This window comes from Aquamicrobium soli (assembly GCF_042646345.1).
GTDB classification, from domain to species: Bacteria; Pseudomonadota; Alphaproteobacteria; order Rhizobiales; family Rhizobiaceae; genus Mesorhizobium; species Mesorhizobium soli_A.
In genome coordinates, this window is the sequence record NZ_JBHRTK010000010.1 from 53,941 (window position 1) to 109,696 (window position 55,756).

The following is a 55,756-nucleotide window of genomic DNA, read 5'->3' on the forward strand; positions in this document are numbered from 1 at the left end:
GACGGCGGTGGTGATGCCGAGATTGGTGACGCCCGGCTGGGCGACGACGGCACGGTTGGGATAGTCGATCTCGAGGATGCGGTTGAAGCGGCTCATCACCAGGAGCACCGCATCTTCCAGCGGCAGCGCGCCGCCCGACAGCGAAGTGCCGGAACCGCGCGGCACGACGCGGATCTTGCGCTGGTCGCAGTATTTCAGGACTTTCGAGACCTGCGCCACGGTTTGCGGCAGCACGACGACCAGCGGAAGCTGGCGATAGGCGGTCAGCCCGTCGCTCTCGAAGGCACGCATCTCGTTGACCGTATCGACGACGCCCTCGCCAGGCACGATCCGGCGCAGGTCGGCGACGATCTCCGCCCGGCGCGCCAGCGTGGCCTCGTCGGGTTTCGGCATGACCAGACCGGACATCGCGCTTCCTCCCTCAACTGGTAAAAAGCTTTTACCAGTTGATCGGCCGGCTTGCAATTGCAGCATTGGTCAAACGGCGACGCGACAGGACCCCGATGCTTTCGCAGCGTCAATCTGACGCTGCGTCTGCGTTCCAATCCAAAGGGAAGCGGGCTTCAGTACCCCCGTGTGTCGGCAGCTACTCGCCCGCCGGCTTGCCCGGCTCGGAGTGGCTGCGCCGGACACGGCGCACGCCCCACCAGACCAGAAGCACGGCCACCGGCACCGAGGCGGCGGTCACGACCTCCGGCGGGACGACATGGTCGAAGGCCAGGAAGCCCTTGGCCAGATAGCCGATCAGGCCGACGACATAGTAGGAGACGGCGGCCACCGACAGGCCCTCCACCGTCTGTTGCAGGCGCAGTTGCAGGCGGGCGCGGTTGTTCATGGAGGCGAGCACGTCGCGGTTCTGCCGCTCCACCTCGACATCGACCCAGGTGCGCAAGAGCGTGGTGGCGCGCGTCAGCTTGCGCGAAAGGTTGGCCTGGCGTTCCTCGACCGAGCGGCAGGTGCGCATGGCCGGCGCCACGCGCCGTTGCAGGAAGCCGGCCCAGGTGTCGTAGCCGGGTACCGGGGTCTCGTCGAGCGCGTCGAGCCGCTCGCGCACGATGCCGTCATAGGCGCGGCTGGCGCCGAAGCGGTAGAGGCTCGAAGCAGCGTCGGCCTCCAGTTCGGCGGCGAGTTCCGTGAGGTCGGCCAGCAATGTCTGGCTGTCGCGCGTTTCCGCAACCTTCATCTCGCGGGTGATAACGGCAAGCCGGTCCTCGATGCGGCGCACCCGGCCGGACAGCGAAAGCGCCAGCGGCAGGCCGAGCATCGCCAGCGTACGGTAGGTCTCGATGTCGATGAGGCGCTGCGACAGCGCGCCGGTTCGCGCCGGCGTCAGTCCCTTGTCGAGCACCAGGATGTGGGTGAGGCCGTCGCCGTCCTGGCGGAAGTCGGTGACGATGGCGGCCTTGCCGTTCTCGACCAGCGAGTAGCACAGGCTGGTCGGGTCGAAGCCGGCCAGAAGCTTGCGTTCGGAGTTCGCGGTCCATTTGCGGATTTCCAGCCGGATGCCCGATATCACCGTGCCGGGCGGCGAAAAACCGTTGCCGAAAGGCTGCTCTTCCTGCGGGCGGCCGCTGGCGGCGAGCGGCCCCTCGAACAGATAGGTGGAAAACTCCGTGTGGCGCTCCCAGCGCAGCGAGCCGTTGCCCCATTTCATCGCATAGTGGCGGGCCTGCCGCTCGGGGGCGGCGACGCCCAGCCGGCGCGCCAGTTCGCACAGCACGGCATGGTCGACGGTCGCGCCGCCTTCGGTCATGAACGACAGTTGCACCAGCACGCGCGGCGAGCCGACCAGCGGATGCGGCCGGGCATGGACCTCGCCAAGCGCCCCGGAACGCCCTTCGTGCGAGGGGAATCCCATGACGCTGCCCGTGGAAAGCGGCTGGAATTCCGGTCTGTCTGGCTCGGTCGTCACGGCAGTTCCCCTGCGCCTGCAACATTTTGCGAGTAGGGCCAATTGCGAAACGACGCAAACGGAACTTCAAGGCTGCCGGCAAGGGCTCGAAAGACAAGGGCAGCCATAGGAACGGGTAAATTGGATAAATAATTTGACCAGTTATGGCCGCAACCTTTATTCTTGGCGCCGGTCAAAGCGCAGGCATTTCGTTGAGCGACATCTTCTCCCGGATCGAACATTCGCGCACCGCCGACGAAGTGGTGGAGCAGATCGAGACGCTCATCCTCGAGGGCGTGCTGTCGACCGGCGACCGGTTGCCCGGCGAGCGCGAACTGTCGCGGCAGTTCGACGTATCGCGGCCGATCCTGCGCGATGCGCTGAAACTGCTCGAGGCGCGCGGCCTGCTCGTCACCCGCCACGGCGGCGGCACCTATGTCGCGGACATCATCGGCCAGGTGTTTTCCAAGCCGGTGGCGGACCTGTTTTCCACGCACCGCAAGGCGAGCAACGACTATCTGGAATACCGGCGCGAGATCGAGGGGATCACCGCCGAATATGCCGCGCGCCGCGCCACCGCCGACGATATCGCGCTGCTCGACGCCATCATGGTGCGCATGGAGGAAACGCACCGCAACGGCGACTTCGACGACGAGGCGGAGATCGACGTCGAGTTCCACCAGGCGGTCGGCGAATGCGCCCACAACATCATCCTGCTGCACACGCTGCGCTCCTGCTACCGGCTTTTGTCGGAGGGCGTTTTCCACAACCGCCTGCTGGTGTTCACGATGCCGGGCGCGCGCGAGGCGCTGCTTTCCCAGCATCGCGCCATCCATGCAGCGGTGAAGGCCGGCGATCCGCTCGCGGCGCGACAGGCGGCGATGGACCACATCGACTATGTCGAGCGCTCGATGCATGACGCCGAACGCAGCGGCGAATGGCAGCGGGTGTCGCGGCTCAGGCTGCGGCAACGCTCGACGACCAATGAACCCAATTCCTGACCAACAATATCGGAACCCATCATGAGCCTCGACCTCACCATTGCCGACCTGAAGGAAAAGGCGCGCCGGCGCGTGCCGAAGATGTTCTTCGACTATGCCGATTCGGGAGCGCTGACAGAAAGCACCTATGCCGCCAACGAGGCGGATTTCGGCAAGATCAAGCTGCGCCAGCGCGTGCTGGTCGACATGACGGGACGCTCGCTCGCCTCCACCATGATCGGCGAAAAGGTGTCGATGCCGGTGGCGCTGGCGCCGACCGGCTCGACCGGCATGCAGCATGCGGACGGCGAGATTCTCGCCGCGCAGGCCGCACAGGAATTCGGCGTGCCGTTCACCCTTTCCACCATGAGCATCTGCTCGCTGGAAGCGGTGGCGGAAGCGACGACGAAGCCGTTTTGGTTCCAGCTCTACGTCATGCGCGACCGCGACTTCGTCTACAACCTGATCGACCGCGCCAAGGCGGCGAAATGCTCGGCGCTGGTGCTGACGCTCGACCTGCAGATCCTGGCGCAACGCCACAAGGACTTGCGCAACGGCCTTTCCGCCCCCCCGAAATTCACCCCGAGCAGCATCTGGCAGCTGGCCAGCCGCCCCGGCTGGTGCATGAAGATGGCCGGCACGAAGCACCGGACCTTCGGCAACATCGTCGGCCACGCCAAGGGCGTCGGCGACCTGTCGTCGCTCGCCTCGTGGACCAACGAGCAGTTCGACCCGAAGCTGTCATGGAATGACGTGGAATGGATCAAGGAGCGCTGGGGCGGCAAGCTGATCCTCAAAGGCATCCTCGACAAGGACGACGCGGTGATGGCGACCAAGACCGGCGCCGACGCCATCATCGTCTCCAACCATGGCGGCCGCCAGCTCGACGGCGCGCCCTCCTCCATCTCCGTGCTTGAAGAGATCGCCGATGCGGTCGGCGACAAGATCGAGGTGCATATGGACGGCGGCATCCGCTCCGGGCAGGACGTGCTGAGGGCGCTGTGCCTCGGCGCCAAGGGCGTCTATATCGGCCGGCCGTTCCTCTACGGGCTCGGCGCGAACGGCAAGGCGGGCGTCACCAAGGCGCTGGAGATCATCCGCAAGGAACTCGACACCACGCTGGCGCTGTGCGGCAGGCGCGACATCGGCGAGGTCGGCAAGGACATGCTCCATCGCTAGCATGGGAACAACCGGCATCCACTTGCGCGATGCCCGCGCGCCCGATGGCATGCGGCTCTATGCCATCGGCGACGTGCACGGGCGGCTCGATCTGCTCGCCGCCATGCACGCAAGGATCACCGCCGAGATCGCCCATGACCGGCCCGCCGACTGGCGCATCGTCCATCTCGGCGACTATGTCGACCGCGGACCGGCCTCGAAGGGCGTCCTCGACCTGCTGGTTTCAGCGGGCGAGCGCGACCCACGCAACATCATGCTTGCGGGAAACCACGACATCGGCTTCCTCGGCTTTCTCGACCATCCCGAGGCGGACAGCCTGTTCGTGCGCTACGGCGGCGTCGAGACGACCCGCTCCTACGGCGTCAACCTTGCGACCGGCAACGCCGCCGCCCTGCGCTCGAGCCATGCAGCGCTGCGCGAGGCGGTGCCGCAACGCCATGTCGATTTCCTGCAAGGCCTGCCGTTCAGCGTCAGTTTCGGCGACTTCTTCTTCTGCCATGCCGGCATCCGGCCCGGCGTGCCGCTCGCCGAGCAGAGTCCGCAGGACCTGATCTGGATTCGCGATATCTTCCACTTCCACGCCGGGCTTCACCCCAAGGTGGTCGTGCACGGCCATACGCCCCACGCCCTGCCCGAGGTGGAGGCCAACCGCGTCAATGTCGACACGGAGGCGTGGCAGTCAGGCCGCCTCACCGCGCTCGTCATCGACGGCGCGTCGAAAAACATCCTGACAATAGGGGAAGACGGGTCGGTTCAGCGCAGCGAAGCGGTAACGCCGTAGCCGTCGACGGCGTTGTGGTTGTTGGCCGCATCGGCGGCATAGATGCCGAGGCCGCCGAGAACGATGGCGGACAGCATGGCAAAGGAAAGAAGCGCGGCTTTCACGGTGGTCATCTCTGGTTGAGCTTTCTCGATCCCTGCACGAGCACGGTTACCAATGCGTTGAAACGATCCATTCGCGTCAAAGTTTCAGCGCTTCTTCGCTGCCGGCCGCAAAATGCCCACAGGCTGTTGCCGCAGGGCAACAAGCCGATACAGGGGGCGGGGAATGCATGTCAGCGGCGCTCTTCTAGGAAGCGGCCGGATCGAAGCAAAGCCGAAAAAGCCGTATCCACAGCGGATTCCCGGCAGCGTGCCAAAATTGCCACGGCTGCCGTTACGTCACGTGAAGCCGCAGAGAGGCTCTTAGATCACGCCGGTCCAGGCTCGGGCAATCGCCAGACCGACGGCATCCGCCTGCGCGCCGTGCTTTTCCATCTCGCCCTCCAGCCGATCGGGCCAATCGGGATTCCGCCCTGCGATCAGATGCGCGAAAGTCGTGCTCCACGAACGGACCAGCGGCCGACTGGCCTCGAAGTGGAACTGGAAACCGTACACGGCGCGGCCGATCCGGAAAGCCTGGTTGGCTGCGACATCGTTGCCGGCCAGCCTGACGGCGCCGGGCGGCAGGGAAAACGTGTCGTCGTGCCACTGGAAGATCGGGAATCGGTCCGGCAGGCCCTCGAAAACCGGGTCCGGCTCCGCGACCTCGGCGCGCCGCACCTCATGCCAGCCGAATTCGGTGGCGCCGCCGATCTGGTTGCGTCCACCGAACGCGCGCGCGATGAGCTGGCTGCCCAGGCATATGCCCAGCACCCCGCGATCCTTCGCCTCGAAGGCCCGGATGAGGTCGAGCAAGGCGGGGAAATAGGGACAGGCCGCATCGTCGAGCGCGTTCTGCGCGCCGCCGAGGACCACCATGGCGTCATGGCCGGAAGCATCGACGGGCAACGGATCGCCCGCATGGGTCTTGCGCAGGTCGATCTCGGCGCCTTTCTCGGCAAGCGCCACCCCGACCTCGCCCAAGCCGGTATCGGCAAAATTCTCAACGACCAGTACCCGCACCGAATCCCCCTGACAGCATGCCCGGCAAGCAGTAGCATGGCGGCTCGCACTGTCAAAAAGTCCCGTCTGGACCCTTTTCATGCCATTGCAAAATCGGGTCGATCCCTTCGGCGAAATCCATGCGGTGCCGCAGCGCGGCCTGTTCACCGGAAATCGCGGCATCCTGCACGACCCGGACACGAAAACGCTGCTGCGCAAGCGCTGGGCGCTGAAAGCCTGGATCATCTGCCGCTGCGAATTCAAGGGCGTGCGGCGCGAGCCGATGGGGCGCAACCGCAAGGGCGGCCCCGGCGAACCGGACCGCGCCGGATGGACCGAGCTTTTCTTCCTCGACGAGGTGACGGGACTCGCCGCCGGCCATCGCCCCTGCTTCTACTGCCGGCGCGAGCAGGCAAGCGACTTCTGCGGCCGGTTCGGAGCCGCGTTCGGCATCGACACGCCGCGCGCGCCGATGCTGGACCAGCGGCTGCACCGGGAGCGCCCGGCTTCGGGCGGCACGCCGGCGAGGATCGGCGGTGCCGGACTGGCCGACCTGCCGGACGGGGCGATGTTCGCCGACGGCGGTGCCGCCTATGCCCTGCGCGACGGCACGGCGCTTCGCTGGTCGTTCGCGGGCTACGGCGAACGGCTCCCCGCCGACAGCTTTGCCGGCCGCGAGGTGCGGCTTCTCACCCCGCCGACCACGCTCGCCGTGTTGCGGCAGGGCTTTCGTCCGGTCTGGCATCCCACCGCCGGACCCGACGCCGGCCCTTGACGCGAGCGCGTCGCCTGCCGCATTGCTCGGCGATGCGCGCCAATTACAAGATGCAACGACTATTCGTGCCCGACGACCTCGCCTCCGAGGCCGAAATCGAGGCCAGCGCGCAGCAAAGCCACTATCTGATGCACGTGCTGCGGCTGGCCGAGGGCGCGGAACTGCTGCTGTTCAATGGCCGCGACGGCGAATGGTCGGCGGCCGTCGCCTCCAAAAGCAAGCGGACGGTGCGGCTGAAGGTGCTGGGGCGGCAGCGCCCGCAACCCGCCCCCTCCGACCTCGTCTACTGCTTCGCGCCGCTGAAGCAGGGACGGCTCGACTATCTCGTGCAGAAGGCGGTGGAGATGGGCGCCGGCACGCTGCAGCCGGTCGTCACCCAGCACACGCAGGTGGCCCGGCCCTCGATGGAGCGGCTCGGCGCCAACATCGTGGAAGCCGCCGAGCAATGCGGCATTCTCGCCGTGCCGCGCCTTTGCGAGGCCGAGAAGCTCGACAAGCTGCTGGCCGGCTGGGACCCCGAAAGGCGGCTGGTGTTCTGCGACGAGGATGCGGCGACGAACAACCCGCTGCCCGCGCTTCAGAACCTGCGCGACGAGAAGCTGGCGCTGCTGGTCGGCCCGGAAGGCGGTTTTTCCGAGGACGAGCGGCGCATGCTGCGCGCCCTGCCCTTCGTCACCGCCATCCCGCTCGGGCCGCGCATCCTGCGCGCCGACACGGCCGCCGTTGCCGCGCTGGCGCTGATCCAGGCCACCATCGGCGACTGGTGAGCGGCGGCAAGCAGGGAAAGCCGTCGATCAATTTCGGTTGACGAGACCTCAGCAAATTTCGCTTGATCGGCTGCCGGCATTTCGCCATCTAACAGCGGCGGCCATCCGGCCTGTCGTAGAAGAGGTTTCCATGGCGCGCGACACCACCGATTTCCGGCCGATCGAAGGCATGGACGAACTCGTCTCCTATCTCGCCGAGGGCTGCAAGCCGCGCGAGAAATGGCGCATTGGCACCGAGCACGAGAAGTTCCCCTTCTATGTCGACGGCAATGCCCCGGTGCCCTACGGCAGCGAGCGCGGCATCCGCACCATCCTGGAAGGCATGCAGCAGAAACTGGGCTGGGACCCGATCATGGACGACGGGCGCATCATCGGGCTGGTCGAGCCGACCGGCCAGGGTGCCATCTCACTGGAACCGGGCGGCCAGTTCGAGCTTTCCGGTGCACCGCTGGAAACGATCCACCAGACCTGCCGCGAGGGCAACGCGCATCTTTCGCAGGTGCGCGAAATCGCCGAACCGCTCGGCATCCGTTTCCTCGGGCTCGGCGGCAGCCCGAAATGGTCGCTTGCCGACACGCCGAAAATGCCGAAGTCGCGCTATGAGATCATGACGCGCTACATGCCCAAGGTCGGCACCAAGGGCCTCGACATGATGTACCGCACCTGCACCATCCAGGTGAATCTCGACTTCGAAAGCGAGCGCGACATGCGCCGCAAGATGCAGGTTTCGCTGAAGCTGCAGCCGCTGTCGACGGCGCTGTTCTCCAACTCGCCGTTCACCGAAGGCAAACCCAACGGCTTCCTGTCGTGGCGCGGCGACATCTGGCGCGACACCGACAACCAGCGTTCCGGCCTGAAGGAATTCTGCTTCTCGCCGCAGTTCGGCTTTGCCGACTACGCCGAATGGGCGCTCGACGTGCCGATGTATTTCGTCATTCGCGAGGGCCGCTACCACGACATGACGCACATGACCTTCCGCCAGTTCATGGCGGGAGCCGCGCGCAACGAGGTGCCCGACGGCATGCCGACGATCGGCGACTGGGCGAACCACCTGTCGACGCTGTTCCCGGACGTGCGGCTGAAGCGCTTCCTCGAAATGCGCGGCGCCGACGGCGGCCCGTGGCGGCGCATCTGTGCGCTGCCGGCCTTCTGGGTCGGTCTGCTTTACGATGCCGAAGCGCTCGACGCCGCCGAGGCGCTGACGGCGAACTGGACCTATGCCGAGGTGCAGGCGATGCGCGACGCAGTTCCCGAACAGGGTATTTCGGCGCCGTTCCGCAACTCGACGCTTCGGGAACTCGCCCGCGACGTGCTCGCCATTTCGCGCGAGGGGCTGAAGCGGCGCGGCAAGCTGAACCGCGACGGCTACGACGAGACCAGCTTCCTCTCGACGCTGGACGAGGTGGTGGCGCGCGGCACCACCAGCGCCGAGGAAATGCTGTCGGCCTATCACACCCGCTGGGGTGGCTCGATCGAGCCGGTGTTCATGGAATACGCCTACTGAGAAAGCGTTTCGCACTTTTGCCGAAAGTGCTTTAGGCTGTTTTCCCTGAAGCGATAGCTGCAAGGAGAACCCCGATGCTTCCTTTGTTCGACATGCTGGCGCAGGCGCAGGACGGCCGCGGCATGGAACTCCTGGCCAGGCAGTTCAACCTGTCGCAGCAGCAGGCGCAGCTCGCGGTCGAGGCGCTGCTGCCCGCCTTTTCGCAAGGGCTGAAGCGCAACGCCGCCAACCCGGCCGACCTCGGCGGCTTCCTCAATGCCATGGCCAGCGGCAACCACGCCAAATATTTCGAGGAGGCAAGCCGAGCCTTCTCCCCCCAGGGCGTCGACGAGGGCAACGGCATTCTCGGCCATCTGTTCGGCTCCAAGGACCTTTCCTGCGCCGTGGCGGCACAGGCGGCGCAGGCGACCGGCATCGGCCAGCAGGTCCTGCAGCAGATGCTGCCGGTCATCGCCTCCATGATCATGGGCGGCCTGTTCAAGCAATCGACCAACCAGATGCCGGCCGCCGGCGCGACGGGAGGCGCCGGAAACAACCCGCTGGCCGACATCATCGAGCAGATGATGAAGCAGGGCGGCCTCGGCGGCATGTTCGGCGGGCAGCCCGCGCCGCAGCAGCCGGCGCCGCAACAGCAGAACCCGTTCGACCCGCTGGGCAACAACCCGTTCGGGAAAGTGTTGCAGGACATGTTCGGCGGCAACACCCCGCAACCGCAGGGGCAGAGCCCGGCTGGCGCCAACCCCTGGGGCAAGATCCTGGAAGACATGCTTGGCGGCGGCGGCCAGCCGCAGGAAGCCCCGCCGCCGGATCCGGACGCCGGCCCCGCCGGCCAGGCGAAGAACCCCTATGACGATATTTTCGGCAAGATGTTCGAAACCGGCCGCCAGCAGCGCGACGAATACCAGAAAGGCGTCGAATCCATCTTCGACCAGTTCCGCAAGGGCATGGACCGGAGCCGATAGAGCGGCGCAGGCGGTTAAGGGCTTCTTAACCGCCCGGCCAAGTGCCGCGGAAAAGTAAACGCCAGTTAACCTGTTCCGGCTTTCCTGCCTGAAAGCGGAGTGGGAAAATGACCGATCAACCTATCGTTGCAGCAAACGTCGACGCCATCGCCATGCAGCCGGCGCCGATAAATCCGGACTGGATCCTGGAAGGGACGCCCGTCGCCCGTGTCGGCGATATCGTCAAATCCACGGATCGGACGACGAACAGCGCCGTCTGGGACTGCACTGCCGGCACGTTCAACTGGCATTTCGGCATCGACGAGACGGTCCACATCCTGGACGGCGAAGTCGAGGTCAGCGCAGCGGGTTTCGGCAAGCGGGTCCTGCGTGCCGGCGACGTCGCGCTGTTCCGCGCGGGCACGACGGCGCGCTGGCACGTGCCGGTGTATGTGCGCAAGATCGCCTTCTGCCGACACCCGCTCCCCTGGCCCATGGGGGTGGCGGCCCGTGCGCTGAGCCGGGTCCGCTCGCTCTCGCTGCGTCCCTCGCTCGGCCTGCACCCCGCCGGCTGACAGGCGCCCTTTCCCCGTCAAAGAAAAAAGCCCGGCCCCCAAGGGGACCGGGCAATGTGCAGGCAACCGGTGGGAAACCGGGAGGGTGGGAGAGCCTGCAAACTGGGCGGTCAGCCGACCATGCGGGAGAGGTCGGCGGCCGTGGCGGCGCGCTGGCGGACCAGCGAATGCAGCTTGACCGTCGGATCGGCGCCGAAGGGCACGTCGGTCGCGACACGCAGGTCGCCGCGCGTCAAGCCGATGTCGGCCAATTCTGCGTCGGTGAGTTCGCCAAGGCGGCGAAAGGCAAGCCGGTTCCTCCACGCACGAAACAGGCCCGAGATGCCGTTCCACACCCGCGTCGTGACGGCGGGACGGATCGTTATCCGGGCGGTTTCGGGAGCAAATTCACACGTGCTCATGGCGGTCTTCCTTCATCGTAGCGGCGCGAAGCAATGCGCCAGGGGTCGCGGCCACCCCCAAACGCCCGCTCGACGCGCCTTGCTGGAACACGTGGTTTTTGCCACGCGGCAATTGATTAATCCAACGAATGTTTCTAATCTTTAGCATCAACGCTAATGATAGGTTGGACGGATGAAAGCGCCTCTCGACCTCGATCAGCTCCAAACTTTCCTCACCATCGCCGATACCGGCAGCTTCACCCGCGCGGCGGAGGAGGTGAACCGCACGCAATCGGCGGTTTCCATGCAGATGCGGCGGCTGGAGGAACGGATCGGCAAGGCGCTGTTCGAGAAGGACGGGCGCACCAACCGGCTGACGGAGGAAGGGGAGAAGCTGCTGACCTATGCGCGGCGATTGCTTTTCCTGAACCGCGAGACGCTGGCGGCCTTCGACGACACGCGGCTGGAGGGCACCATCCGCATCGGCACGCCGGACGACTATGCCGACCGCTTCCTGCCGGAGATCATGGCGCGCTTCGCCCGCTCCAACCCGCGCGTGGAACTGACCGTCATCTGCGAGCCGACGCCGGGGCTGGTCGAGCACATCAAGCGCGGCAACCTCGACATCGCGCTGGTGACGCACAACGACGCGCGCGGCCAGTCGGAAGTGGTGCGGCGGGAGCCGCTGCTCTGGGTCAGTTCGGCCAACCATGCGACGCATGAGCAGGAAATGCTGCCGATGGCCTTCGGCCGGCCGAACTGCATCTGGCGGCGCGCGGCCTGCGACGTGCTCGACCAGATGGGCCGCGACTACCGCATCCTGTTCACCTCGTTCTCGGCCACGGTCATCGCCGCCGCCGTGCTTTCCGGCCTGGCGATCTCGGTGCTGCCCGAATGCGCGCTGCGCACCGGCATGCGGGTGCTGGGCGAAGCCGACGGTTTCGGCGCCCTGCCCGACTGCCGCATCGGCATCATGCGCGGCCAGACCTCGCAGCCCGAACTCGTCGACGCGCTGGCGCGCCACATCGCCGAAAGCCTCGACAACATCACCGTCCCGACGGGCGAGGAAGCCGGCAGCTTCGACTTCGCCGCGCTGGCGCTGTCGCGCATGAAGCGGCCGAAGCCCAACCAGATCATGCCGGGATGGTAGGATCGGCACCTTGACCCGAAGCCGCGTTGGCCGCTCAATCGGGCCATGAGCGAACCGGCCCCCGAATCACGCACCAACGCCACCGAATACACGGTGAGCGAGATTTCCGGCGCGCTGAAGCGCACGGTCGAGGACACGTTCGGCCATGTGCGGGTGCGCGGCGAGATTTCCGGCTATCGCGGCCCGCATTCTTCCGGCCATGCCTATTTCGCCTTGAAGGACGACCGCGCCCGGCTGGAGGCCGTGGTGTGGAAGGGCACCATGAGCCGGCTGAAATTCCGCCCCGAAGAGGGCATGGAGGTGATCGCCACCGGCAAGCTCACCACCTATCCCGGCTCCTCGAAGTACCAGATCGTCATCGACAATCTGGAGCCGGCAGGTGCCGGCGCGCTGATGGCGCTGCTGGAGGAGCGCAAGCGGCGCTTGCAGGCGGAAGGCCTGTTCGACCCGTCCCGCAAGCAGCTCCTGCCTTACATGCCGCGCGTCATCGGCGTCGTCACCTCGCCGACCGGCGCCGTCATCCGCGATATCCTCCATCGCATCAAGGACCGCTTCCCGCTGCACGTCATCGTCTGGCCGGTGAGGGTGCAGGGCGAGACCTCGGGGGCGGAAGTGACGGCGGCCGTGCAGGGTTTCAACAGGCTGGCCGAGGACGGCGCCATTCCCACGCCCGACCTCTTGATCGTGGCGCGCGGCGGCGGCAGCCTCGAGGATTTGTGGGGCTTCAACGACGAGGCTCTGGCGCGCGCCGTCGCCGCTTCCAACATCCCGGTGATCTCGGCGGTCGGGCACGAGACGGACTGGACGCTGGTCGATCTCGCCGCCGACGTCCGCGCGCCGACACCTACGGGCGCGGCCGAAATCGCGGTGCCGGTAAAGGCCGACCTCGAAGCCACGCTGGCGGGCCTCACCGCGCGGCTGCGCAGCTGCATCTCGCGCGGGATGGACCGCAAGCGGCAGTCCGTGCGTGCGGCGGCCCGCGCCCTGCCCTCTCCCGACCAGTTGCTGGCGCTGCCGCGCCGCCGCTTCGACGATGCGGTGAGCTGGCTGGAACGGGCGCTCGTCACCGGGGTGGAACGGCGGCGCGCCCGGCTCGGCGCCACGCGGCTGTCGCCGGCGACGCTGTCGCGGCGCATCCGCGAATGGCGGGTGTTGGCCGACCGCGACGTGATGCGGGCGCAGGTGGCGCTGCGGGCGCTCGCCCGCGAAAAGCGCAACCTGTTCAACAGGACGGCTGACCAGTTGCCGAAATGCGCCGACGCCGCGCGCGCCGCGAAACGGCAGCGGCTCGAAACCAGCGCGGCGCGGCTGTCGCTGCGGCCGCTGCTGCACCTGAGCGAGGCGGCGCGGGCGCGCCTCGACACCGCCACGCGTAGGCACGACCTTGCCGTCCTCAGCCGGCTCGAACGGCTTCGCGGCCGGCTCGACCAGGCGCAGCGGCTGTTGTCGACGCTGAAACTTTCCGAACAGGCGATCCTCGACCGAGGCTATGCGCTGGTGCTGGATGCCTCGGGCACGCTGATCCGGCGCGCCGCCGGGGTAAGGCCGGGCGAAGCCCTGGAACTGCGCTTCGCCGACGGTTCGGCTGCCGCGATCGCTACCGGCGGCGTGGCACGGCCGGCCAAACCAGCCGCCGCCAAGCCGGCGGCAAAGCCCGGCGATCCCGGGCGGCAGGGCTCGTTATTCTGATTTCGGCTGCGAATCGGCTTCCGTGCCGGAATCATCGTCCGGCGTAGCCGACTGCTCCGCCTCGACGGCGTCTTCCAGCCTGGCGGCGATGAGTTCCTCGATATCGCCGACCTCCTCCTGGATATCCTCCAGCGGAATCCCGGCTTCGGCCGCCTTGGCGGCGCATTCCTTGGCCAGCGACTGGGCATGGCTCTCCACCAGCGCGGGATGCGCCGGGGGCTGGACCTTCTCGCCGATCCATTCCTGCAGGAATTCGATGGCCTGCTCGCTCATACGGGAAAAAACCTCATGCCTGTTCGTCGTATTCAACGCGCGGCACCGCGAAAGGATGCCGGAGTCCGTCGTGTCTCAGTTCCCGCCGTAGCGCCCGAGCCTTAAAGCAGGGGAACGCAGGCGGCCATATACATCACCAGTCGCGACAACGCTACCGCGTCCGGTATTCGTGCACCATTTTCAGCAACGACCCAGGCCAAACGGCCCGCCAATCCGGCGCCAGGGCCAGCCCGGACAGCGGCGGACCTATTGCATTTGCCTGTCGGACGGGCAAGCCCTTCGCCCGCAACCCTGCCTTGCTAATTAGCTGGGCCTAATGCCGTGGCCGCGATCCGCTTCCCGCACTCGCGCCACAGCCCTCTGAGGGAAAAAATCCAACAGCCTGCTCTCATCCGGGAAGGTTGGTAGCGTCAAGCCGACGCATCAATCCTGTAGGGCGATCGAAGCTTGTGCGTTGTCGAAGGTCGGCGCGTAGCTGCGTGCTTCCTTCGCGATGCGCTGGATATTGGCATTTCGCCGGACGGCTTGCCTGCCTGCTTCAATGACGACGTCAACGTCTTCCCGGGACAGGCGCAGCCGCGTGGGCACCTTGTTCAGCCGTTCGAACAGGCCTGAGTCGGCATTGCGGAACGAGAGGTGTTCGGTCGTGATGTTCACGTCCCGGCAATCCCATCCGGCCAGCGTCCCTCTCTGTTTCCGCACCTGTTCCCTGGAAAGGCCGCAGCGATAGCGAATGAGATCGTGCCGCCATTCGTTCAGGGCAAGGTCGACGGCATCGAAGCCGCTACGGGTGGCTGCCGCGATGGCCGTATCCGACGCCGCCAGAAGGACGTGACCGAGATGCGTGGCGATCTGCGTCCTGCTCCATTCATACTCGCTGTGCTTGCCGGCATCGGTGACGATAAAGACGAAGTTCCGTATCCGTACGGCCTCGCGGGGAGAAAGCGGTCCATAAGGCGTTGCCGATGCGGCTCGCTGCAGCGTCAGGCCTGTAATGCCCAGATTGTCGGTCAGTCCGCCATCCAGCAGCCGGACATAGTCGAGCTTCCGGTTGGTTTGGTAGGAATCGAGCGCGCGCGCATAGGCCTGCAGACGGATCGACGGGTTCTGTGCATCCAGGGCGCGCTGTATCCAGGCCGGCCGGCGGTAGTTGCAGCCGGTTCGAGGCGTTCGCAGGATCATCGGCGCAAAGGCGATCGGAAACGCGGCGGACGCGCCGACGGCCTCGGCGATTTTCATCTGGCTTATATCGCTGCACAGCGCGGCGAATGTGTCTTCGGTGAACAGGAAGGGCGTGTTGTTGTTGATGTCAGAGGCTGTAATCCAGACCGTAGGCCTGTCCTGCCTGCGCAGTGCCGCGAACGTCGCGTGATCGAACAGATTGTCGTCCAGCCAGCGCGCGAGAGTGTTCCGGTCATTGGCCCCGCCGTGCAGGGCGGTCTTTATCAGCGACGCCGGCGACACACTGGTGGTCATGGAGGATTCGGCGTTCTGGTGGAGAAACCGCTCGCGAAAATCCTGGTAGCCGTCCTTGCCCTTGTAGCCCAGATAAGCAGCCATGATCGACCCGCCGGACGTGCCGGCAACGGTGCGGACATTGTCCACCAAGGTGCGGCGGTACGGAACGTCATCGATGGCCAGGGCATCGAGTTCCAGAAGCGCGCCGTAGGCCAGGGCCGCGGCGCGCATGCCGCCGCCCGAGAACGCGAGCGCGACCACCGTCGAACCGTCATCGCCGGGGTCCGGAAGATATTCGGGAGACGAAGGCGGCGTTTGCTGGCTGATCAGGTTGATGGGCGTCGTGTCGATCGTCCCGCAGCCCGCGGCCCAAAGCGCGGCCGCGAGGCTCAAAGCCTTCAAAAGACAGGTAAACACGCTCCGCACCGAAAGCCCCGACGCCCCCAACAAATCGATGCCGGAAACTGGCATGGTCGATACGATCGTTCAAGCCGCAGGGACCGGCCGGCCGCAACATGGGGCGACATGACAAGCGCTCCCCGCGAAGGGGAGTTTCCAACCGCCTGATTTTACCTGGGGATTTTGGTACCGTTGGCTGGGGTCGAACCAGCGACCTCCGGATCCACAATCCGGCGCTCTAACCAACTGAGCTACAACGGCACTTTTGCCTGAACACGGCTGGTGCGGATTTGACCCCTGCCGGCCATGTTCCCTTGTTCGGCGAAGCGTCCTTACGGGGTATCGAACTTTAATTCAAGCCATTTGGCAAGGCAAAGCGCCGATCGTACACCGCTGTCTCGGGCAAGACGCCCCAGCCCAGCGAAACGGCGGGCAAAGAAAAAGGCCGGCGGGAGGAGGAGCCGGCCTTTTCCATTTGGGACCAGCGGGAGGAGCTGGCCGCTAGCCCGGCAGGCAGAGGGAGGAGGAACCGCCCGCCGGGTATCTCATGATCGAGCCCCTTACCTAGGACCGATCTCGCCGGAAGGAATGCAGCGTTTTGTCGCATTCCCCGCCGGTGCCGCCAATCAGGCGACCTTGAGCTCGTTGAAGGCCTTCTCGACGGCGACCTTGACCGGCTTGGAGACGTCCTCGGCGGCCTTGGTGGCCACGGCCTGGAACTCCTTGGCCTGCTGGACGCTCGTCTCGAACTGCTTGCGAACGAAAGCCGTCTGCAGCTCGACCACTTCCGACAGCGAGCGGGCGCCGACCAGGGCCTCGAGGTGCGAGAAGCCGGCGTCGGCATTGGTGCGCAGCGCGGCGATGGTCTTGAGCGACAGGTCGCTCGACACGGCCTTGGCGGTCTCGTAGGTCGTTTCCAGGACCTTCTGGGTCTCTTCGGCGCCGGTCTTCAGCTTGGCATAGGCCTCTTTCGACTGCTCGACGCCCTTTTCGGCGAAAGCGCGGATCTGGTCGGTGGCCTTGGCGGCGTCAAAGCTCGGGAATTCGACGTTCTCGATGGTCTCAGCAGTCTTGGACTTGTTCATCTTCACATCCTGTCTTGGACGGCGGCCTTCCGGGAAAACGCCGCGTCGTTTATCGATGGAGGCTATATAGTCCCTTTCATTGTGCATTGCAACATTTTTGTTGCGGCGCAATATGACCGGTCGCTTGGATATTAACCACACGCCCAGAATTCATTGGCCTCCGGCGCTGGATTGTGGACCTTCGGAGTGCGAAGCTCTATTCATTAACAAAGCGTTAACTGCAAAATCGCCCATTTTCGGAGGTAGCTCCGGGCCCATGTCGTCAGACAGCTATTCGTTCCTCGATGTCGCCGTGCTCGACGCGGTCCGGCAGCGCTTTGCCGCCGGCGATGCGCTCGTCATCCTGTCGGGCGACCTCGACCAGGTGATCTGGGCCAACGGCCCGGGCGCGACGCTGTTCGGCTACCCGGATATCGAGACGATCATCGGCGCATCGGCGGGGCTGCCGCCGGTGGCAAAGCGCCAGATCATGGCGACCGGCGGCTTTCCCGAGATCGGCAGCGACCGCGCCCTGCTCCTGCGGCTGGCGACCGGCGTTTCCAGCCAGGCCGTCGCCTTCCGCGCCAGCGCGATAACGATGCCGGACGGCGAAAAAGCAATCCTGCTGGCGGCGCAGGCCAGCGAAGCCGGGGCGACCACGCCCGGCGACATCGCCGCGCGCGCCATCGGCGGGTTTACCGAAAGCGGGCACTTCATCGCCTTCATCGACGGCGAGGGCGGCGTCGAGGCGGCCTCGGAGGGCTTCTCGTCGCTGGCGATCGGGCAGCCCACGCTTGCCGCGCTGGTCGCCGACGTCGCCGTCGAACGCGGCCGGGTGGTCAAGCGGCTGGTTCCGGGCGCTGCGGCTTCCTATCCCGCCGGTTTCGCCCGCCTGACCGACGAACCGGCAAGGCACCTTCTGGTGGTCATCGACGAAGGCACGCTCGATGAGGGCATTGCCCCGGCGCAGGAGACCGGGAGCGTCGCGAATAAAAGCCAGGAACCGGCAACGCCGGCCGACGCCCCCACGCCTCCAGCCAAAGCGGTAGCTGCCGATACGGAGAAGCAGCAGGAAATCCCGGCCAGCGACGCGGCTGCCACTTTCGTGCCGGCGCAGAAGCCGGCCGCCGACCCTGCCGACGCGCCGCCCGTGCGTTTTGTCTGGCGCACCGACGCGGACGGCAAATTCAGCATGGTCTCGCCGGAATTCGCTTCGGCGGTGGGCGAACCGGCCGCCGACATCATCGGCCGCCATTTCAAGGACGTGGCCACCGTCTTCGGCTTCGACCCCTCGGGGGAAATCGCCGGCCTTCTGGCGCGGCGCGACACCTGGTCGGGCCGCACGGTGCTGTGGCCCGTCACCGGAACCGACCGCGCCATTCCCGTCGACCTCGCCGCCCTGCCCGTCTACGACCGCAACCGGGTGTTCGAAGGCTTTCGCGGCTTCGGCGTCGCCCGCGGCAAGGATGCCGTCACGGACCCGCACCGGATCGGGCTGGCGCTGGTGCGGTCGCCGGAACCGGTGCAGGAGCCCGCCCCGGCGGCAAAGGACACCGACCCGTTCAAGGGCGAAACACCGGCGCTAACCATCGTTCCCAAGCCGGAACGGCGTTTCACCGACAAGGTGATCCGCCTTGCCGAGCATCGCCCCCCGGCCAACGACAAGGGCCTGTCCTCGCTCGAGCGCAGCGCCTTCCGCGAGATCGGCGAGCGGCTGCGCAAGGAAAGCGAGGCGAAGTCACAGGAAGCAGCGGCGGAAAAGCCCGCCGAACCGGCGCAACCCGAACAGATCGCGCGGCCGGCTCCGGTGGAGGTGACCTCTCCGCCTGCCGACGAGGCAGGCCGGCCGGAAATCGAGCCGCAGGCCAACCCGACCACTGTGCAGGCGCAAGACGACCAAGAGATTCCGGGCGAAACCGCGGCGCAGCCGGACGCCCTCCCCCCGGAACAAGAGTCCGCCTCGGCAGCGCCCGCGCTGACCCTCCCGCGCGAAAACACCGTTCCGTCGGCCTTCGCGCTGCCGAGCCCTGCCGACGGCGGCCCCGACACCTCGGTTCTCGGCAAGCTGCCGGTGCCGCTCCTGTTCCATTCCGGCGATATGCTGCATTTCGCCAATGAGGAATTCCTGCGCCTGACCGGCTACGAAACGCTCGACGACCTTGCCGAGGCCGGCGGCCTCGGCGCCCTGTTCGCCGACCCCCTGTCGCAGGACCACGCTCCCGAAAACGGGGCCGACCGCATGCTGCGGCTGAAAACGCAGGACGGGCGCGAATTCCCGATTGACGCACTGCTGCGCTCGGTGCCATGGGGAAGCGGCAAGGCGCTGGTGCTGCTGGTCCAGCGCAGCGGCGACGAGGAGCCGGAAGCGGCCGCCGTTCCCGCACCGCCTGCGGCCGCCAGCGAGCCGATCCCGCTCGCCCAGCCCGACATTGCCGAACTCAAGGCGCGCATCGCCGAAATGCGGACCATCATCGACACCGCCACCGACGGCGTGGTGCTGATCGACCGTGACGGCGCCATCCGCTCGATCAGCCGGCCGGCGGAAGCCCTGTTCGGCTTCGATAGCGACGAGGTGGCGGGGAAGCCCTTCCCCTCGCTGTTTGCCATCGAAAGCCAGCGGGCGGCGCGCGACTATCTCAGCGGCCTGTCCGACAACGGCGTCGCCAGCGTGCTCAACGACGGCCGTGAAGTGATCGGCCGCGAGGCGCAGGGCCGCTTCATCCCGCTGTTCATGACCATTGGCCGCCTGCCCAACGACAGCGGCTTCTGCGCCGTGGTGCGCGACATCACGCAATGGAAGCGCGCGGAGGAGGACCTGACGCAGGCGCGCGCCGTGGCCGAACGCGCCTCCTCGCAGAAGACCGACTTCCTCGCCCGCATCAGCCACGAGATCCGCACGCCGCTCAATGCCATCATCGGCTTCTCGGAACTCATGGTCGACGAAAAGTTCGGACCCGTGGCCAACGACCGCTACCGCGACTACCTGCGCGACATCAACCGCTCGGGCAACCACGTGCTCGACCTCGTCAACGACCTGCTCGACATTTCCAAGATCGAGGCCGGCCAGCAGGAGATGGACTACGAGGCGGTGTCGCTCAACGACACGCTGGCCGAGACGGTGGCGATGATGCAGCCGCAGGCCAACCGCGAGCGCGTCATCATCCGCTCCAGCTTCGCCTCCAAACTGCCGGAAGTGGTGGCGGACCAGCGCAGCGTGCGCCAGATCGCCCTCAACATCCTGTCCAACGCCATCCGCTATACGCAGGCCGGCGGCCAGGTCATCGTCTCCACGGCCTATGAAACCTCGGGCGACGTGGTCATGCGGGTGCGCGATACCGGCATCGGCATGAGCCAGGCCGAAATCGAACAGGCGCTGAAGCCGTTCCGGCAGATCAACGCGCTGAAGCGCGGCCGCAACGACGGCACCGGGCTCGGCCTGCCGCTGACCAAGGCGATGGTCGAGGCCAACCGGGCCCGCTTCACCATCAACTCGACGCCCGGCGAAGGCACGCTGGTGGAAGTGGCCTTCCCCTCGACGCGGGTGCTGGCGGAATAGCTGGAAAGCCGGCGGCAGGGCCGCGCGCCAAAGAAAAAGGCGTCCGCAAGGACGCCTGAATGAAGAGATTGTCACAACGGGTCGGACAGAACGCGTTCTCAAGGGGAGGCATTGAGAACAGGGATTTCTCCCAACGTTGGCAGGGACTATCGGCCGGGAAACCTAATAATTCCTTACCGGCTTCGCTGGATTTTTACCAAACTGTACCACCTGTGAATTCTAGGTAAATTCCGCGGCAAGCTTTCGTTAACCCTGTCGAGGCCCCGTCTCCGCCGGCCCGCTCAATTGGCCAGTTCGGGCAGGTCGCGGAACAGGTCGAGCGCCTCGGGGTTGGCCAGCGCCTCCTTGTTCTTGATCGCCCGGCCGTGCACGGCATCACGCACCGCAAGCTCGGTGATCTTGCCCGACTTGGTGCGCGGGATGTCGGCGACGGCGACGATCCTGGCCGGCACGTGGCGCGGGCTGGCGCCGGTGCGTATCTTGGTCCGGATGCGCTTTTCCAGCGCCGCATCGAGGCTGACGCCCTGCGCCAGCCGCACGAACAGCACCACGCGCACGTCGTTGTCGAAATCCTGGCCGATGCAGACGGCCTCGGCGATCTCCGGCATCTGCTCGACCTGGTTGTAGATTTCGGCGGTGCCGATGCGTACGCCGCCCGGATTGAGCGTGGCGTCCGAGCGGCCGTGGATGACCATGCCGCCATGCTCGGTCCACTCGGCGAAATCGCCATGGCACCAGACATTGTCGAAGCGCTCGAAATAGGCGGCGCGGTAGCGCTTGTCGTCCGCATCGGCCCAGAAGCCGAGCGGCATGGCCGGAAAGGCCCTGGCGCAGACGAGTTCGCCCTTCTCCTGCCGCACGGGCTCGCCGGCGTCGTTCCAGACGTCCACCGCCAGCCCGAGGCCGGCGGCCTGGATTTCGCCTACCCATACCGGTTCGGTCGGCACGCCCAGCACGAAACACGAGACGATGTCGGTGCCGCCGGAAATGGAGGCCAGGTGGATGTCCTTCTTGATGGCGTCGTAGACGAAGCGGAAGTCCTCGGGCGACAGCGGCGAGCCGGTGGACGAGATGGTGCGGACCGTGGACAGGTCATGGCTGTCCATGGGCCGGAGGCCAGCCTTGCGCACCGAATCGATGAACTTCGCCGAGGTACCGAAATAGGTCATCTTCTCGGCATCGGCATAGTCGAACAGGACGTTGCCGTCCGGGTAGAAGGGCGAGCCGTCGTAAAGCAGCAGGGTCGCGCCGCAGGCCAGCCCCGACATCAGCCAGTTCCACATCATCCAGCCGCAGGTGGTGAAGTAGAAGAAGCGGTCGCCCTCGAGAATGCCGGCGTGCAGCCGCAGCTCCTTTACGTGCTGGATCAGCGTGCCGCCGGCCGAGTGGACGATGCATTTGGGAATACCGGTCGTGCCCGACGAAAACAGGATATAGAGCGGGTGCGAGAACGGCAGCCGTTCAAAGGCGACCGGCTTGACCGGAAACGCCGCGATGGCGTCTTCCAGCGCCTCGGCCTTGCCGACGCCCGCCGCCACGTCGGCCGAGGTGCCGAGATAATCGACGATCAACACCTTGCGCACGCTGGGCAACCTGGCGGCGACCGCCGCGACCTTTTCGCCGACTTCGATGGCCTTGCCGTTATACCAGTAGCCGTCGGGGGCGATGAAGACGACCGGTTCGATCTGGCCGAAACGGTCGAGCACGCCCTGCTCGCCGAAATCGGGCGAACAGGACGACCACACAGCACCGATCGAGGCGGTGGCCAGCATGGCGGCGACCGTCTCCGGCATGTTGGGCATCATCGCCGCGATGCGGTCGCCGGGCTTGACGCCCTGCGACAGGAAAAGCTGCTGCAGCCGCGAGGTCAGCACATGGAGTTCGTCCCATGACAGCCGCCGCTCGACCTTGTCCTCGCCGCGAAAGACGATGGCTTCGGCGCTTCCCTTCCGGCGCAGCAGGTTTTCTGCAAAATTGAGCCGGGCCTCGGGGAAGAAGGCCGCGCCCGGCATCCTGTCGCCATCGACCAGGACCGTCTCGCCCTTGTCGCCGACGATGCCGCAAAAGTCCCACACCAGGCTCCAGAACGCCTCGCGCTCGTCGATCGACCAGCGGTGCAGGTCGGCATAGGACGACAGCGCACGCCCGGAAGCCTGTGCGGCCTCCTTCATGAAAGCCGTCATCGGCGCATCCGCGATCCGCTCCGGCGACGGCGTCCAAAGGGGGGCATCTGCGATCATTGTGGCTCCTCCAGAATTGCATCCCGCTTAAGCATATTGCGGTGCGGCAAGGCAAGTTCCTGTTCCTGGCGCGCCGCGGTTGTGCGCAAATGCCATCGGCAAACCATAAAAGCTTGTAATGCGTCGGCTGTCGGCTACACCTTGGCGCGACTGCGAAGCATGCGAAAAACGGGGCGTCATGCCGTCACCTTCGATCCGGCGGGGCATATGGATGATCGGCGTCGCCGCGGTAATCACCGCGCTGGCATTCGCCGCACTGCCTTATATCGCCTCGACCCGAATCGTGCGCGACCGCATCGCCTGGGAAATGGGCGCCTGGAGCGGCTACCGGGTCACCATCGAAGGCACGCCGCGCATCGTCGTCTGGCCGACCTTCCGCGCCGTTCTCACGGACGTCACGCTGTCGGACTGGCGCGAGGTCGACGCGCCGCCGGTGATCGAGGCCGAGCGTGTCGAAATCGATCTTTCGGCGATGGCCGCGCTGGGCGGCGACGTCGTGTTCTCGTCCGCGCAACTCATCCGCCCCACGCTGCGGGTGAAACGCACCGAAAAGGGCCTGCTGCTGCCGCCCATGCCCTCCGGCGGCCGTATCGCCCGCTCGATCGACACGGCGCGTGACCTGATCGCGGCCGACCCCACCAATCCCGACGCCAGCAAGCTGCCCTCCGACCCGTTCGGCAGCGTCGAACTGAAGGACGGCCGCGTGGTCACATCGGTCGACGGCAAGGACACCGAAATCCTGACCAGCCTGAACGGCCGCGCGAATTGGGCGACGCTGAACGGCGGCGGGCAGTTCTCGGCGACCGGCATCTGGCGCGGCGAAAGCGTGTCCCTCGATCTGGCGTCGACCAAGCCGCTGCTGTTGTTCGCCGGGGCGGCCGCGCCGGTCACCGTTTCGTTCAAGGCCGCCCCGGCGACCTTTTCGTTCGACGGCACGGCGAGCCTCGCCCAGAACGCCTTCCTCGACGGCACGGCGAAATTCTCCGCGCCGTCGCTGCGGCGGATGCTGGAATGGTCGCAGGCCGGCATGGCGCCGGGTGCGCCGACCGGCCCGGTTTCCGTCTCCAGCAAGATCACCGCCGGCGTCGGCCGCGTGAAATTCGACAGCGCCCAGATCGTGCTGAACAACAATCCGGGCATGGGCGTGCTCGACTTTTCCTTCGCCGACATCCGCCCGATCATGTCCGGCACGCTCGCTTTCGAAAAGCTCGACCTGCGCTCGTTCCTCGGAACCTTCACGCCGCTGGCGCTGCCGAAGGGGCAAGGCGCCAGCAATGCCGATGCGAACTTCACCAACCGGCTCGACCTCGACCTCAGGCTATCGGCCGCGCACGCTACGGCCGGCGCCATCGAGCTTACCGACGTGGCCGCCACCGCGCAGGTCAAGAACGGGCTTGCCGCCTTCGACATCTCCGATGCCGCCGCCTTCGGCGGCACCGTCCAGGCCAGCCTGCGCATGGATCGCAAGCCGCAGGGCGCGCAGACGGAAATCCGGCTCCTGGCCTCCAATGTCGACGGCGCGGCCTTCGGCGCCGCTGCCGGCATGACGCGGCTGGTGCCGACCGGGAAAGGAACGGTCTCGGTCATCCTGAAAGGCCCGGGGATGACATGGGACTCCATCCTCGAGAATGCCGACGGATCGATCTCTGCGTCCTTCGGCGCCGGCACGCTGACCGGGCTCAACCTGCCGGCCTTCGTCAAGCGCAACGAACAGGGCGGCTTCTTTGCGCTCGACGACGTCGCCGACGGCACCGTTGCGATCGACGGCGCCGAACTCAAGGCGACCATTTCCAAGGGCGTGGCCAAGATCGACAAGGCGGAAGCGGCATCGGCCAAGAACAAGATCTGGCTGACCGGCATCGTCCCCTATACAGGGCGCGGGCTGGCGCTGTCGGGGGGCATCGTCCAGCCGAACCAAACGGCGGCGCCGGCGGACGAGCAGTCCGCAACCACGCCGAAGCAGGCCTCGTTCTTCGTCGGCGGGACCTGGGGTACCCCCTTCATCTCCCCGATCCGGACGGTTCCCTGAGCCACCCGACCCCGGTGCTCAGCCGCGCTGCGCGGCCTGCTCGTCGCGCCGGCGCTGGACTTCGCGGCGCTTGTTGACGACCGAGGCCGTCAGCACGCCGATCGCGACGATGGCGATCAGGATGGTGCAGGCGGCGTTGATCTCCGGGGTGACGCCGAGCCGGACCTGGCTGTAGATCTTCATCGGCAGCGTGGTGGCGCCCGGTCCCGAGGCGAAGGACGCGACGACCAGGTCGTCCAGCGACAGGGTGAAGGCAAGCATCCAGCCGGAAACGATGGCCGGCATGATGACCGGCAAGGTGACCTGGAAGAAGGTCCTGACCGGCGGCGCGCCGAGGTCCATGGCCGCCTCTTCCAGCGAACGGTCGAAGGTGAGCAGGCGCGACTGCACCACCACCGCCACGAAGCACATGGTGAAGGTGATGTGCGCCAAAATCACCGTCAGCATGCCGCGGTCGAGATTGACGGCGACGAACAAAAGCAGCAGCGAAAGACCGGTGATCACGTCCGGCATCACCAGCGGCGCGAAGATCATGCCCGAAAACAGCACCCGGCCGCGGAACCGCGTGTAGCGCGTCAGCGCCAGCGCCCCCAGCGTGCCTAGCACGGTCGCCACCGTCGCCGACACCAGCCCGACCCGGATGGTCACCCATGCGGCGTCCATCAGGCCCTGGTTGTGGAACATCGACACGTACCACTTGGTCGAAAACCCGCCCCAGACGGTGACCAGCTTCGAGGCGTTGAAGGAGAAGACGACGAGCAGCACGATCGGCAGATAGAGGAACGAAAAGCCGAGCACGATCGCGGTGATGTTGAAGCGGCTCCAGGTCGTGTTCATGTCAGCGCCCCTGTTCCTGGGCGCGCGCCTGCGCCTGCTGGAAGAACACGATCGGAACGATCAGGATGAGAAGCAGGATGACGGCGACCGCCGACGACACCGGCCAGTCGCGGTTGGCGAAGAACTCGTTCCACAGTGTCTTGCCGATCATCAGCGTCTGCGAGCCGCCGAGCAGGTCGGGGATGACGAACTCGCCGACGGCGGGAATGAACACCAGCAGGCAACCGGCGATGACCCCCGGCAGCGACAGCGGAAAGGTGATCTTCCAGAAGGCGGCGGTCGGCGGGCACCCCAAATCCTTGGCCGCCTCGATCAGCGAATAATCCATCTTTTCCAGCGACGCATAGAGCGGCAGGATCATGAAGGGCAGGTAGGAATAGACGATGCCGATGAAGATCGCCGTGTAGGTGTTGAGGATGATCAGCGGCTCGCTGATGATGCCGACGCTCAACAGGAACTGGTTGAGCAGGCCTTCCGGCTTGAGGATGCCGATCCAGGCATAGACGCGGATCAGGAACGAGGTCCAGAACGGCAGAATGACCAGCATCAGCAGCGTCGGCCGCAGCGAAGCCGGCGCGCGCGCCATGCCATAGGCGATCGGGTAGCCGACCAGCAGCGTCAGCACGGTCGAGATCGCCGCGATGGAGACGCTGGAGACATAGGCGTAGAAATAGAGCGGGTCCTGCGTCAGCCAGACGTAATTGTCGAAACTGAGTTCTTTCAGCGCGTCGACGAAGCCGGAGAAGCCGTCGCTGAAATCGAGCGCCGGCGTGTAGGGCGGGATCGCGATCGCGGTCTGCGACAGCGATATCTTGAAGACGATGGCAAACGGAACGAGGAAGAAGAACAGCAGCCAGAGATAGGGGACGATGATCACCAGCCGGTTGATCAGGGCCGCGCCCAGGCCGACCCGGCCCGGCCGGTCGGCCGGAGAGGCGAGCGCCGCATCGATCCGGGAGACGTCATCGTTCGCCATGGTCCCGCCCCTATCGCGCCAGCACGATGCCGGCGTCGGGCCGGAACGAGATCCAGGCGCGGTCGTTCCAGGTCAGCGGATCGTCCATGATGCGCGCGGCATTCAGCATCGAGGCGCGCACGACCTGCCCGTCGTCCAGCTTGACGTGGTAGACGGTCATGTCGCCGAGATAGGCGATATCGTAGACTTCGCCTTCGAGCGCGTTGACGGCTTCCGCCGGCCGCTTCGACGACACCTTGATCTTCTCCGGCCGGATGGCGAAGGCGACATCGGCGCCGGCGGCCGCCTCGCCGGCGTTGTCAATGACGATCTGCGCGCCGCTGGCGCCGGTGATGCGGGCGGTGGTGGCGTCGCTGGCCGCCACCTTGCCCTCGAACATGTTCACGTTGCCGACGAAGTTGGCGACGAAGCGCGATGTCGGCGCCTCGTAGACCTCCGTCGGTGTCGCTACCTGCATCACCTCGCCCTTGTCGAGGATGGCGATGCGGTCGGCCATGGTCATGGCTTCTTCCTGGTCGTGCGTGACGACGAGAAAGGTCAGGCCGAGGTTCTGCTGCAGGTCCATCAGCTCGAACTGCGTTTCCTCGCGCAGCTTCTTGTCGAGCGCCCCGAGCGGCTCGTCGAGCAGCAGCACCTTGGGCCGCTTGGCGACCGAGCGAGCAAGGGCCACGCGCTGGCGCTGGCCGCCGGAAAGCTGGTGCGGCTTGCGCTTGGCGAAGGGCTCGAGCTTGACCAGCTTCAGCATCTCGGCCACGCGCTTTTCGATGTCGGCCTTCGGCATGCCTTCCTGCTTGAGGCCGAAGGCGATGTTCTTCTCCACGCTCATATGCGGGAACAGCGCATAGGACTGGAACATCATGTTGACGGGCCGCCGGTAGGGCGGGATGCCGCGCAAATCCTGGCCGTCGAGCAGGATGCGGCCGCTGGTCGGTTCCTCGAAGCCCGCCAGCATCCGCAAAAGCGTGGACTTGCCGCAACCGGATGCGCCCAGAAGCGCGAAGAACTCGCGCTCGAAAATCGAAAGCGACAGGTCGTTGACCGCCGTGAAGTCGCCGAAGCGCTTGGTGACGTTCTCGAACCGGATATAGGGCTTGGCGTTCGGGTCATTCCACGGTGCAAAATCCCTGCGGATGCTACCGAGCGATGCCATGGGCTTCTCCGTCCTGCCGGGGCCAGCGCCCCCGTAATGGGAAAGGCCCCGGCGCCGGGCGCCGGGGCTTCAGGGCTTACTGTCCGGTGACGACCTTGGTCCAGGTGCGCGTGAAGATGCGCTGCGTCTTGGGGTCGAGCGCGGTGTTCACGAACAACTTCTTCATCGTCGCCTCGTCCGGATAGACGGCCGGATCGTCCTTGACCGCGGGGTCGAGGAACTCCTGCGAGGCCTTGTTGCCGTTGGCGTAGAAGACGTAGTTGGACGACTTGGCGATGACTTCCGGCCGCATCATGTAGTTGAGGAATTCGAGGGCTTCCTCGGGGTGCGGCGCGTCGGCGGGGATCGCCATCTGGTCGAACCACATCTGCGTGCCTTCCTTCGGGATGGAATAGGCCAGGTCGACGCCGTTCTTGGCTTCCTCGGCACGCGAGCGTGCCTGGAAGACGTCGCCGGACCAGCCGACCGCGGCGCAGATATCGCCATTGGCGAGGCCGTTGATGAATTCAGAGGAGTGGAACTTGCGCACATAGGGGCGAACCTTGAGCAGCGCTTCCTCGGCCTTGGCGATGTCGGCCGGATCGTGGCTGTCGGGGTTGAGCCCGAGATAGGCCAGCGTGACCGGGATCATGTCGGTCGGCGAATCGAGGAAATTGATGCCGCAATCCTTGAGCTTGGCCGCCTGCTCGGGGTCGAACACCGCCGCCCAGCTATCGATATGGTCGGTGCCTAGCGCGGCCTTGATCTTCTCCTTGTTGTAGCCGATGCCGATGGTGCCCCACATGTAGTTGATGGAATAGTCGTTGACCGGCCCGAAGACCTCCAGCCGCTTGTTCACCTCGCCCCACATGTTCTTCAGGTTCGGCAGCTTGGACTTGTCGAGCTTCTGGAACACGCCGGCCTGAATCTGGCGCTCCAAGAAGCTTCCCGTCGGCACGACGACGTCATAACCGCTGCCGCCGGCAAGCAGCTTGGTTTCAAGGATCTCGTTGGAATCGTAGACGTCGTAGACGACCTTGATGCCGGTCTCCTTGGTGAAATCCTGGAGGATCGAACTGTCGATATAGTCGGACCAGTTGAAGACGTTGACGACGCGCTCCTGGGCCTGGGCGCCCATCGTCGCCGACAGCACGAAAACCGAGACCGCGGAAAGCCAGAGTGCTTTACCGTTCATGCGAGGACTCCCTTTTTTACAAACGTTGCCCGCCGGCGCACCACCCCCGGGACGCTGGCCATATATTTCAGACTATGAAGCTTTTCAGGAAGCGACAAGCGCGAATCGGCAGCCATCCCCGGCGAGCCGCCGCCGGCCGCTCAACTGGGCGACGGCATGCCGGTCACGCCGGGCCGGCGCGGGTGCGTCTGGCGCCGGAATTCCAGCCCGATATGAACGAGCAGCGCGGCAAAGACGATGGTGCCGCCGATGATGGTGCGCGCCGAGGGCACCTCATTGTGGATCAGCCACACCCAGATCGGCCCGAGCAACGGCTCGAACGTGCCGAGAAGCGCTGCGACCGCCGCCGGGACCAGCCGCGCGCCGGTGGCGAAAAGGGCGAGGCCCAGCCCGAGATTGACGACGCCGAAGGCGAACAGGAAGCCCATGTCGCGCCCTGTCACCTCGAAGCTCGACGCCAACGGGGCGGCGACCACGGCGGCGATCATCGTGCCGAGGCAGGTGGCCGGGGTCATGCGCACATTGGCGTAGCGGCGCGTGAACACGGTCGCCATCGCCAGCGAAAAGGCGATCAGCAGCGCCAGCGCATTGCCGATGGGCGAGACGGTGGCGTGCAGGGAATCCGAGACCATGACCACGATGCCGGCAATGACCGCCAAGATCGCCGCCCAGGTCGCCCGCGACACCTTTTCGCCGAACAGCGCCCAGGCGATCAGCGCCGCCAGCAGAGGCACGCCGGCCTGCATCAGGAGGATGTTGGCGACGGTGGTGTAGGCCAGCGCGATGATGAAGGGAATCGAGGAGGTAACGAAGCAGATGGCGACGGCGACACCCGGCAGGCCCATGTCGCGGAACAGTTTCAGCGTGCCCCGCCAGCCGTCGCGCCAGACCATGAAGCAGACCAGGAACGCGGCCGCCCAGACGGAACGCCAGAAGATCACGGTCCAGCTGTCGCTGTTTTCGATGAAGCGGGCGATGGCGCCGCCGAAGCTCCACATCAGCGCCGACAGGAACACCAGCAACCAGCCCTTGCGCTCTTCGCGCAATGTGGAAAGCGGTACGGTCACCCCGCGCGAAACCATCGCCCCGACATGCCTCTTCGCTCGAATCAAGTTCCAGCCGCCAGCGCGGCAACCCGTTGTAACTCAGTCGGGTAGCCCAAGGCAGGGCCTGCGGCGTGGTCCAGCGGACATGGACGATTGGGGCACCCGCCCGAAGCCGCCAGGATCGCGACAGGCCGGACGCCCGGCAAGCGTTGAACGAAACGGCGGGACGGCTAGAATGGGCCGGGCGAGGGTTTCGAATCATGAAGGTTTACAAGGCGACCATCAACTCGAAGGAGTTGAAGCAACTGTCGGTGCTGGCGCCGTCGCGAACCGCGCTGGCGCTGGCGCTGGACTGGCTGGTGATCGCCGCCGCCATCGCGGCCAGCGAATACGCCCAAAACGTCTGGGTCTATCTCGTGGCGGTAGCGCTGATCGGCGGGCGCATGCATGCGTTGGGCGTGCTGGTGCACGAGGCGGCGCACTACCGCTTCCTGAAGAACCGCAGGCTCAGCGAATGGATCATGGACGTGTTCGCGGCGTGGCCGGTCGGCACCACGGTAGACGGCTATCGCCAGAACCACCTCGCCCATCACCAGCACGTCAACACCGAGGACGACCCCGACTGGGTGGTCAAGCTCGGCACAACCGCCTTCACCTTCCCGCAGAAGATGCGGGTGCTGACGCTGCGCCTCCTCGGCTATCTGGTGGCGATCAGTTCGCTGATGGACATCACCCATCTTTTGCCGCGCGTCAGCAAGAACGCACCCAAGAACACGCGCTACCGGCTGACGAGGCTCGCCTTCTACCTGGCCTGCGCGGCGTTGTTTACCGTGCTCGGCATCTGGAAAGGCGCCCTGCTCTACTGGTTCGTGCCCTATTTCACGGTGTTCTTCCTGTTCCTCTATGTGCGCAGCGTCGCCGAGCATTTCGGCGGCATGGACTATGACGAGGAACTGGGCAGCACGCGCACCGTCTACCCCTATCTGTGGGAGCGCCTGTTCTTTGCCCCGCACAACATCAACTACCACCTGGAACACCACATGTTCCCGGGCGTACCCTACTACAACCTGCCGAAGCTGCACGCGGCGCTTCTGCGCGACGACGCGTTCCGCGCCAAGGCGCACCTCACGCGCGGCTACTCGACCGGCCTCGTGCGCGAGTGCCTTTCGGGCGTGTACCGGCCGCTCACCTCACTGAAAGTCGAAGGCTGACAGGCCCGTTACCATCTCGTCGAGGCCGAGCGGGCGCGTGACCGGCGGCTCGGCGCGCGACAGGCAGCCGATGCGCTCGCACAGCCGGCAGGCAGGCCCGACGGGCGTCGCAGCACCGTGGCCCGCCTTGGCCGCAGCGCCGGGCGTCACGCCCGGAAGGGCCGCGCCGTAGACGATCTCGTCCTTGAAACCGATGTCGCAACCGACCAGCAGGGCCGTGCGGCGCGGCCGCTCGTTGAAGGCGCCCTGCGGGCCTTCCAGCGTGCGGGCGACGCAGAGGAACTGCGCGCCGTCCGGCATCTCGACCGCCTCGACGAAAATCTGGCCGGGCTGGGCGAACGCCGCATGCACCGGCAGTTTCGGGCAGCCGCCGCCGAAGCGGCTGACGGGAAAACCCTGCGCGCCGGCCCGACGGAACCGGTTGCCGGCGCTGTCCACCTCCAGCATGAAGAACGGCACCGCCGCGCTTTCCGGCCGCTGCAAGGTCGTCAGCCGGTTCGCCGCCTGCTCGAAGGAGACGCCGAAGCGCGAGCGCAGGACGTCGATGTCGTAGCGGGCGCGCTGGGCCGCGGCATGAAACGGCTGATAGGGCATCATCAGCGCGTGGGCGGCGTAGCGGCCGAGTTCGAACCGGGCCAGCCGCCGGGCCTCGTCGTTGGAGAATTTCAGCGCCTGTATCTGCGCGGCCACCGCCACCGACATGCGGATCAGGCAGGCCTCCATCGCCACTTCGCGCAACTGGTCGAAGGGCGACAGCCGCTCCGACAAGAACAGGCGCTGCGAATGGCGGTCGTAGCGGCGGCGCCAGTTGGGCATGGTGGCGACCGGCAGCACCTTGACGACGATGCCGTGCTCGCGCTTCAGCCACGCCTTCAGCGCGCCGAAGAGGTCGTCGCCGGGATCGAGCACCGCGCCGAACGCCTCGGCCTCCTCCTCCAGCGACGAAAAATGGTTTGGCCGCCGCTCGAACACCTCGCGCGTCTCGTCGATCGGCAGGCGCGCGCCGGACAGCGCCGCCGCCCGGCCTTCGCTCGCCAGAAGGGCATTGAGGTCGGACAGCCGCTCGGCCTGCTCCCGATAGGCGCGATAAAGTTTTACCACCGCCGCGGAGGCATTGGGGGCGGCCTCGGCGATCTCGATCACCTCCTGGTCGCCCGGCAATTCGCCCGCGAGCAGCGGATCGGAAAACACCTCGCGCAGCGCAGCCGCCGACCCGCCCGCATCGCCGTGCAGTTCCTCCGGCTCGACATGGTAGGTCGCGGCAAGCTTGAGGATGAGTTGCACCGTCAGCGGCCGCTGGTTGCGCTCGATGAGGTTGAGATAGGACGGCGAAATACCCAGCCCTTCCGCCATCGCCGTCTGCGTCAGCCCCTTGGCGTTGCGGATGCGGCGAATGCGCGGCCCGGCGAAAATCTTCTGTTCGGCCATGGACTTCAGCCTGTCGAATGATGGTGAACTGTTACAGGGTTTGACAAAACTCTTGTCGCCCAACAATTTACAAGTTTGACAAATTTACATTCCACTTCTGTCAAGCGCAAGACAGGATTACCTGATTTCCAGGCACAAAAGCACGTATTCTCTCGCCTCCTTCGCACTGCAATGTAAATGAAGTCACACGGAAATGCCGAAGCAAACTTTCCGAAACACGTTCGGCACACCGCCTGCACACTCGAAGGAGCCTTTCATGACCGATTTTTACAATCTCAACCCGTCCGCCCCCGAAGGCCGTTTCGACGGGATCGAGCGGCCCTATTCGCCGCAGGACGTGCAGCGCCTGCGCGGCTCCGTGCAAGTGCGCTACACGCTGGCCGAAAACGGCGCCAACCGGTTGTGGAAGCTGCTGCAGGAGGAGGATTTCGTCAACGCGCTCGGCGCCATGACCGGCAACCAGGCCATGCAGCAGGTTCGCGCCGGCCTGAAGGCGATCTACGTTTCCGGCTGGCAGGTCGCAGCCGATGCCAACACCGCCTCGGCGATGTATCCCGACCAGTCGCTTTACCCCGCCAACGCCGCGCCGGAACTGGTCAAGCGCATCAACAAGACCTTGCAAAGGGCCGACCAGATCGAGGTTTCGGAAGGCAAGGGCCTGTCGGTCGAAACCTGGTTCGCGCCGATCCTGGCCGATGCCGAAGCCGGCTTCGGCGGCCCGCTCAACGCCTTCGAGATCATGAAGGCCTTCATCGAGGCGGGCGTCGCCGGCGTCCACTACGAAGACCAACTCGCGTCGGAAAAGAAATGCGGCCATCTCGGCGGCAAGGTGCTGATCCCGACGGCGGCGCATATCCGCAACCTCACCGCGGCCCGGCTTGCCGCCGACGTCATGGGAACGCCGACCCTGGTGGTGGCCCGAACCGACGCCGAGGCGGCCAAGCTGCTGACCTCCGACATCGACGAGCGCGACCAGCCCTTCGTCGACTACGACGCCGGCCGCACCATGGAAGGCTTCTACCAGATCCGCAACGGTATCGAGGCCGGCATCGCTCGCGCCGTCGCCTACGCGCCCTACGCCGATCTTCTGTGGATGGAAACGTCCAGGCCGAACCTCGAGGAGGCCAAAAAATTCGCCGAGGGCGTGCGCAAGCACCATCCGGGCAAGATGCTGGCCTACAACTGCTCGCCTTCGTTCAACTGGAAGAAGAATCTGGACGACGCCACGATCGCCAAGTTCCAGCGCGAACTGGGCGCGATGGGCTACAAGTTCCAGTTCATCACGCTTGCCGGCTTCCATCAGCTGAACCACGGCATGTTCGAGCTATCCCGCGGCTACAAGGACCGGCAGATGGCAGCCTATTCGGTGCTGCAGGAGGCGGAATTCGCCTCCGAGGCGCAAGGCTACACGGCCACCAAGCACCAGCGCGAGGTCGGCACAGGCTATTTCGACGCCGTGTCGATAGCGATCACCGGCGGCAAGTCCTCCACCAACGCCATGCACGGCTCGACCGAGCAGGCCCAGTTCAAGGCGGCGGCCGAATAGGCCGCGAACCAGACAAAACCCGAAGGGAGAAACATCATGGCATCGATCAGCCGTATCCAGGAACGAACCGAAGAACAGGCCACGACCATGCGGACCGACCAGCAGGCGGCCGTGCGCATGCTCGCCAACGACCTGCACCGTCTCAACCAGTCGGTGATGAACGCGGTCGAGGCCGGCGTCTCGGTGGAACTGGTGCGCTCGGCCCGCCACCATGGCGGCGACGGCAACTGGGGCGACCTGCTGATTCCGGTGATCGTTACCCAAGGCAGGGAGTGATCACGGCCCCGGCAACCGGCGGATAATATAGAAAAATGAAAAATACTTGCTTCACCGCAGGTATTTTTCATTTTTACGTACCCTGAAACGCAAAATTCCAGCCGCGATTTCCAAAGCGGGGATGGATGGCCGGGACCGCATGCTTTCAGCTTGACAGAAACTTCCGGCTCGCGCATCTACGTCTAGGTTGCAACTTAGCATTGAACCGGCGGTCGTCAGCGATCCCTTGGGGTACCGATCGTCGCCAAGATGGCGCGGCATGACATGAACCAGAATAGCGACGCCGCCCCCCTGATCGATTTTTCGACGGTCGTCGTCGTTGCCAAGTCTCCCATCAACCGCATCGTGCTCGCCAGGATCGTGGAGCGGACCGGCCTGCGGCCGATCGTGGAGGCGCCCGAGACAGCCGCGGCGACCCTGTTGTCGCTGACCCCGGGAGCCATCGTTCTCGACGGCGGCACCGACAACCGGGAGTGCCACCATCTCGGCGTCACCATAGCGTCGGCGCGACGCGCCTGCGGCGGGGCCTCGCCGGCCGTGATCCTGCTTTCCAGCAAGGTCGGCACCCCCCAGAGCCTCGGCCTGCCGGGCGTCGTCGACACCGTCATCGCCAAGCCGATCACCCCCGAAAAGCTGCAGCCCGTCATCGAACGGCTGATCGCCGTGGCGCGCAGCTAAGGCCGCGCGCCACGGCGAACGCAATTTCACTGCTCCAGCCTGTTTTCCTGGCCGCATTTTCGCGACGCAGCCGATTCACCTTCTTGCACGGTCGCCCGCTTCGATCAGTCGAGGGTCGCCAGCACGGCCGGCAGGCCGCCGAGGTCGGCAAGCTGGCGAAACCGCGGCAGATCCGCCGGAGCATCGGCATGGTCGAGTGCCCAGGTGAATGTGTGCGGCACATGGGCGCCCCAGCCCCCCGCCTCGATGGCCGGCAGGACGTCGGACTTCAGCGAATTGCCGACCATCATGCTTTTTGCCGGCCCGTCGCCGTGGCGCGCGAAAATCCGCGCGTAGGTTTCGGCGTGCTTGTCGCTGACGATTTCCACGGCATCGAAGAAATCCGCCAGCCCCGATTGCGCCAGCTTACGCTCCTGGTCGAAGAGATCGCCCTTGGTGATGAGCACGAGGCGATAGGCGCCGGCGATCGATTCGAGCGTTTCGCGGACATGCGGCAGGATTTCCACCGGATGGCTGAGCATCTGACGGCCGGCGTCGAGAATTTCAGCGATGGTGGCGGCCGAAACCTGCCCTTTCGTGACCTCGATCGCGGTTTCGATCATCGACAAGGTAAAGCCCTTGATGCCGAAGCCATAGGCGGAAAGGTTGCGCCGCTCCGCCTCCAAAAGCCCTTGGGCTATGACGCCTTCGTCCGCCTGGCCGGCCAGCATCGCCGCGAAGCGCTCTTGCGTGCGCCGAAAGAACTGCTCGTTGTGCCAGAGCGTGTCGTCGGCATCGAAGCCTATCGTCGTCACCTGCCGCACTGTTTGATCCGCCTTCTCGCATCGGCCTACCCACGCAATTTAGATCAGCCACGGGAAAATGTAACCGGCGACGACGGCCGCCAGTTCGTTCGCACACCAATCGACCCAGCGCCCTGCCCGGAAAAAGGATATGACCCCCGGCCGTCATTTGCCCCGTTGTGGCTTTGCGCGGGTTCGGTTAAGAAGCTGCGGTCGATTGCTCGGCATCCATTGACCGCGACCGGTCGATCAGGCTAGGCAAGCGGCACGCTGCACCCGTAGCTCAGCTGGATAGAGTGCTGCCCTCCGAAGGCAGAGGTCACAGGTTCGAATCCTGTCGGGTGCGCCAATTTTTCCTTTATATTACAATGCACTACGGCGATCCGCGGAGCTTCGTTTTGCGAGAAGCAAGACGCCCGTAAGCAATGGAGCCCACTTCGGCATAACCTGACTTCCGCTAACGGATGCAATTTCCCGCTGGATTCATTTCATTTTCCGCGGAAGTGATCGTTCAATTGTGTGTCCGCGGGGCTGAGCGCTGCCCCCGTAGGTGGCCCGCGGACTGCCATTTTCATCCTGCGAGCAGATGTCGTGGTCGGCGCCGGGATCAGTTCTCGATGTCCAGATCACTACGGCGTCGGGATTGGGATGACCGGCCTTTCGGACCCGTTCGAGCTCCATCTGATAGACCAGGGCCTCTCCCCGCTCTCCAACCTCTCGATCTCGTTCTACCTCCGCACCCGTCCGTGGGCTCCAACCACCGTAACCGCCACCGCCGCACGCCACTCTGGTGCTTCCAGCTTCTCGCCCTTCGTCTCGGACACCGTGAGTGTGACGTTCTCCAATGCAGGCAACGGCGGAGGCGAATAGGTTTTGATGGCCACGGTCGGAGCAGCAGGGGGAGGAGGGGTGGCTTGCGACCCGGCGGATTGATGGACCGGGACCTGGGGGGCAATGTCATGATCCGGGGCAGTGTTCAAGGTGCCCATCATCTGCCTGACCGCTTCTTCGCCGATGTCGTCGATATCGTCCTCAGTTAAGTCCAGCTCGGGCTCCACCTCCCAATTCCTCGGGTCGATGGCCGCCCGATCCAGCTGGACCAAGATGTCCGACGTGCTTCTGCAGAGGACGAGATGTACGCCGTTCCAGCTACGATGATGCCGGCGACACCAGAGGCCTATAGCAGGCCGAACTGATGAAGCCCGACGGTGCGCCATCCGCCGAGCGCGGCAGAAATCGCGCAGGTCACGACGAACGCCGTCAGCATCTGCCTGCGAACGAGCTGGAGGAGCGAAAGACGCCCCTTCAACTCGCTCAACAGAATGGAACTCATGGCGGCGCAACAGGCCGACAATAGAGCGAACGCCTCAGGCATGATGCGAACCGCCGCGAAAACGAGGTGTCGCTACTGCCTCCAGGGCGCTATGGGCCGCTTCAGACCGAGATGCTCCCGCAGCGTCGCGCCTTCATAGTCGGTGCGGAACAGCCCGCGACGCTGCAGTTCCGGAACCACCATGGAAATGAAATCTTCAAGCCCGCCGGGCAGTGTGGCCGGCAGCACGTTGAAACCATCCGCCGCTCCACCTTTGAAGCGCTCTTCCATCTGGTCGGCAATATCCGATGCCGTGCCTACAACGAGCCAGTGCCCCCTGCCCCCGGCGGTGCGCCTCGCAAGTTCTGCGATCGACAGGTTCTCCCGCCGCGCCATGCCGACCAGAAGTTGCTGCCTGCTCTTGTTGCCGTTGGCTTCGGGAATCTCGGGCAGCGGCCCGTCCGGGGGGAAGGCGGACAGATCGAAATTGCCGATCATGTGGGAAAGTTGGGAAATTGCCACCTTCAGGTCAATCAACTGCTGCAGCTCGGCAAACTTGTCCTCGGCTTCGGCGCGCGTCCTTCCCGGTATCGGCAAAACGCCGGGAAGGATGAGCATGTCGTCTTCGGTACGGCCATATTTCGCCACCCTGCCCTTCATGTCGGAATAGAATGCCCGGGCTTCCTCCATCGAGTTCTGCGCGGCAAACACGATTTCGGCGGTCCGGGCCGCAAGTTCACGTCCCGGTTCGGACGCTCCTGCCTGGACAACGACTGTATGCCCCTGCGGCGAGCGAGCGACGTTCAGCGGTCCGCGGACGCTATAATGCTGGCCGCTGTGGTCGAGGACATGCATCTTGTCGTGCTGGAAATAGATGCCACTGCTCTTGTCGTAGAGAAATGCGTCGTCCTCGAAACTGTGCCAAAGGCCGAGGACGACATCCATGAACTCCTCTGCCCGTTCATAGCGCTTTTCGTGCGCGAGATGCTTTTGCGAACTGAAGTTCGCCGCTTCCTCCTCGTTATTGGAAGTGACGACGTTCCAACCTGCGCGCCCGGAGCTGATCAAATCCAGCGAAGCGAACTTGCGGGCTAGGTTGTAGGGCTCGTTGAACGTGGTTGAAACCGTGCCCACCAGCCCGATCCGCTCCGTCACCGCGGCAAGCCCGGAAAGCAGCGTGAACGGCTCGAAGAAAGCGGAGCGGCTGAGACGCGCACCGACATCCTTGCTCGTATCTTTCACCGCCACGGTGTCATCCAGGAAGAGCAGGTCGAACTTCGCACTCTCGGCCGCCTTGGCCAGCTTCACATATTCCTTGAAGTTCGCGCCCAGATCCGCCGCGGCCGACGGGTGACGCCACGAAGCCGGGTGATGTCCGGGCGCCATCAGGAACGCGCCGAGCTTCATTTGATTCCTGGCCATTAGAGTTCCTCCGCATTCGAGCAGCTGGCAGCGACAATCGTCACGCTATCGATTAAGTCGACTTGCTGTCAACACCATGTCTACAATTATAGAAACGACCCGCTCGGGGCAGCAGGGGCGCAGCATTCCGTTATTGCGTGCTGAACCCCTTGTTCCGAACAAACGTCCCGAAGGTGGCGCGCTGTTCGACGGCGTATTGACGAGCCTTGTCTTCCGACCATCCATAGGCTGGCGACAGGCCCCAGCGATCGACGTCGCACTGCTTCTCGAGGGGCTGCAATCGGCTTCTTCGGCGATCGTAGCGGTCGATGGAACTCGTCATTTCGGCATCGTCGAAACGACCGATGTGAGCGGTGATCTCCAAAGGAAGCCTAGGGCTCAGTTGCGCATCTTCCTTGGCCCAGCCGAAACAGTAGGCTGCGAAAGGTATCACCTTGTCTGGAAGGCCCAGCCATTCGGAGACGTCTTCCGGAAAATTGCGGATCTCGCTCAGGGGGCACCCTGCCAGGCCGACCGCTTCCGTCGCCACGATGAACCATGCGAGGGCAATCGCCGCATCTCCGATGCAGTTGAAGAGCAGATCGAAATGGTCGTTCGGGAAGGGCCTCTTCCTCCGCTCGAACAGGCTGGAAAGACGCCGGCCGTTCGCGCAGAAAACAACGCATCGCGGCGCCGCGCGCACCCACGGGGACTGCGGAAGCCGGTCAGCGATCCGGTCCTGGACGGCGCGGTCCACGACGACGATGTCGCGCTGCTGGAGATCGCTCTTCGACGGTGCCGAAAGCGCCGAAGCCACCAGCGTTCTTACCAGGTCGTCCGCAACCGGTTGTCCGTCGAACCCACGATGCACGCGATGGCCGGCAAGCAATTCCAGCATATCGGCAGCCGCCGGCGGCACGGATGCGAACTCTTCCTCCCGACACCCAAACCTCAGGGCCAGGAGCTCCTTGAACCTGTTACCCATGTAGAGCCTCCAAATATGCAGGCGGCCGGTTCGTCATCGCCACCACGGCGAACCCGCCCGGCATCGCCGATCATCGGGGTCGGCGCGGCACTACCCCGATGACGCCGCCGTCAGGGACATCGTCCTGCCTCGATGGTGCAGCAGGGGCATCTCCTTGTCGTTCGTCATCGTCGCGACCACACGGCCGATGACGATCGCGACGCCGTGTCGATGAATGACCTCCTCGACCTCGCAGTCCGCCGCCCCGACTGCGCGAACAAAGATCGGACATCCGGTCTCGAGCGACGTCCACTGACCTTCTTCGAAGCGTGCCGCACCCGAGACGCCCGACTTTCCGGCGAACAGACCCGCGACGCGCTCGCTGTCGGCAGGCAGGTAGTTCACCGCGAACCGCCGCCTGGCCAGGATGTCGCCACAGGCAGACGTTTTCTCATCGATGGAAACGAGCATGGTTGGCGGGCTGGCGCAGACGTGGGTAGCCGACAGGCCGAGAAAGCCTGATGGCCCGGCCGGCCCGTCGACCGTGATGACCGTGCTGCCGACCACCCGTTGGCCGAGCAGGGTCCAGAATTGCATCGGATCCGGGCTCATCCAAGCGTCCTCCGCTTCAAGAGTCGTTCACGCAGGGGCATTTCAGCTCGCAGCGAAATGTTTCGGCCGGGCTACGCCAAGATTCTCGCGAAGGGTTTTGCCTTCATAACTGGTCCGGAAAAGGCCCCTGCTCTGCAACTCCGGAATGACGAGATCTACGAATTCCGAAAGGTCGCCCGGGAAGACCGGCGGCATGACGTTGAACCCGTCGGCCGCCTTTTCGGTGAACCACAGTTCCATCTGGTCGGCAATATCGGAAGCGGTTCCGACAACCACCCAATGCCCGCGTCCGGCCGACACCGACTTGTAGGCGTCCTTCACGGTCCAGTTGTTGAGCTTGGCGAGGTCGAGCATCATCTGGGCGCGGCTCCACTTGCCGGTGACGTCCACTTCCGGCATAGGAGCGTCGACGTCATATTTGCTCATGTCCATCTGCATGGTCTGCGATAGGAGGTTCAGCCCGACCTCCGGCGGCACCAAATCCTGGAGCTGGTCGAACTTTCTTTGTGCGTCCGCTTTCGTCTTGCCGACCACGGCCATAATGCCCGGCATGACCTTGATCTCATCTTCGTTCCGGCCGTACTTGGCGAGGCGGGATTTAACGTCGGCATAGAATTTCTTCGCCGCGGCGATGTCCTGTTCCGCTGAGAAGACGACGTTGGCGAAGCGGGCCGAGAGTTCCTTGGCGGGTTCGGACGTGCCCGCCTGAATAATCACTGGCCAGCCTTGTGGCGGCCTCGCCACGTTCAAAGGCCCCTTGACCGAGAAATGCTTGCCCTTGTGGTTGAGGACATGGAGTTTCTCGTCGTCGAAGAAAACGCCGCTCTCCTTGTCCTGAGGGAAGGCGTCATCTTCCCAAGTGTCCCAGAGGCCCGTCACGATTTCCACGAACTCCATGGCGCGCTCGTAGCGCTCGGCCGGGCTGTAGTGCTGTTCCCGACCGAAATTCAGGGATTCGTCCTCGTAGTTGGACGTCACCACATTCCATGCGGACCGCCCGCCGCTGATATGGTCCAGCGATGCGAACTTGCGGGCCATGTTGAACGGCTCCATGTACGACGTGGTCTGCGTTGCCGCGAGGCCGATATGACTGGTCTGCAGCGCAAGCGCCGAGAGCAGGGTCATCGGCTCGAAATGAGCGATGTTGCGCACCGTATGCTTCAGGATCGCCTTATCCTCGGCCAGGAATCCGAGGCGGTCGGCTATGAAGATCATGTCGAACAAGCCGCGCTCGGCGATCCGGGCCAATTCGACGTAGTGGCCGATATTGGTTCCCGCATCTGCCACGGCGTTAGGGTGACGCCAGGCAGCCAAATGCTGCCCCGTGGGCTGCAAAAACGCTCCCAATCGCATTTTCGGCTTCGTCATTCGATTCCTCCAAGCGTCATCAGTGAAAGCGAATCAAGGCCAGCTTGAAACGCCTGCAAATGGCCTCGCCAAATCCGGACATGGCGAATTTGAACGTCGCGTCCGCATGGCCTGGAGATTGCGGAAAGGACGCTCTCCTGTCAAGTCATGTCGGCACGGTGTCTACAAAATCGAAATGAAAAACTACCCGGAAACGGCGAACAGCCGCGGTTGCCCACGGCTGCTTAACTGCCCAAGTGTCTGGTTGCTGAACGCCGGGACCGGCACCCCTCACATTCGGGAGGCACCCGCACCCCAGGTATCCGTCAAGGCAAATCCCTCGGGAAAGGGATCGCTGCTGGTCAGGCGAAGCTGCTCGCGGCCATATACCCATCCGCGTCCAGTGATGCGCGGCAGGATAGCCGCCCTTCCGCCCACTTCCGTCAGCCCGGCCACCTCGGCAAGAAACTCGCCACCGATGGTCGATCGGGATGTCCAGCGATCCCCGACCTTGGCCCGCCCCCGCGCGACCAGGGTAGCAAGATTGGCCGAGCTGCCTGTCCCGCAGGGCGAGCGGTCCACCCGACCCGGTTCAAGCGTGGTGCACGTACGCACGACGCCCTCACGCTCTATGTTGCGAAACATCACATAGGCAATCTGGTCGACGCCGTGGAGCGTCGGATGGCTGACTTGGACCTGCTCGGCAAGCAGGCGTTTGATTTCGGTTCCGGCCTCGGCCAGCAGACGCGCATTTTCCGGCGCGATGCTCGCTCCGATTTCAGAGGCGTCTACGATGGCATAGAAGACACCCCCAAACGCAACATCGGCCTTGATCCTTCCCCAGCGAGGTGTTTCGACAGGGGTGTCGAGCAATTCAACGAAGCTCGGGACATTATCGAGGGTAACGGAGACGCACGCGCCCTTGTGGCATTTCGCGCGTGCTACCACCAAGCCTGCCGGCGTATCCAGATGGACCACCGTTTCGGGCTCGATCATCGGGACGCGACCGCTTTCGAGAACCGCTGTCACGACGCAGATGCAATTGCTGCCAGACATCGGATGCGCCCGGTCAGCCTGCAAGACGATGAACCCGGCATCAGCATCCGGGCGCGTCGGCTCGATCAGCAGGTTCACCGACATGGCGACGTGCGCCCTGGGCTCAAAAGTCACGAAGCGGCGCAGACTGTCGTCGACCTCGTTGATGTAGTTCATCTTGTCGAGGGCGGTCGCACCCGGAATGTCGGGGGCGCCAGCGACGATGACCTTGCCGATTTCGCCCTGGCAATGGACTTGCAACAGATCGAGAGATTTGTCCCACATTCTGCGTCACTCCGCTGCCGCAGGCTTGAGATACCAACCCCAGGGAACTTCGCTGACGAACCTGGTGATCTGCTTGGTCTCAAGGTAGTTTTCGAGACCCCAGCGACCCAGTTCGCGGCCGATGCCGGACTCCTTGTAGCCGCCCCATGGCGCCTCGGTGAACGTAGGCTGCGAACAATTGATCCATACGATGCCCGCACGGAAGGCCTTGGCGACCCGTTCGGCACGAAGATCGTCGGAGGACATGACCGCAGCCGCAAGGCCGAAGCGCGTGTCGTTGGCCAGTTCGATCGCCTCTTCCTCGGTTTCGAACGGACGAATGCAGACGACCGGACCGAATATCTCCTCGCGCCAGGCATCGCTTTCCAGCGGCACGTCGACAAGGATCGTCGGCTCCAGGAAATAACCCTTCTCGAATCCCGCCGGGCGCTTGCCGCCGCAAGCAACGGTCGCACCGGTCGCCTTCGCGGCTTCGATAGCGGCACTGACCTGTTGATGCTGCTTCCTGGATACGAGCGGCCCGAGGAGTACCCCTTCCTCCAGCCCGTCGCCGATTTTTATATTCCTCGTAGCCTCCACGAGGCGGGCGAGCAGCCGGTCATAGATCGAAGCCTCGACCAGCACCCGGGATGTGGCGGAGCAGACTTGGCCCTGGTTCCAGAAGATGCCGAACATGATCCATTCCACGGCTTCTTCGATATCGGCATCACCGAATACCACGAAGGGTGATTTACCGCCCAGCTCAAGGCTGACGCGTTTGATGTCCCTGGCTGCAGTCTTCATGATGGCCGATCCGACGGGACCCGAACCGGTGAATGCGAGTTTGTCGACGTCCTTGTGTTCGACGATGGCCTGGCCAACAACCGAACCGGATCCCGTGACGATATTGAGGACACCCGGCGGCAGACCGGCCTCCTCCGCTATGGCACCCAGTTCAAGTGCGGTCAGAGACGTCAGTTCCGCCGGCTTCAGGACCATCGTGCACCCAGCCGCCAATGCAGGAGCCACCTTCCAGGCCGCCATCAGCAGCGGATAGTTCCAGGGAATGATCGCGCCGGCGACGCCGACCGGTTCCTTTACCGCCTTCGACAGAAATCTTCCGTCCGACAATAGGACTTCTTCCTCCGAATCATTGTCGAGCTTCGCGGCCAGATCCGCATAATAGTCGAAGCATCCCGCCGCATCGCCGATATCCCACTCAGCTTCGGGAAGAGGCTTGCCGTTGTCCAGAACCTCAAGGCGCGAGAGTTCGCCAAGGCGGGCGCGAATCCCCGATGCGATACGCCGAAGGTACTCGGCGCGCTGCCGACCGCTGGTTCTGGACCATCCGTCCTTGTCGAAGGCGCGGCGGGCCGCTGCCACCGCGACCTCAACGTCTTCCGGAGACGCCGCGGGGGCGGCGTGAATGATTTCTTCGGTCGCCGGGTTGATGACATGGAACGTGCCGCCGTTCATGGGCTTCACCCACCGGCCGTCGATATATAGTTCGTTGCGCATTGCGATTTTCCTTTCGCGATGGAGGCCAGGGCCACCGATTGGCATCAGAAGCGATCGACCCGGTAAGGGGCCATGTCGATGGGGGGAACGCGTCCGCCTACAAGGTCTGCGATGAGGCGCGCGGTCGTTGCCGCATATGTCAGCCCGAGATGCCCGTGGCCCGTCGCATAAAAGACACCCGGATGCCGTGCCGAAGGCCCTATGATCGGCAAGGTATCGGGAAGCGCCGGACGGTGCCCCATCCACTCCGTAGCCCGGCTAGTTTGAAGTCCGGGCAAAGCAAACTCGGCATGCCTGACCAACACCTTGGCCCGTTGATAGTTCGGAGCGGCATCGAGGCCTGCCATCTCGACCGTACCGCCGACCCGCAGGCCGCCAGCCGTCGGCGTAACCATGAAGGCGCGGGCTGGCCAGATGAGCGAATGGCGCAGGCCTACGCCTGGCTCCGAAAGCTGCGTGTGGTAGCCACGCTCGGTCTCGAGCGGAATCGACTCTCCCAACTTGGCCGAAAGACGCCCTGTATAGGCGCCGGCGCAGAGAACAAGTTGGCCGGACCGCACTGTATTTCCGTCCTTCAAGTGGATCGTCCAGCCAGCCGATGCCTTACTGAAGTCCACGACCTCGCCCCGAAGCACCTCGCCGCCGGCCGCTTCGAATCGCTCGCAAAACTTCGTCACGAGTTCGTAGGGATTCCTCACGGAGAGGTTTTGAGGAAACAGCACCGCCTTGCCGATGGTCTTCGACAAACCGGGCTCCAACTCCCGTGCCGCGTTGCCATCCAGAACCTCATGGGCCAACCCGAAACGTTCAAGGACATCGATATGGTCCCAATCCGCCCTGAATTCGGCTTCGTCGGAATAAAGGCTCAGGCAGCCCTGCCGAGAGAGAACATCCGTCAGACCGGCCGACTTGAGAAGGGCCGAGAGATCTTCGTGGACACGCTTGCAGAGCACCGCCCCCGCCGCTTCGATCTGCCGGACGCGGGACGGCAGACCGGCCGCCATGAACTTGATGAACCAAGGCATCAGCTTCGGCATGTAGCCCGGCCGGAAACTTACCGGGCCATTCGGATCGATCAGCCAAAACGGAATCTTCGACCAGACCGAGGGGCGGGACGACGGCAGGAATTCCGTCACCGCGATGCTGGCCATGTTGCCGTAGGAGGCGCCTCTCCCCGGCGCGTCCCGATCGATCAACACAACCTGGAAACCGCTACGCTGCAACTCGAAGGCGATAGACACACCGACGATTCCCGCGCCGACAACCGCGACCTGAGACAATCTGACCCCAAGAATATCTTTTCTGACTTTCGCTGCTGGCGCAGCCGGTGGAAACAGAGTATGTCGTCACCAAGTCGACAAAGTCAAGCGACCTGAGAATTTGCCGACACGCGATTTTTCTGTATTGATGGTCAGAGTCGGCAAAGGACAGGTATTGATGGCGGATGAACCGGAATTTCGCCGGGTAAGGGGAACGGGATGGAAGAGCGTGTACGACACGCTTCGGATGGAGATCCTGGACCTCACTTTGAAGCCGGGCCAATTGCTCGACGAGACGACGCTCGCTGAGCGTTTCGATATGTCTCGCTCGCCTGTGCGCGAAGCTTTGATCAGGTTGGCGGGTGAAGAACTCGTCATCACCTTGTCCAATCGCAGCACGATCGTCGCCCCCATCGAGGTCGGCACCTTTCCTAAATACGTGGAGGCACTCGATCTTGCACAGCGCATGAATACGAGGCTCGCCGCGGTATTCCGAACTCCGGCTGACCTGAAGACCATCGCGCGACGGCAGAAGGAATTCGAGGCCGCGGTGAAGACGGGCGTCCACCTGAAGATGTCGGAGACGAACAAGCAGTTTCACATGGCAGTGGCGCACGCCGGCAGGAACCCTTACCTCGCATCGTTCTACGAGCGGCTGCTCAATCAGGGCCAGCGAATGCTCCATCTCCATTTCGAGTATCTGGAACGAGCGGAGGGCGGCTATCTCCTGACGGAAGAACACGACCAGATGCTGAAGGCCATCGAGGCACGGGATGCCGATCTGGCTGACGAGTTGGCACATGCCCATACCCGCCAGTTCCAGGATCAGTTCATCGGGTTCCTGCGCGAGAATTACAGCTCCGATATCGCGCTGTCGCCGCAAAGGGCAGCCGAATAGCCACGATCGGCGTCATGAATATCGGTGCCGTGGGCCGTAACTGCCAAATGCCTTAGCGAATGTAGCTCCCGCCGTTCATGTCGAGCGTGGCGCCGTTGAGCGAATGCTGCGACGAGCGAAGCACGAATGCGATTACCTCCGCGATCTCCTCGGGCAGCGCCATCTCCCCGATTGGTATATCGGCAACCGCCGCCTGCTTTCCGAACCGGGCGATATAGCCCTTCGCCATGTCGGTGAAGACCCATCCCGGCGCGATCGCCACGGCAAATATGCCCTTGTCGCCGAAGTTGCGGGCAATGGATTTCGTGAGGTTGTTCAATGCCGCCTTGGTCGCTCCGTACGCCATGGCCTCGGCCGCATATCCGCGCTGCCCGGCTCGGCTTGCCAGATTGACGATCTTGCCTCCTCCATGTTCGGAAAAATGCAGGATCGCTTCGCGGCACAGGTCTGCCGGCGCGAACAGGTTGACCCGGAATTCCTTCTGCCAGGTTGACTGCCATGCTTGGAGGCCTGCCTCTATGCTCACCTCGGTCCGAATCCCCGCATTGTTGACAAGCGCATGGATTCGGCCGGCTTTCGATCGAGCCTGCTCCCACAGGCGCGTGGCCCCCATCGGATCGGACAGATCGGCCTGCAACGTCACACCAGCGCCGACTTCCTCAAGCAACTGCTCCGCGGCCGCCTGATCCCGCCCATACTGAATGATCGGGACCGCTCCCTCTCTCGCCAGTTGCCGGACTACGGCGGCGCCAATTCCTCTGGAGGCTCCCGTCACCAGCACGTTCTGCCCTTGCAGCGGTTTACCAACACCAGCCATCGCAACCTCTCCGCCGCTCACGATTTCGACCACAGGTGACGGAGGACATTCGTCGTTTCCTCGATCTGCAGGGGCGACAGGCCGGACAGTTCCTCGTTCTGAAACTGGAGCCAGCGGCGACGAACATTCTCTCGAAGAGCCGAGCCCGATGCCGTCAGCTTGTAGGTATCGCCGTTGCGAACCACGATGTTCTTGCCCTGCATCTCCGCCAGCGCGTCCTCCGTGTCCCGGCTGCCGAGAAACGTCTTGCGGGCGATGGCAGACATCGTCATGTCCGGCATCTCGTCCAGGGCATCCATGATGCGCGTCACCGAAAGGTGCACGCCTTCGGCCGCTCGGTGGGCATCGAATTTCTCCGACAGAAGATGGTGAACCCTGAAGACGAGCGAGATCAAGCTGTTCGCGCCCCCGGAAGCGTTCATTTCACCGATATCCTTCGGCACCTCGGGGCGAGCCCTTACGCTCGGATGGTCGGCCGGCACCGCATAACGTCCCTGGACGAACATCAAGGGGTCACCTTCGAAGGTACGAACATTGACGGCACGCCCGACCTTGATGACGTGATCGCCGCCATCGTACGAAGCTTCCGTCTTGCACTCGATATGAGCCAAGGCGCCGTCGAGCATCGGAATGCCGTTCCATCCCGGGGTCGTGGCCTGCCCGCCGAATTTGTCTGTCGCCGAACTGGCGAAATGTCGGGACAACTCCATCTGGTCCTTGGACAGGATATTGATGACGAAACCCTCCGCTTTCTGGAAGATATCGAAGCTTCTCGACGTACGCGCGATCGACCACAGGACCAACGGCGGATCGAGGGAAACCGACGCGACCGAATTCACCGTGGCGCCAGCGTTCTGTTCGCTGTGCCGGGTCGTGATGATAGCCACACCCGTACCGAAAAGGCCCAGGCAACGTCGGAACAGCCTGGTGTCGTCGGCCGGATTCCCTTCCTCGAGTGGTCTGATGACGTCCATCTGGCTCGTCCCTTCGATTTTTAGTTGATCAGTAGTCCGAGTACGGCAGGTAGGACCTACGCTCCACCTCGGGGAATCTGTCCCCGTTCCGGACGAATTTCGTATGGTCGCGGACGGGATTCGGATAGTGCTCCCAGACCACCTCGCGCCCTTGCTGCATTGCCGCGTTGATGAACTGTCGCGATTTTTGGCTTTTCACGACATCTGCCTTGAGGGCCGTAAGGTCCCATTGACGCTCAACCAGTTGCAGCATGATCCGCGCGATTTCTGAATGTTCGGGGGAATCGGAGAGATTGACCTGCTCGCCCGGATCGTCCTGCAGGTCATAGAGTTGGGCCGGGTAAGCCTCCGAATAAACGAACTTGTACCGGCCGCGTCGGACCATAACGCGCGGCGCCACGGTCGCTCCGTCGATGTGCTCGGCGAAGATGGTGCGGTCCGGTTGATCCTCGGACATCAGGCCGACCAGACTGCCCCCTTCGATCTCAGTCACGAGAGCATCCATCGACTGCCCGCTCAATTCTACCAGTGTCGGAAGCAGGTCGATCAGCGAGACAGGTGCCTCGATTCTGGACGGGCGGGCGTGGCGAGGATCATGGATAATCATGGGAACCCGCAGGGATGGCTCGAAAAGGTTCTTCTTGAACCAGAGGCCTCTCTCTCCGATCATGTCGCCGTGGTCCGAGGTGAAGATCACCACCGTGTTGTCGGCGCAGCCCGCGTCTTCGAGGGTCTGCAGAAGCTGGCCTAGCTTCTCGTCGATATAGCTGATCATACCGTAATAACCGCGCCGCGCGCGCCGGTAAGTTTCATCATCCACGTCGAACTTGTTCAGGCCGTAGTGGAAGTACAGCGCATGGCTGTGCGTGTCCATCTCTTCGAGAGGGATGCGCGGCGTGATCGGCTCGTCTATAGTTTCGTTGGGATGCAGGTCCCAATACTTCCGCGTCGTGACGTAGGGGTCGTGCGGCTGCGTGAACGAGACGGTCATGAACAGCGGACGTCCGTCGCTATAGCGCTTCCAGTCGTAAATATGCTGGATCGCGCGCTGTGCCACCTCGTCATCGTAGTCTATCTGCTGACTGCGGGCCAAAGGCCCGGCATCGGCGATCGTCTCAACGCTCGAAACGCCCAGCGGCACTTCATCGGGCTGAGAGTCTCCAGACTCCTGTTCCTCATACGTCTCCGGGGGCACCCAACTGAAATCGGCCGGATAGATTTCCGTCGTCAGCCGATCCTCATAGCCATGGTGCTGATCCGGGCCGACGAAATGCATCTTGCCTGAGATGCATGTGTAATAACCCGCCCCACGCAGATAGTGCGCGATGGTTGGAACTGCCGCCGGAAACTCGGACGCGTTGTCGTATGCCTTGATTCTTGAGGGCAGCCTTCCCGTCATCAGCGCGAAGCGAGATGGAGCGCAGAGGGGATAGCTGCAATAGGCGTTGGCGAACACCGCCGAGCGCTTGGCAAGAGCGTCGATGTTCGGGGTCTTGCAGACCCTGTTGCCGTAAACCGAGAGTGCGATCGCCGTAAGCTGGTCTGCCATCACCAGCAGTATATTCGGCCGGGTCTGGGCTTCACGGTCGGCTTGGCCGGACGACATCATCTAAACGCTCCCTCTGCCATAACGGTCATTATTTTGCCGACACAAAGTCGACATGTCAAGGTTGACGCCGTGCCGATGGCGACACCATCGCTTCACTGTCCGGGTGGCAGCGGGGCACCGTCGCAGACCCTGCCCGCCTCCGGCCAGCCCCATTCGACAAGCCTGGCCCAAAGGTCGTCCGAGACGGGAACGCCGTCCGTTTGCGCCTGCGATTGGCGGGCGAACCTGCCGTCACCGGGAATTCTGGCCACGCCGTTGCCGGCGAATGCGTCCAGCACCGTTTCGATATGCGCCGTGAAATTGCCGGAGACCGCCGACGGATCGATCGCCAGATAGAACTGGCCAGCCGAATTTGCCGGTCCGTTTCGGGACTTGTCGTAGTCAACGGCGAACCTGCCCCCGGAGAGGCCCGCCGTCAGCAATTCCACCATCAGGGCGATCGCGGAACCCTTGTGGCCGCCGAACGGGAGAAGTTTTCGCGAGGCCAGTATCTCCCCGGGGTCGTCGGTCGGCATGCCCTGCCGGTCAAGCCCGGCCTTCATGTTCGTCGTGCGGCCCTGTCGCTGCGCGACCTGCACGTCGGAAATCGAAATCACGCTGCTTGCCTGATCCCAAAGAAGCGGCTCCTGATCGCGGCGAGGACAGGCGAAGGCGACGGGATTGGTACCAAGGATCGGGCGATCGCCACCATGTGGCACGATCCATGGCGCGGTGCCCGTCATGGCAATCGCCATAAGCCCCTTTTCCGCAAGCGGCAGGATATCCAGCCCTAGCGCGCTCAGATGATAGGCGTTCTGCGTGACAAGGCACGCTACACCTTGCGCTCTTGTCCGCGCGGCGAAGTCCGCCTGCACTTGTTCAAAACCAAGTGCAGCAAAGCTGTTTTCGCAGTCGACGACCATGAAACCGGGCCTGGGAGAAAATGCCTTGGGAACCGGAGCCAAATTCACCCGCCCGGACAAAGCGCACTCCCGGTAGCGTGCAAGCATCGCCAGCCCATGGCTGGCAATGCCGAAATGCTCGGCCCGGCGGATCCGACCGGTCAGCGCACTCGAAAGCGCCGCCGAGAAACCGAAACCTTCGAGAACCGCATGACAGCCGCGGTCGACCTCGGCCAACGTGAGACGCCGTCCTGAAACGGAATTCATGGTGCCTTTCCTGTGAGACCAAGGGTCGGAAGCGGATCTTCCCCGACCCCGAGGATCAGAAATTGAAGCTGCTGAAACCGGAAAGGAATTGCTGGATGCGAGGCTCCGCCGGGTTCTTCAATATCTTCTCGGGCGGCCCCTGCTCCAGAATCTGGCCTCCGTGCAGGAAGAGAACCCGGTCCGCGACATGATAGGCGAAACCCAGTTCGTGCGTGACCACGATCATGGTCATGCCCTCTGCGCTCAGGTCTTTCATGACGTTAAGCACTTCCCCCACGAGTTCCGGATCCAGGGAAGAGGTAACTTCATCGAAAAGCATCACGTCGGGCTGCATCGCAAGCGCACGAGCGATCGCAACGCGCTGCTGCTGGCCGCCGGAAAGCCTGGAAGGATATTGATCCGCCTTCTCGCTCAGGCCGACCCTGGCAAGTTGCTTCAGCGCCTCCGCTTCCACTTCGTCACGGCGTTTTCCCAGGACCGTACGCGGCCCCTCCATGACATTTTCCAGGACGCTCATATGCGGGAACAGATTGAACTGCTGGAAGACCATCCCGATGTGCTGCCTATGCTCGGAAAGCGCCTTCTCATCATAGCGGAACGTCGGCGCATCCAACATTGTGCCGGTTTCCTTGCCGACGGTCTTGCCTTTCACGGAGATGCGGCCGGCTGTCGGATACTCCATGAAGTTCAGGCATCGAAGCAACGTGCTCTTTCCCGAACCGCTCGAGCCGATAAGGCAAACGGTTTCGCCCTTCCTGATTGAAAGGTCGATCGATTTGAGAACATGAAGGTTACCGAATACCTTGTGAAGTTTCTCGACCTTGATGAAGTCGCTGTCTGCCTGGGTCATGACGGCCGCCTGCTTTTAGAGTTCAGTTTCCATTCCAGCCAGTACGTGAGTGGCGCCAGGGGATAGATCAGCACGAAGAATAAGATCGCAACAATCGTATAGATCTCCATGGGCCTGTAGATGGTGTTGGCGAGTTCTTCGCCGCGGAACAGCAGTTCGCCGACGGCAATGGCTGACGCGAGCGATGTCGCCTTGAATATCTCGATCATTCGGTTGGCGAATGCCGGGATCATGCGCCGGATCGCCTGCGGCAGGATGATGCGCCGCATGATCGCCATGTACTGCATCCCGATCGCCCGTGCTGCTTCCCACTGGCCGCGCTCTATAGATTGGATGCCCGCGCGGAAAACTTCCGCCGAATACGCGACCGAGTTGAGGCCGATGCCCAATACGGCGGCGACGAAACCAGGCATCTGCACATCGATCAGGACTGGAAACGCGTAATAGAACCAGATGATCTGGACCAGCACCGGCGTATTGCGGAATACCTCGATGAAGATTGACGCGGGCCAGTTGTAGATGCGCTTTCTCGAATGCCTGGCCGAGCCGACGATGATGCCGCCGATGGTTGCCGTCACGATGAGGCAGGCCGCGAGTTCCAGCGTCACCAGAATTCCCTGCAAGAAATTCGGCCAGTAGATCAAGACCTGCCCGAACTGCCATTGATATTCCATTGCCATGCCCTCCCGGCTCAAGCCTGCCGAGCATCGAAGCGATGCTCCACATATCGAATGATGAGAGACAGAGCGGTCAGGAAGACCAGGTAGAACGCGGCCACGGTCGTGAGGACCTCAACGGGACGATAGAGCCGGGTACTCAGGACCATCGAATTGTACAGGAGGTCGCCATACGCCACGACGGCCATCTGCGTCGTGCCCTTGATCAACTCGAAGCTTCGCTCCAGGAGCGGCGGAAGCATGCGCCGGATCGCCTGCGGCAGGATCACCCGCCGCATCAGTTGGAACCGGCGCATGCCAAGGGCACGCGCGCCTTCCCACTGGCTGACGTCGATCGACTGGATGCCGCCTCGAAAGACTTCGCCGAAGAAGGCGCCGTTCTGGAGCGAGAAGGTGATCGCGCCCGCGGTGAATGCGTCGAGCCTGATTCCGAGCACCACAGGCAGCGCGAAATAGACCCAGAAGAGCTGAACGAGCAGCGGCGTCATGCGAAGGAATTCGATCACGCAGCTCGTCGGCACCGATATGATCCGGTACTTCGACATTCGCAACGCCGCGAAAACGAAACCCATCAGCACTCCGAAGACGAGAGATACCGACGCGATCTTCAACGTTCCGATGAAGCCCTCGATAAGAAAATCGAGGTTCGCCAGAACGAGACGAAAGTCCCAATTCCCACTCATGCGAACTCATCCCAAAGCTGCGTGTACCGTCCGTACGGCTCCGCCGGTCGGCAGGCCGGCCCCAAGGTCGCAAAAACAAGGGGCCGGCAATCCATCCTACTGCAGTTCCTGGAGACGGATACCGGGAGCATCCTTCGAATCGATGCCGCGGAACTTGAGATAGTCCTCGTAGGCCTGCTTGATTGAACCCTTCCAATAGAAGTAGTTCAGCGACACGCCCAACCAATCGCGCCAGCGCTTATCCTGCTCCATACGAACACCGACATCGGCGGTCGAGATCAAAGCAGGCTTCGGCACGACCACCTTGCCCTGATTACCGAGGGCATGATTCTGCATGATCAGCCAGACGCTCGACCCCGCGACAAAGTCGGTCCGATTGGATGCGAAGGCTGCCACGGCTTCGGGATTGCCCTTTGCGCGGTTGAACTGTGCGTTACCGAGCATTTCCGTCAGGATACGGTCGGACGATGTTCCCATAGGCACGCCGGCTGTGATCTCGGGCTTGTTCAGGTCAGACCAGTTCTCGACCGGGAGGTCCTTGCGGGCGAGGATGGCGGTCGCGTAGTAGACGAGCGTACCCGGCGCGAAATCGACAGCCAGCGCCCGTTGGGGCGTGGCATCCATGCCACCCACAAAGTCGAATTGGTTGGCCTGAAGCCCGGCAATGGCGGTTCCCCACGTTGTCTCAACGCATTCCCAATTGACTTCCATTTCCTTGGCTATCAGGGCGGCGAAGGCCGGGACGATGCCCTTCCATTCACCGCTGGCCGGGTCTTTGAAGCCGAAGGGCTCGCTGTTGACGCACCCCACGCGGATCATTTTGGTTTCCTGGATCGTATCCCAGGTTGATTTCTGCTGGGCGCTGCCGATCTGCGTTCCCCATGCGAGTATCGCTACGGCAGCTATTAGAGTACGGCCAAATTTCATTTCCCATTCTCCACTTAGTTAGAGCCCAAGTTCTCGAGAAAAACCGCCTTCGTCCCGAGGCGAGACGAGCCAGGCACAATCCGGCACGAGCCGAGACGGCACAGATGCCTCGATCAGAGGCTGCGGTTCCCCTTTTTGTTGTTGTGACCGCATTATCGTGTCGACACATTGACGACGAATTATTGTCGCTTTTCAGATTTCGTTGTCAACCGCTACGCGGTCATGAAGCCAGACAGAAACCGAACGCCGGTTGCCCAGCACCTATTTCCATTCCAGGATCGGCGCCATGGCCGCCCTGAAAGCGGCCTTCTCGTCATCCGTCAAAGGACCAAGAGGAGCGCGGCAAGGCCCGACCGGGGTTCCCTGGAGTTCGCAACCATACTTGATCTTCTGAACGAACTTACCGCTCTCCAGGATATTCATGGCTCGATACAGGGTCGCCATCTTCTGACGGGCTTTCTCCAGATCTCCGCTACGGAAGGTGCGATCGAGGTCGACGCAGGCCTTCACCATGCAGTTCGCCGGGCCGCAGATCCAGGAATCCGCGCCCCAGAACATGAAGTCCAGCGCTATGTCGTCGGAGCCGGAAACGAGATTGATGCGACCGGCATACCGGTTGTGGATATCGACCGCCCGCTGCAAGACTCCCGAGCTTTCCTTGATGCCGATGATGCGGGGATTATCGGCCAGCTCGTCCATGAGTTCGAACGAGATCTCGATGCCGTCCTTCGGCGGGTAGTTGTAAAGGATGATGTCGACGTCCACTGCGTCGAGCACGGCCCGATAGTGCTTCAGCAGTTCATCCTGGGTCGGACGTGTGTAGAACGGCGTCGCCAGGAGGACGATGTCGTAGCCGATCGCCTTGGCCTGCTCGGTGTTACGGATTACCTCACGCGTCGCCGGTGCATTGGTCCCAGCGATGAGCGCCTCACCCTCCCTGGCGAAGCTCTTCACGAACTTCAGGACTTCAAGGCGCTCCTCATCCGACATCGAGAAGTACTCGCCGGTGGAACCACATGGGACCCAGCCGGTCACGCCGGCCTCGCGAAGGCTCGTCATATGCCTTTCCAACGCCTTCAGATCCACCCGGTTCTGCGCGTCAAACGGCGTGACAAGCGCGGGCATGACCCCCTGCAAATTCATGGAAACATCCTCTCTTTGGTGAATTCACTTGCTCAAACGCAATACGGTTCGACACGTTGTCGACTACAGGTCGACATATGTCAAGTGGAAATGGCCGGGTTATTGCGCGCGTTTTCTGGCGGTTTCGAGCAGGTCGGCGGCCGTGGATTTCCCCGATCAGTAGGCTTCGAGGGCGAATTTCAGTTCACGCCTGCCGCCGATGCGCGGCACGCCAAGCGTCGCGACACGACTTCGAGAGGGAAAGAGATCCATACCCCGGTGGTTGGGGAGCGTGTCATGATGATCGCCCTAGGGGCTGCCGGCGCCGTCTATTGCGGTACCAACAGGACAATTCGCCATGGCAGGCTTGGCTCGCGGGCCGTCGCTTTGGCCCGTCTTCCCGAGGTTTTCGCCTTGAATGCGAGCCGGCAAAACCGCATCCGCGCGGGTGGCGCGGCGCGCCAAAACCGCTGGAACATTGCTGACAATCCGGCAGCCAAGGCTCTCCTCCGACTCTTGCCA

General features: G+C 63.9%; 52 protein-coding genes and 2 tRNA genes (2 of these 54 running past the window's edge). 19 read left to right on the plus strand and 35 right to left on the minus strand.

The annotated features are described in order from the left end of the window. Both ACFOHJ_RS08145 and ACFOHJ_RS08150 read right to left on the minus strand, forming a co-directional pair. Nucleotides 1–408, minus strand: partial view of an FAD-linked oxidase C-terminal domain-containing protein gene (locus ACFOHJ_RS08145; protein WP_378219993.1) — the start only. Its footprint begins 1,089 nt before the window's first position; the window shows 408 of its 1,497 coding nt (coding positions 1–408); its start codon is at nucleotides 406–408; its stop codon lies off the left edge, out of view. A 178-nt stretch (nucleotides 409–586) separates the two neighbouring features. After that, nucleotides 587–1,858 carry a DUF3422 family protein gene (locus ACFOHJ_RS08150; RefSeq protein ID WP_378220224.1) on the minus strand — a complete coding sequence of 424 codons (1,272 nt, stop codon included), beginning with the start codon at nucleotides 1,856–1,858 and terminating at the stop codon, nucleotides 587–589. Between the two features lie 245 nt (nucleotides 1,859–2,103). Here ACFOHJ_RS08150 and ACFOHJ_RS08155 point away from each other — a divergent pair, with 245 nt between their 5' ends. Genes ACFOHJ_RS08155 through ACFOHJ_RS08165 form a run of 3 tightly spaced genes read left to right on the plus strand, consistent with a single transcriptional unit; the run spans nucleotide 2,104 to nucleotide 4,831 of the window. Further along, nucleotides 2,104–2,892, plus strand: a complete 789-nt coding sequence (locus tag ACFOHJ_RS08155; protein ID WP_378219994.1) for a FadR/GntR family transcriptional regulator — start codon at nucleotides 2,104–2,106, stop codon at nucleotides 2,890–2,892. 21 nt (nucleotides 2,893–2,913) lie between these two features. Further along, nucleotides 2,914–4,050 (plus strand): alpha-hydroxy acid oxidase, encoded by a 1,137-nt coding sequence (locus tag ACFOHJ_RS08160; protein ID WP_378219995.1) that lies wholly within the window; start codon nucleotides 2,914–2,916, stop codon nucleotides 4,048–4,050. 1 nt (nucleotide 4,051) lies between these two features. Further along, nucleotides 4,052–4,831: a metallophosphoesterase gene (locus ACFOHJ_RS08165; RefSeq protein ID WP_378219996.1), complete on the plus strand. Its 780-nt coding sequence runs from the start codon at nucleotides 4,052–4,054 to the stop codon at nucleotides 4,829–4,831. Here ACFOHJ_RS08165 and ACFOHJ_RS08170 read toward each other — a convergent pair. Together ACFOHJ_RS08170 and ACFOHJ_RS08175 are read right to left on the minus strand one after the other, a co-directional pair. Continuing rightward, nucleotides 4,804–4,944: a hypothetical protein gene (locus ACFOHJ_RS08170; RefSeq protein ID WP_378219997.1), complete on the minus strand. Its 141-nt coding sequence runs from the start codon at nucleotides 4,942–4,944 to the stop codon at nucleotides 4,804–4,806. The two genes, ACFOHJ_RS08165 and ACFOHJ_RS08170, sit on opposite strands and share 28 nt — an antisense overlap. Before the next feature lie 291 nt (nucleotides 4,945–5,235). Further along, nucleotides 5,236–5,934 carry a type 1 glutamine amidotransferase gene (locus ACFOHJ_RS08175; protein WP_378219998.1) on the minus strand — a complete coding sequence of 233 codons (699 nt, stop codon included), beginning with the start codon at nucleotides 5,932–5,934 and terminating at the stop codon, nucleotides 5,236–5,238. A gap of 79 nt (nucleotides 5,935–6,013) precedes the next feature. On the opposite strand from ACFOHJ_RS08175, the gene ACFOHJ_RS08180 reads away from it, so the two are divergent. The 5 genes from ACFOHJ_RS08180 (at nucleotide 6,014) to ACFOHJ_RS08200 (ending at nucleotide 10,475) form a co-directional block, all read left to right on the plus strand. Next, nucleotides 6,014–6,688: a hypothetical protein gene (locus ACFOHJ_RS08180; protein WP_378219999.1), complete on the plus strand. Its 675-nt coding sequence runs from the start codon at nucleotides 6,014–6,016 to the stop codon at nucleotides 6,686–6,688. A gap of 32 nt (nucleotides 6,689–6,720) precedes the next feature. After that, nucleotides 6,721–7,455, plus strand: a complete 735-nt coding sequence (locus ACFOHJ_RS08185) for a 16S rRNA (uracil(1498)-N(3))-methyltransferase (RefSeq protein ID WP_378220225.1) — start codon at nucleotides 6,721–6,723, stop codon at nucleotides 7,453–7,455. A gap of 130 nt (nucleotides 7,456–7,585) precedes the next feature. Next, on the plus strand, nucleotides 7,586–8,959 hold the full coding sequence (locus tag ACFOHJ_RS08190) for a glutamate--cysteine ligase (RefSeq protein ID WP_378220000.1): 1,374 nt from the start codon (nucleotides 7,586–7,588) through the stop codon (nucleotides 8,957–8,959). 74 nt (nucleotides 8,960–9,033) lie between these two features. Continuing rightward, on the plus strand, nucleotides 9,034–9,921 hold the full coding sequence (locus tag ACFOHJ_RS08195; RefSeq protein ID WP_378220001.1) for a DUF937 domain-containing protein: 888 nt from the start codon (nucleotides 9,034–9,036) through the stop codon (nucleotides 9,919–9,921). A 107-nt stretch (nucleotides 9,922–10,028) separates the two neighbouring features. Beyond that, nucleotides 10,029–10,475 carry a cupin domain-containing protein gene (locus tag ACFOHJ_RS08200; protein WP_378220002.1) on the plus strand — a complete coding sequence of 149 codons (447 nt, stop codon included), beginning with the start codon at nucleotides 10,029–10,031 and terminating at the stop codon, nucleotides 10,473–10,475. A 110-nt stretch (nucleotides 10,476–10,585) separates the two neighbouring features. Here ACFOHJ_RS08200 and ACFOHJ_RS08205 read toward each other — a convergent pair whose 3' ends face one another. Next, the gene (locus tag ACFOHJ_RS08205) at nucleotides 10,586–10,876 is read right to left on the minus strand and encodes a DUF1127 domain-containing protein (protein ID WP_378220003.1); all 291 of its coding nucleotides are present in this window, start codon (nucleotides 10,874–10,876) and stop codon (nucleotides 10,586–10,588) included. 172 nt (nucleotides 10,877–11,048) lie between these two features. Here ACFOHJ_RS08205 and ACFOHJ_RS08210 point away from each other — a divergent pair, with 172 nt between their 5' ends. Continuing rightward, entirely contained in the window at nucleotides 11,049–12,005 is a 957-nt protein-coding gene (locus ACFOHJ_RS08210) for a LysR substrate-binding domain-containing protein (RefSeq protein ID WP_378220004.1), read from the plus strand. A 45-nt stretch (nucleotides 12,006–12,050) separates the two neighbouring features. Next, complete coding sequence (gene xseA / locus ACFOHJ_RS08215; protein WP_378220005.1) at nucleotides 12,051–13,694, plus strand: exodeoxyribonuclease VII large subunit; 1,644 nt, start codon at nucleotides 12,051–12,053, stop codon at nucleotides 13,692–13,694. On the opposite strand, the gene ACFOHJ_RS08220 is transcribed toward xseA, so the two are convergent. The 4 genes from ACFOHJ_RS08220 to ACFOHJ_RS08235 form a co-directional block, all read right to left on the minus strand. Continuing rightward, nucleotides 13,686–13,967 carry a DUF768 domain-containing protein gene (locus tag ACFOHJ_RS08220; RefSeq protein WP_378220006.1) on the minus strand — a complete coding sequence of 94 codons (282 nt, stop codon included), beginning with the start codon at nucleotides 13,965–13,967 and terminating at the stop codon, nucleotides 13,686–13,688. The genes xseA and ACFOHJ_RS08220 overlap by 9 nt on opposite strands. Nucleotides 13,968–14,390: 423 nt before the next feature. Then, entirely contained in the window at nucleotides 14,391–15,896 is a 1,506-nt protein-coding gene (locus tag ACFOHJ_RS08225; protein ID WP_378220007.1) for a patatin-like phospholipase family protein, read from the minus strand. A 112-nt stretch (nucleotides 15,897–16,008) separates the two neighbouring features. Then, nucleotides 16,009–16,085: transfer RNA gene (locus ACFOHJ_RS08230), tRNA-His, on the minus strand. Between the two features lie 365 nt (nucleotides 16,086–16,450). Further along, nucleotides 16,451–16,909, minus strand: a complete 459-nt coding sequence (locus ACFOHJ_RS08235) for a phasin (RefSeq protein WP_378220008.1) — start codon at nucleotides 16,907–16,909, stop codon at nucleotides 16,451–16,453. Between the two features lie 256 nt (nucleotides 16,910–17,165). Between ACFOHJ_RS08235 and ACFOHJ_RS08240 the strand changes: the two genes are divergently transcribed. Further along, the gene (locus tag ACFOHJ_RS08240) at nucleotides 17,166–20,444 is read left to right on the plus strand and encodes a PAS domain S-box protein (protein WP_378220009.1); all 3,279 of its coding nucleotides are present in this window, start codon (nucleotides 17,166–17,168) and stop codon (nucleotides 20,442–20,444) included. A 281-nt stretch (nucleotides 20,445–20,725) separates the two neighbouring features. On the opposite strand, the gene ACFOHJ_RS08245 is transcribed toward ACFOHJ_RS08240, so the two are convergent. Beyond that, entirely contained in the window at nucleotides 20,726–22,684 is a 1,959-nt protein-coding gene (locus ACFOHJ_RS08245) for an acetoacetate--CoA ligase (protein ID WP_378220010.1), read from the minus strand. A gap of 178 nt (nucleotides 22,685–22,862) precedes the next feature. Between ACFOHJ_RS08245 and ACFOHJ_RS08250 the strand changes: the two genes are divergently transcribed. After that, nucleotides 22,863–24,713 (plus strand): AsmA family protein, encoded by a 1,851-nt coding sequence (locus tag ACFOHJ_RS08250; protein ID WP_378220011.1) that lies wholly within the window; start codon nucleotides 22,863–22,865, stop codon nucleotides 24,711–24,713. 18 nt (nucleotides 24,714–24,731) lie between these two features. Here ACFOHJ_RS08250 and ACFOHJ_RS08255 read toward each other — a convergent pair whose 3' ends face one another. From ACFOHJ_RS08255 to ACFOHJ_RS08275, 5 genes are all read right to left on the minus strand, one after another. Beyond that, nucleotides 24,732–25,550 (minus strand): ABC transporter permease, encoded by an 819-nt coding sequence (locus tag ACFOHJ_RS08255; protein ID WP_378220012.1) that lies wholly within the window; start codon nucleotides 25,548–25,550, stop codon nucleotides 24,732–24,734. Between the two features lies 1 nt (nucleotide 25,551). Further along, entirely contained in the window at nucleotides 25,552–26,526 is a 975-nt protein-coding gene (locus ACFOHJ_RS08260) for an ABC transporter permease subunit (RefSeq protein WP_378220013.1), read from the minus strand. A gap of 10 nt (nucleotides 26,527–26,536) precedes the next feature. After that, nucleotides 26,537–27,676 (minus strand): ABC transporter ATP-binding protein, encoded by a 1,140-nt coding sequence (locus ACFOHJ_RS08265; RefSeq protein WP_378220014.1) that lies wholly within the window; start codon nucleotides 27,674–27,676, stop codon nucleotides 26,537–26,539. A gap of 76 nt (nucleotides 27,677–27,752) precedes the next feature. Next, nucleotides 27,753–28,850 (minus strand): polyamine ABC transporter substrate-binding protein, encoded by a 1,098-nt coding sequence (locus ACFOHJ_RS08270; RefSeq protein ID WP_378220015.1) that lies wholly within the window; start codon nucleotides 28,848–28,850, stop codon nucleotides 27,753–27,755. A gap of 140 nt (nucleotides 28,851–28,990) precedes the next feature. Beyond that, nucleotides 28,991–29,932, minus strand: a complete 942-nt coding sequence (locus ACFOHJ_RS08275; RefSeq protein ID WP_378220016.1) for a DMT family transporter — start codon at nucleotides 29,930–29,932, stop codon at nucleotides 28,991–28,993. A 224-nt stretch (nucleotides 29,933–30,156) separates the two neighbouring features. Here ACFOHJ_RS08275 and ACFOHJ_RS08280 point away from each other — a divergent pair, with 224 nt between their 5' ends. After that, a complete protein-coding gene (locus ACFOHJ_RS08280) occupies nucleotides 30,157–31,107 on the plus strand; it encodes a fatty acid desaturase family protein (protein ID WP_378220017.1) in 951 nt (316 codons plus the stop codon). Here ACFOHJ_RS08280 and ACFOHJ_RS08285 read toward each other — a convergent pair. After that, nucleotides 31,087–32,535 carry a helix-turn-helix domain-containing protein gene (locus ACFOHJ_RS08285; RefSeq protein WP_378220018.1) on the minus strand — a complete coding sequence of 483 codons (1,449 nt, stop codon included), beginning with the start codon at nucleotides 32,533–32,535 and terminating at the stop codon, nucleotides 31,087–31,089. The two genes, ACFOHJ_RS08280 and ACFOHJ_RS08285, sit on opposite strands and share 21 nt — an antisense overlap. Before the next feature lie 256 nt (nucleotides 32,536–32,791). On the opposite strand from ACFOHJ_RS08285, the gene aceA reads away from it, so the two are divergent. The 3 genes from aceA to ACFOHJ_RS08300 all read left to right on the plus strand — a co-directional run bounded on the left by aceA (nucleotide 32,792) and on the right by ACFOHJ_RS08300 (nucleotide 35,035). Then, nucleotides 32,792–34,081, plus strand: a complete 1,290-nt coding sequence (gene aceA / locus ACFOHJ_RS08290) for an isocitrate lyase (protein WP_378220019.1) — start codon at nucleotides 32,792–32,794, stop codon at nucleotides 34,079–34,081. A gap of 36 nt (nucleotides 34,082–34,117) precedes the next feature. Further along, on the plus strand, nucleotides 34,118–34,357 hold the full coding sequence (locus ACFOHJ_RS08295) for an SMc00767 family acetate metabolism repressor (protein ID WP_378220020.1): 240 nt from the start codon (nucleotides 34,118–34,120) through the stop codon (nucleotides 34,355–34,357). 264 nt (nucleotides 34,358–34,621) lie between these two features. Further along, entirely contained in the window at nucleotides 34,622–35,035 is a 414-nt protein-coding gene (locus tag ACFOHJ_RS08300) for a response regulator (protein WP_378220021.1), read from the plus strand. Nucleotides 35,036–35,139: 104 nt separating this feature from the next. On the opposite strand, the gene ACFOHJ_RS08305 is transcribed toward ACFOHJ_RS08300, so the two are convergent. Further along, nucleotides 35,140–35,838, minus strand: coding sequence for an HAD family hydrolase (locus ACFOHJ_RS08305; RefSeq protein ID WP_378220022.1), 699 nt, complete (start codon nucleotides 35,836–35,838; stop codon nucleotides 35,140–35,142). A gap of 251 nt (nucleotides 35,839–36,089) precedes the next feature. Between ACFOHJ_RS08305 and ACFOHJ_RS08310 the strand changes: the two genes are divergently transcribed. Then, nucleotides 36,090–36,166: transfer RNA gene (locus tag ACFOHJ_RS08310), tRNA-Arg, on the plus strand. A gap of 379 nt (nucleotides 36,167–36,545) precedes the next feature. Here the strand turns inward: ACFOHJ_RS08310 and ACFOHJ_RS08315 are convergent. The 9 genes from ACFOHJ_RS08315 to ACFOHJ_RS08355 form a co-directional block, all read right to left on the minus strand. Next, nucleotides 36,546–36,920 carry a hypothetical protein gene (locus tag ACFOHJ_RS08315; protein WP_378220023.1) on the minus strand — a complete coding sequence of 125 codons (375 nt, stop codon included), beginning with the start codon at nucleotides 36,918–36,920 and terminating at the stop codon, nucleotides 36,546–36,548. Between the two features lie 74 nt (nucleotides 36,921–36,994). After that, nucleotides 36,995–37,192, minus strand: coding sequence for a hypothetical protein (locus tag ACFOHJ_RS08320; RefSeq protein ID WP_378220024.1), 198 nt, complete (start codon nucleotides 37,190–37,192; stop codon nucleotides 36,995–36,997). A gap of 30 nt (nucleotides 37,193–37,222) precedes the next feature. After that, a complete protein-coding gene (locus ACFOHJ_RS08325) occupies nucleotides 37,223–38,536 on the minus strand; it encodes an LLM class flavin-dependent oxidoreductase (protein WP_378220025.1) in 1,314 nt (437 codons plus the stop codon). Nucleotides 38,537–38,681: 145 nt separating this feature from the next. Then, nucleotides 38,682–39,515 carry a nitroreductase family protein gene (locus ACFOHJ_RS08330; protein WP_378220026.1) on the minus strand — a complete coding sequence of 278 codons (834 nt, stop codon included), beginning with the start codon at nucleotides 39,513–39,515 and terminating at the stop codon, nucleotides 38,682–38,684. A 90-nt stretch (nucleotides 39,516–39,605) separates the two neighbouring features. After that, the gene (locus ACFOHJ_RS08335) at nucleotides 39,606–40,106 is read right to left on the minus strand and encodes a flavin reductase family protein (protein WP_378220027.1); all 501 of its coding nucleotides are present in this window, start codon (nucleotides 40,104–40,106) and stop codon (nucleotides 39,606–39,608) included. Between the two features lie 42 nt (nucleotides 40,107–40,148). Further along, a complete protein-coding gene (locus ACFOHJ_RS08340; RefSeq protein ID WP_378220028.1) occupies nucleotides 40,149–41,474 on the minus strand; it encodes an LLM class flavin-dependent oxidoreductase in 1,326 nt (441 codons plus the stop codon). Between the two features lie 270 nt (nucleotides 41,475–41,744). Further along, nucleotides 41,745–42,773 (minus strand): proline racemase family protein, encoded by a 1,029-nt coding sequence (locus ACFOHJ_RS08345; protein ID WP_378220029.1) that lies wholly within the window; start codon nucleotides 42,771–42,773, stop codon nucleotides 41,745–41,747. Nucleotides 42,774–42,779: 6 nt separating this feature from the next. Next, on the minus strand, nucleotides 42,780–44,270 hold the full coding sequence (locus ACFOHJ_RS08350; protein ID WP_378220030.1) for an aldehyde dehydrogenase family protein: 1,491 nt from the start codon (nucleotides 44,268–44,270) through the stop codon (nucleotides 42,780–42,782). A 44-nt stretch (nucleotides 44,271–44,314) separates the two neighbouring features. Next, nucleotides 44,315–45,550 carry an NAD(P)/FAD-dependent oxidoreductase gene (locus ACFOHJ_RS08355; RefSeq protein ID WP_378220031.1) on the minus strand — a complete coding sequence of 412 codons (1,236 nt, stop codon included), beginning with the start codon at nucleotides 45,548–45,550 and terminating at the stop codon, nucleotides 44,315–44,317. A 157-nt stretch (nucleotides 45,551–45,707) separates the two neighbouring features. Between ACFOHJ_RS08355 and ACFOHJ_RS08360 the strand changes: the two genes are divergently transcribed. Further along, on the plus strand, nucleotides 45,708–46,427 hold the full coding sequence (locus ACFOHJ_RS08360; RefSeq protein ID WP_378220032.1) for a GntR family transcriptional regulator: 720 nt from the start codon (nucleotides 45,708–45,710) through the stop codon (nucleotides 46,425–46,427). A 52-nt stretch (nucleotides 46,428–46,479) separates the two neighbouring features. Here the strand turns inward: ACFOHJ_RS08360 and ACFOHJ_RS08365 are convergent, their stop codons facing one another. From ACFOHJ_RS08365 to ACFOHJ_RS08405, 9 genes are all read right to left on the minus strand, one after another. After that, nucleotides 46,480–47,244 carry an SDR family NAD(P)-dependent oxidoreductase gene (locus tag ACFOHJ_RS08365; RefSeq protein ID WP_378220033.1) on the minus strand — a complete coding sequence of 255 codons (765 nt, stop codon included), beginning with the start codon at nucleotides 47,242–47,244 and terminating at the stop codon, nucleotides 46,480–46,482. Nucleotides 47,245–47,261: 17 nt separating this feature from the next. Then, nucleotides 47,262–48,218 carry a flavin reductase gene (locus ACFOHJ_RS08370; RefSeq protein WP_378220034.1) on the minus strand — a complete coding sequence of 319 codons (957 nt, stop codon included), beginning with the start codon at nucleotides 48,216–48,218 and terminating at the stop codon, nucleotides 47,262–47,264. A 28-nt stretch (nucleotides 48,219–48,246) separates the two neighbouring features. Beyond that, nucleotides 48,247–49,827 (minus strand): choline-sulfatase, encoded by a 1,581-nt coding sequence (gene betC / locus ACFOHJ_RS08375; RefSeq protein ID WP_378220035.1) that lies wholly within the window; start codon nucleotides 49,825–49,827, stop codon nucleotides 48,247–48,249. 92 nt (nucleotides 49,828–49,919) lie between these two features. Continuing rightward, complete coding sequence (locus ACFOHJ_RS08380; RefSeq protein ID WP_378220036.1) at nucleotides 49,920–50,975, minus strand: Ldh family oxidoreductase; 1,056 nt, start codon at nucleotides 50,973–50,975, stop codon at nucleotides 49,920–49,922. 55 nt (nucleotides 50,976–51,030) lie between these two features. Then, nucleotides 51,031–51,825 carry an amino acid ABC transporter ATP-binding protein gene (locus ACFOHJ_RS08385; RefSeq protein WP_378220037.1) on the minus strand — a complete coding sequence of 265 codons (795 nt, stop codon included), beginning with the start codon at nucleotides 51,823–51,825 and terminating at the stop codon, nucleotides 51,031–51,033. Further along, nucleotides 51,822–52,505 carry an amino acid ABC transporter permease gene (locus ACFOHJ_RS08390; protein ID WP_378220039.1) on the minus strand — a complete coding sequence of 228 codons (684 nt, stop codon included), beginning with the start codon at nucleotides 52,503–52,505 and terminating at the stop codon, nucleotides 51,822–51,824. The genes ACFOHJ_RS08385 and ACFOHJ_RS08390 overlap by 4 nt, the downstream gene beginning before the upstream one ends. Before the next feature lie 11 nt (nucleotides 52,506–52,516). After that, nucleotides 52,517–53,185: an amino acid ABC transporter permease gene (locus ACFOHJ_RS08395; RefSeq protein ID WP_378220040.1), complete on the minus strand. Its 669-nt coding sequence runs from the start codon at nucleotides 53,183–53,185 to the stop codon at nucleotides 52,517–52,519. A gap of 96 nt (nucleotides 53,186–53,281) precedes the next feature. Then, on the minus strand, nucleotides 53,282–54,112 hold the full coding sequence (locus tag ACFOHJ_RS08400) for a transporter substrate-binding domain-containing protein (protein ID WP_378220041.1): 831 nt from the start codon (nucleotides 54,110–54,112) through the stop codon (nucleotides 53,282–53,284). A gap of 261 nt (nucleotides 54,113–54,373) precedes the next feature. After that, nucleotides 54,374–55,255 (minus strand): dihydrodipicolinate synthase family protein, encoded by an 882-nt coding sequence (locus ACFOHJ_RS08405; protein WP_378220042.1) that lies wholly within the window; start codon nucleotides 55,253–55,255, stop codon nucleotides 54,374–54,376. Between the two features lie 84 nt (nucleotides 55,256–55,339). Here ACFOHJ_RS08405 and ACFOHJ_RS08410 point away from each other — a divergent pair, with 84 nt between their 5' ends. After that, nucleotides 55,340–55,756, plus strand: partial view of a hypothetical protein gene (locus ACFOHJ_RS08410; protein WP_378220231.1) — the 5' portion only. The gene runs 54 nt beyond the window's last position; 417 of the gene's 471 nt are visible here — the first part of the coding sequence; the start codon lies at nucleotides 55,340–55,342; its stop codon lies beyond the right edge, outside the window.

Bases quoted from the DNA above. Each gene is read 5' to 3' on its own strand.
- ACFOHJ_RS08150 (WP_378220224.1), bottom strand. From the start codon at position 1,858: ATGGGATTCCCCTCGCACGAAGGGCGTTCCGGGGCGCTTGGCGAGGTC.
- ACFOHJ_RS08160 (WP_378219995.1), top strand. From the start codon at position 2,914: ATGAGCCTCGACCTCACCATTGCCGACCTGAAGGAAAAGGCGCGCCGG.
- ACFOHJ_RS08165 (WP_378219996.1), top strand. From the start codon at position 4,052: ATGGGAACAACCGGCATCCACTTGCGCGATGCCCGCGCGCCCGATGGC.
- ACFOHJ_RS08170 (WP_378219997.1), bottom strand. From the start codon at position 4,944: ATGACCACCGTGAAAGCCGCGCTTCTTTCCTTTGCCATGCTGTCCGCC.
- ACFOHJ_RS08180 (WP_378219999.1), top strand. From the start codon at position 6,014: ATGCCATTGCAAAATCGGGTCGATCCCTTCGGCGAAATCCATGCGGTG.
- ACFOHJ_RS08185 (WP_378220225.1), top strand. From the start codon at position 6,721: ATGCGCGCCAATTACAAGATGCAACGACTATTCGTGCCCGACGACCTC.
- ACFOHJ_RS08190 (WP_378220000.1), top strand. From the start codon at position 7,586: ATGGCGCGCGACACCACCGATTTCCGGCCGATCGAAGGCATGGACGAA.
- ACFOHJ_RS08195 (WP_378220001.1), top strand. From the start codon at position 9,034: ATGCTTCCTTTGTTCGACATGCTGGCGCAGGCGCAGGACGGCCGCGGC.
- ACFOHJ_RS08200 (WP_378220002.1), top strand. From the start codon at position 10,029: ATGACCGATCAACCTATCGTTGCAGCAAACGTCGACGCCATCGCCATG.
- ACFOHJ_RS08205 (WP_378220003.1), bottom strand. From the start codon at position 10,876: ATGAGCACGTGTGAATTTGCTCCCGAAACCGCCCGGATAACGATCCGT.
- ACFOHJ_RS08210 (WP_378220004.1), top strand. From the start codon at position 11,049: ATGAAAGCGCCTCTCGACCTCGATCAGCTCCAAACTTTCCTCACCATC.
- xseA (WP_378220005.1), top strand. From the start codon at position 12,051: ATGAGCGAACCGGCCCCCGAATCACGCACCAACGCCACCGAATACACG.
- ACFOHJ_RS08220 (WP_378220006.1), bottom strand. From the start codon at position 13,967: ATGAGCGAGCAGGCCATCGAATTCCTGCAGGAATGGATCGGCGAGAAG.
- ACFOHJ_RS08225 (WP_378220007.1), bottom strand. From the start codon at position 15,896: ATGCCAGTTTCCGGCATCGATTTGTTGGGGGCGTCGGGGCTTTCGGTG.
- ACFOHJ_RS08235 (WP_378220008.1), bottom strand. From the start codon at position 16,909: ATGAACAAGTCCAAGACTGCTGAGACCATCGAGAACGTCGAATTCCCG.
- ACFOHJ_RS08240 (WP_378220009.1), top strand. From the start codon at position 17,166: ATGTCGTCAGACAGCTATTCGTTCCTCGATGTCGCCGTGCTCGACGCG.
- ACFOHJ_RS08245 (WP_378220010.1), bottom strand. From the start codon at position 22,684: ATGATCGCAGATGCCCCCCTTTGGACGCCGTCGCCGGAGCGGATCGCG.
- ACFOHJ_RS08250 (WP_378220011.1), top strand. From the start codon at position 22,863: ATGCCGTCACCTTCGATCCGGCGGGGCATATGGATGATCGGCGTCGCC.
- ACFOHJ_RS08255 (WP_378220012.1), bottom strand. From the start codon at position 25,550: ATGAACACGACCTGGAGCCGCTTCAACATCACCGCGATCGTGCTCGGC.
- ACFOHJ_RS08260 (WP_378220013.1), bottom strand. From the start codon at position 26,526: ATGGCGAACGATGACGTCTCCCGGATCGATGCGGCGCTCGCCTCTCCG.
- ACFOHJ_RS08265 (WP_378220014.1), bottom strand. From the start codon at position 27,676: ATGGCATCGCTCGGTAGCATCCGCAGGGATTTTGCACCGTGGAATGAC.
- ACFOHJ_RS08270 (WP_378220015.1), bottom strand. From the start codon at position 28,850: ATGAACGGTAAAGCACTCTGGCTTTCCGCGGTCTCGGTTTTCGTGCTG.
- ACFOHJ_RS08275 (WP_378220016.1), bottom strand. From the start codon at position 29,932: ATGGTTTCGCGCGGGGTGACCGTACCGCTTTCCACATTGCGCGAAGAG.
- ACFOHJ_RS08280 (WP_378220017.1), top strand. From the start codon at position 30,157: ATGAAGGTTTACAAGGCGACCATCAACTCGAAGGAGTTGAAGCAACTG.
- ACFOHJ_RS08285 (WP_378220018.1), bottom strand. From the start codon at position 32,535: ATGGCCGAACAGAAGATTTTCGCCGGGCCGCGCATTCGCCGCATCCGC.
- aceA (WP_378220019.1), top strand. From the start codon at position 32,792: ATGACCGATTTTTACAATCTCAACCCGTCCGCCCCCGAAGGCCGTTTC.
- ACFOHJ_RS08295 (WP_378220020.1), top strand. From the start codon at position 34,118: ATGGCATCGATCAGCCGTATCCAGGAACGAACCGAAGAACAGGCCACG.
- ACFOHJ_RS08300 (WP_378220021.1), top strand. From the start codon at position 34,622: ATGAACCAGAATAGCGACGCCGCCCCCCTGATCGATTTTTCGACGGTC.
- ACFOHJ_RS08320 (WP_378220024.1), bottom strand. From the start codon at position 37,192: ATGCCTGAGGCGTTCGCTCTATTGTCGGCCTGTTGCGCCGCCATGAGT.
- ACFOHJ_RS08325 (WP_378220025.1), bottom strand. From the start codon at position 38,536: ATGAAGCTCGGCGCGTTCCTGATGGCGCCCGGACATCACCCGGCTTCG.
- ACFOHJ_RS08330 (WP_378220026.1), bottom strand. From the start codon at position 39,515: ATGGGTAACAGGTTCAAGGAGCTCCTGGCCCTGAGGTTTGGGTGTCGG.
- ACFOHJ_RS08335 (WP_378220027.1), bottom strand. From the start codon at position 40,106: ATGAGCCCGGATCCGATGCAATTCTGGACCCTGCTCGGCCAACGGGTG.
- ACFOHJ_RS08340 (WP_378220028.1), bottom strand. From the start codon at position 41,474: ATGACGAAGCCGAAAATGCGATTGGGAGCGTTTTTGCAGCCCACGGGG.
- ACFOHJ_RS08345 (WP_378220029.1), bottom strand. From the start codon at position 42,773: ATGTGGGACAAATCTCTCGATCTGTTGCAAGTCCATTGCCAGGGCGAA.
- ACFOHJ_RS08350 (WP_378220030.1), bottom strand. From the start codon at position 44,270: ATGCGCAACGAACTATATATCGACGGCCGGTGGGTGAAGCCCATGAAC.
- ACFOHJ_RS08360 (WP_378220032.1), top strand. From the start codon at position 45,708: ATGGCGGATGAACCGGAATTTCGCCGGGTAAGGGGAACGGGATGGAAG.
- ACFOHJ_RS08365 (WP_378220033.1), bottom strand. From the start codon at position 47,244: ATGGCTGGTGTTGGTAAACCGCTGCAAGGGCAGAACGTGCTGGTGACG.
- ACFOHJ_RS08370 (WP_378220034.1), bottom strand. From the start codon at position 48,218: ATGGACGTCATCAGACCACTCGAGGAAGGGAATCCGGCCGACGACACC.
- betC (WP_378220035.1), bottom strand. From the start codon at position 49,827: ATGATGTCGTCCGGCCAAGCCGACCGTGAAGCCCAGACCCGGCCGAAT.
- ACFOHJ_RS08380 (WP_378220036.1), bottom strand. From the start codon at position 50,975: ATGAATTCCGTTTCAGGACGGCGTCTCACGTTGGCCGAGGTCGACCGC.
- ACFOHJ_RS08385 (WP_378220037.1), bottom strand. From the start codon at position 51,825: ATGACCCAGGCAGACAGCGACTTCATCAAGGTCGAGAAACTTCACAAG.
- ACFOHJ_RS08390 (WP_378220039.1), bottom strand. From the start codon at position 52,505: ATGGCAATGGAATATCAATGGCAGTTCGGGCAGGTCTTGATCTACTGG.
- ACFOHJ_RS08395 (WP_378220040.1), bottom strand. From the start codon at position 53,185: ATGAGTGGGAATTGGGACTTTCGTCTCGTTCTGGCGAACCTCGATTTT.
- ACFOHJ_RS08400 (WP_378220041.1), bottom strand. From the start codon at position 54,112: ATGAAATTTGGCCGTACTCTAATAGCTGCCGTAGCGATACTCGCATGG.
- ACFOHJ_RS08405 (WP_378220042.1), bottom strand. From the start codon at position 55,255: ATGAATTTGCAGGGGGTCATGCCCGCGCTTGTCACGCCGTTTGACGCG.